General features: G+C 63.5%; 55 protein-coding genes (1 of these 55 only partly in view). 43 read left to right on the top strand and 12 right to left on the bottom strand.

Going from position 1 to position 55,413, the window contains the following annotated elements; translation table 11 throughout:
* From argE to ACGYK7_RS05665, 4 genes are all read left to right on the top strand, one after another.
* Positions 1 to 1,153, top strand: partial view of an acetylornithine deacetylase gene (gene argE, locus ACGYK7_RS05680; RefSeq protein WP_394399857.1) — the 3' portion only. 11 nt of this gene lie to the left of the window's left edge; only the last 1,153 of its 1,164 coding nucleotides appear in the window; the start codon falls outside the window, past its left edge; its stop codon occupies positions 1,151 to 1,153.
* Positions 1,154 to 1,248: 95 nt separating this feature from the next.
* Entirely contained in the window at positions 1,249 to 2,595 is a 1,347-nt protein-coding gene (locus tag ACGYK7_RS05675) for an NAD(P)/FAD-dependent oxidoreductase (protein ID WP_394399855.1), read from the top strand.
* Between the two features lie 23 nt (positions 2,596 to 2,618).
* Entirely contained in the window at positions 2,619 to 3,785 is a 1,167-nt protein-coding gene (locus ACGYK7_RS05670; protein ID WP_394399853.1) for a M20 aminoacylase family protein, read from the top strand.
* A gap of 67 nt (positions 3,786 to 3,852) precedes the next feature.
* On the top strand, positions 3,853 to 5,016 hold the full coding sequence (locus ACGYK7_RS05665; protein WP_394399851.1) for a M20 aminoacylase family protein: 1,164 nt from the start codon (positions 3,853 to 3,855) through the stop codon (positions 5,014 to 5,016).
* Positions 5,017 to 5,075: 59 nt separating this feature from the next.
* Here ACGYK7_RS05665 and ACGYK7_RS05660 read toward each other — a convergent pair whose 3' ends face one another.
* Genes ACGYK7_RS05660 through moaA form a run of 3 tightly spaced genes read right to left on the bottom strand, consistent with a single transcriptional unit; the run spans position 5,076 to position 8,416 of the window.
* Complete coding sequence (locus tag ACGYK7_RS05660) at positions 5,076 to 6,119, bottom strand: glycosyltransferase family 4 protein (RefSeq protein WP_394399849.1); 1,044 nt, start codon at positions 6,117 to 6,119, stop codon at positions 5,076 to 5,078.
* Positions 6,112 to 7,404 (bottom strand): 3-deoxy-D-manno-octulosonic acid transferase, encoded by a 1,293-nt coding sequence (locus ACGYK7_RS05655; protein WP_394399847.1) that lies wholly within the window; start codon positions 7,402 to 7,404, stop codon positions 6,112 to 6,114. The genes ACGYK7_RS05660 and ACGYK7_RS05655 overlap by 8 nt, the downstream gene beginning before the upstream one ends.
* 4 nt (positions 7,405 to 7,408) lie before the next feature.
* Positions 7,409 to 8,416, bottom strand: coding sequence for a GTP 3',8-cyclase MoaA (gene moaA / locus ACGYK7_RS05650; protein ID WP_394399845.1), 1,008 nt, complete (start codon positions 8,414 to 8,416; stop codon positions 7,409 to 7,411).
* Positions 8,417 to 8,501: 85 nt separating this feature from the next.
* On the opposite strand from moaA, the gene ACGYK7_RS05645 reads away from it, so the two are divergent.
* Complete coding sequence (locus ACGYK7_RS05645; RefSeq protein WP_394399843.1) at positions 8,502 to 9,029, top strand: hypothetical protein; 528 nt, start codon at positions 8,502 to 8,504, stop codon at positions 9,027 to 9,029.
* Positions 9,030 to 9,032: 3 nt separating this feature from the next.
* Here the strand turns inward: ACGYK7_RS05645 and ACGYK7_RS05640 are convergent, their stop codons facing one another.
* Genes ACGYK7_RS05640 through glmU form a run of 3 tightly spaced genes read right to left on the bottom strand, consistent with a single transcriptional unit; the run spans position 9,033 to position 12,903 of the window.
* On the bottom strand, positions 9,033 to 9,731 hold the full coding sequence (locus ACGYK7_RS05640) for a DNA alkylation repair protein (RefSeq protein ID WP_394399841.1): 699 nt from the start codon (positions 9,729 to 9,731) through the stop codon (positions 9,033 to 9,035).
* Entirely contained in the window at positions 9,728 to 11,548 is a 1,821-nt protein-coding gene (gene glmS / locus ACGYK7_RS05635) for a glutamine--fructose-6-phosphate transaminase (isomerizing) (protein WP_394399839.1), read from the bottom strand. The genes ACGYK7_RS05640 and glmS overlap by 4 nt, the downstream gene beginning before the upstream one ends.
* Positions 11,549 to 11,550: 2 nt before the next feature.
* The gene (gene glmU, locus ACGYK7_RS05630; protein ID WP_394399837.1) at positions 11,551 to 12,903 is read right to left on the bottom strand and encodes a bifunctional UDP-N-acetylglucosamine diphosphorylase/glucosamine-1-phosphate N-acetyltransferase GlmU; all 1,353 of its coding nucleotides are present in this window, start codon (positions 12,901 to 12,903) and stop codon (positions 11,551 to 11,553) included.
* Positions 12,904 to 13,041: 138 nt separating this feature from the next.
* Here glmU and ACGYK7_RS05625 point away from each other — a divergent pair, with 138 nt between their 5' ends.
* The gene (locus tag ACGYK7_RS05625) at positions 13,042 to 13,716 is read left to right on the top strand and encodes an HAD-IIIA family hydrolase (protein ID WP_394399835.1); all 675 of its coding nucleotides are present in this window, start codon (positions 13,042 to 13,044) and stop codon (positions 13,714 to 13,716) included.
* On the top strand, positions 13,716 to 14,909 hold the full coding sequence (locus tag ACGYK7_RS05620) for a DegT/DnrJ/EryC1/StrS family aminotransferase (protein WP_394399833.1): 1,194 nt from the start codon (positions 13,716 to 13,718) through the stop codon (positions 14,907 to 14,909). The genes ACGYK7_RS05625 and ACGYK7_RS05620 overlap by 1 nt, the downstream gene beginning before the upstream one ends.
* 2 nt (positions 14,910 to 14,911) lie before the next feature.
* Here the strand turns inward: ACGYK7_RS05620 and ACGYK7_RS05615 are convergent, their stop codons facing one another.
* A complete protein-coding gene (locus ACGYK7_RS05615; RefSeq protein WP_394399831.1) occupies positions 14,912 to 15,388 on the bottom strand; it encodes a pyridoxamine 5'-phosphate oxidase family protein in 477 nt (158 codons plus the stop codon).
* 144 nt (positions 15,389 to 15,532) lie between these two features.
* On the opposite strand from ACGYK7_RS05615, the gene ACGYK7_RS05610 reads away from it, so the two are divergent.
* The 34 genes from ACGYK7_RS05610 to ACGYK7_RS05445 all read left to right on the top strand — a co-directional run bounded on the left by ACGYK7_RS05610 (position 15,533) and on the right by ACGYK7_RS05445 (position 47,732).
* Positions 15,533 to 16,693 (top strand): isovaleryl-CoA dehydrogenase, encoded by a 1,161-nt coding sequence (locus ACGYK7_RS05610; RefSeq protein ID WP_394399828.1) that lies wholly within the window; start codon positions 15,533 to 15,535, stop codon positions 16,691 to 16,693.
* The gene (locus ACGYK7_RS05605) at positions 16,693 to 17,178 is read left to right on the top strand and encodes a lysozyme inhibitor LprI family protein (RefSeq protein WP_394399826.1); all 486 of its coding nucleotides are present in this window, start codon (positions 16,693 to 16,695) and stop codon (positions 17,176 to 17,178) included. The genes ACGYK7_RS05610 and ACGYK7_RS05605 overlap by 1 nt, the downstream gene beginning before the upstream one ends.
* Before the next feature lie 42 nt (positions 17,179 to 17,220).
* Entirely contained in the window at positions 17,221 to 17,622 is a 402-nt protein-coding gene (locus ACGYK7_RS05600) for a DUF1622 domain-containing protein (protein WP_394399824.1), read from the top strand.
* Positions 17,615 to 18,331, top strand: a complete 717-nt coding sequence (locus ACGYK7_RS05595) for a flavodoxin family protein (RefSeq protein WP_394399822.1) — start codon at positions 17,615 to 17,617, stop codon at positions 18,329 to 18,331. The genes ACGYK7_RS05600 and ACGYK7_RS05595 overlap by 8 nt, the downstream gene beginning before the upstream one ends.
* A gap of 1 nt (position 18,332) precedes the next feature.
* Entirely contained in the window at positions 18,333 to 19,838 is a 1,506-nt protein-coding gene (locus ACGYK7_RS05590; protein ID WP_394399820.1) for an AMP-binding protein, read from the top strand.
* Positions 19,835 to 21,439 (top strand): carboxyl transferase domain-containing protein, encoded by a 1,605-nt coding sequence (locus ACGYK7_RS05585; RefSeq protein WP_394399818.1) that lies wholly within the window; start codon positions 19,835 to 19,837, stop codon positions 21,437 to 21,439. The genes ACGYK7_RS05590 and ACGYK7_RS05585 overlap by 4 nt, the downstream gene beginning before the upstream one ends.
* Positions 21,440 to 21,519: 80 nt before the next feature.
* Positions 21,520 to 23,460, top strand: a complete 1,941-nt coding sequence (locus ACGYK7_RS05580) for an acetyl/propionyl/methylcrotonyl-CoA carboxylase subunit alpha (protein WP_394399816.1) — start codon at positions 21,520 to 21,522, stop codon at positions 23,458 to 23,460.
* A complete protein-coding gene (locus ACGYK7_RS05575; RefSeq protein WP_394399814.1) occupies positions 23,457 to 24,125 on the top strand; it encodes a glutathione S-transferase family protein in 669 nt (222 codons plus the stop codon). The genes ACGYK7_RS05580 and ACGYK7_RS05575 overlap by 4 nt, the downstream gene beginning before the upstream one ends.
* Before the next feature lie 31 nt (positions 24,126 to 24,156).
* On the top strand, positions 24,157 to 25,011 hold the full coding sequence (locus tag ACGYK7_RS05570; protein WP_394399812.1) for a hydroxymethylglutaryl-CoA lyase: 855 nt from the start codon (positions 24,157 to 24,159) through the stop codon (positions 25,009 to 25,011).
* Position 25,012: 1 nt separating this feature from the next.
* Positions 25,013 to 25,795 carry a crotonase/enoyl-CoA hydratase family protein gene (locus ACGYK7_RS05565; RefSeq protein ID WP_394399810.1) on the top strand — a complete coding sequence of 261 codons (783 nt, stop codon included), beginning with the start codon at positions 25,013 to 25,015 and terminating at the stop codon, positions 25,793 to 25,795.
* A 162-nt stretch (positions 25,796 to 25,957) separates the two neighbouring features.
* Positions 25,958 to 26,323: an NADH-quinone oxidoreductase subunit A gene (locus ACGYK7_RS05560; RefSeq protein WP_394399808.1), complete on the top strand. Its 366-nt coding sequence runs from the start codon at positions 25,958 to 25,960 to the stop codon at positions 26,321 to 26,323.
* Positions 26,314 to 26,928, top strand: a complete 615-nt coding sequence (locus tag ACGYK7_RS05555; RefSeq protein WP_231886322.1) for an NADH-quinone oxidoreductase subunit B family protein — start codon at positions 26,314 to 26,316, stop codon at positions 26,926 to 26,928. The genes ACGYK7_RS05560 and ACGYK7_RS05555 overlap by 10 nt, the downstream gene beginning before the upstream one ends.
* 101 nt (positions 26,929 to 27,029) lie before the next feature.
* On the top strand, positions 27,030 to 27,659 hold the full coding sequence (locus ACGYK7_RS05550) for an NADH-quinone oxidoreductase subunit C (RefSeq protein WP_394399806.1): 630 nt from the start codon (positions 27,030 to 27,032) through the stop codon (positions 27,657 to 27,659).
* Positions 27,659 to 27,832 (top strand): hypothetical protein, encoded by a 174-nt coding sequence (locus ACGYK7_RS05545; protein ID WP_167360195.1) that lies wholly within the window; start codon positions 27,659 to 27,661, stop codon positions 27,830 to 27,832. The genes ACGYK7_RS05550 and ACGYK7_RS05545 overlap by 1 nt, the downstream gene beginning before the upstream one ends.
* The gene (locus ACGYK7_RS05540; RefSeq protein ID WP_394399804.1) at positions 27,832 to 29,076 is read left to right on the top strand and encodes an NADH-quinone oxidoreductase subunit D; all 1,245 of its coding nucleotides are present in this window, start codon (positions 27,832 to 27,834) and stop codon (positions 29,074 to 29,076) included. The genes ACGYK7_RS05545 and ACGYK7_RS05540 overlap by 1 nt, the downstream gene beginning before the upstream one ends.
* Before the next feature lie 79 nt (positions 29,077 to 29,155).
* A complete protein-coding gene (locus ACGYK7_RS05535) occupies positions 29,156 to 30,307 on the top strand; it encodes an NADH-quinone oxidoreductase subunit E (protein ID WP_394399802.1) in 1,152 nt (383 codons plus the stop codon).
* A gap of 92 nt (positions 30,308 to 30,399) precedes the next feature.
* Entirely contained in the window at positions 30,400 to 31,272 is an 873-nt protein-coding gene (locus tag ACGYK7_RS05530; RefSeq protein WP_394399800.1) for a hypothetical protein, read from the top strand.
* Between the two features lie 18 nt (positions 31,273 to 31,290).
* On the top strand, positions 31,291 to 31,524 hold the full coding sequence (locus ACGYK7_RS05525) for a DUF5337 domain-containing protein (protein WP_067263425.1): 234 nt from the start codon (positions 31,291 to 31,293) through the stop codon (positions 31,522 to 31,524).
* A gap of 5 nt (positions 31,525 to 31,529) precedes the next feature.
* Entirely contained in the window at positions 31,530 to 32,825 is a 1,296-nt protein-coding gene (nuoF, locus tag ACGYK7_RS05520; protein ID WP_394399797.1) for an NADH-quinone oxidoreductase subunit NuoF, read from the top strand.
* Positions 32,826 to 32,964: 139 nt separating this feature from the next.
* Positions 32,965 to 33,291, top strand: coding sequence for a hypothetical protein (locus tag ACGYK7_RS05515; RefSeq protein ID WP_394399795.1), 327 nt, complete (start codon positions 32,965 to 32,967; stop codon positions 33,289 to 33,291).
* Between the two features lie 120 nt (positions 33,292 to 33,411).
* Positions 33,412 to 33,822: a DUF5333 domain-containing protein gene (locus ACGYK7_RS05510; RefSeq protein WP_067263433.1), complete on the top strand. Its 411-nt coding sequence runs from the start codon at positions 33,412 to 33,414 to the stop codon at positions 33,820 to 33,822.
* A gap of 4 nt (positions 33,823 to 33,826) precedes the next feature.
* Positions 33,827 to 35,842 carry an NADH-quinone oxidoreductase subunit NuoG gene (gene nuoG / locus ACGYK7_RS05505; protein WP_394399793.1) on the top strand — a complete coding sequence of 672 codons (2,016 nt, stop codon included), beginning with the start codon at positions 33,827 to 33,829 and terminating at the stop codon, positions 35,840 to 35,842.
* Between the two features lie 5 nt (positions 35,843 to 35,847).
* A complete protein-coding gene (locus ACGYK7_RS05500; protein WP_067263450.1) occupies positions 35,848 to 36,222 on the top strand; it encodes a hypothetical protein in 375 nt (124 codons plus the stop codon).
* 6 nt (positions 36,223 to 36,228) lie between these two features.
* The gene (nuoH, locus tag ACGYK7_RS05495; protein WP_394399791.1) at positions 36,229 to 37,269 is read left to right on the top strand and encodes an NADH-quinone oxidoreductase subunit NuoH; all 1,041 of its coding nucleotides are present in this window, start codon (positions 36,229 to 36,231) and stop codon (positions 37,267 to 37,269) included.
* Position 37,270: 1 nt separating this feature from the next.
* Positions 37,271 to 37,765, top strand: a complete 495-nt coding sequence (gene nuoI / locus ACGYK7_RS05490) for an NADH-quinone oxidoreductase subunit NuoI (RefSeq protein ID WP_067263454.1) — start codon at positions 37,271 to 37,273, stop codon at positions 37,763 to 37,765.
* Complete coding sequence (locus ACGYK7_RS05485; RefSeq protein WP_394399788.1) at positions 37,762 to 38,178, top strand: carboxymuconolactone decarboxylase family protein; 417 nt, start codon at positions 37,762 to 37,764, stop codon at positions 38,176 to 38,178. The genes nuoI and ACGYK7_RS05485 overlap by 4 nt, the downstream gene beginning before the upstream one ends.
* Positions 38,175 to 38,777, top strand: a complete 603-nt coding sequence (locus tag ACGYK7_RS05480) for an NADH-quinone oxidoreductase subunit J (protein ID WP_067268146.1) — start codon at positions 38,175 to 38,177, stop codon at positions 38,775 to 38,777. Before ACGYK7_RS05485 ends, ACGYK7_RS05480 begins: the two co-directional genes overlap by 4 nt.
* A 259-nt stretch (positions 38,778 to 39,036) precedes the next feature.
* Positions 39,037 to 39,342, top strand: a complete 306-nt coding sequence (gene nuoK, locus ACGYK7_RS05475; protein ID WP_007119508.1) for an NADH-quinone oxidoreductase subunit NuoK — start codon at positions 39,037 to 39,039, stop codon at positions 39,340 to 39,342.
* A gap of 4 nt (positions 39,343 to 39,346) precedes the next feature.
* Entirely contained in the window at positions 39,347 to 41,479 is a 2,133-nt protein-coding gene (gene nuoL, locus ACGYK7_RS05470; protein ID WP_394399786.1) for an NADH-quinone oxidoreductase subunit L, read from the top strand.
* Complete coding sequence (locus ACGYK7_RS05465; protein ID WP_394399784.1) at positions 41,479 to 43,041, top strand: NADH-quinone oxidoreductase subunit M; 1,563 nt, start codon at positions 41,479 to 41,481, stop codon at positions 43,039 to 43,041. Before nuoL ends, ACGYK7_RS05465 begins: the two co-directional genes overlap by 1 nt.
* Before the next feature lie 14 nt (positions 43,042 to 43,055).
* On the top strand, positions 43,056 to 44,501 hold the full coding sequence (gene nuoN / locus ACGYK7_RS05460; protein WP_394399781.1) for an NADH-quinone oxidoreductase subunit NuoN: 1,446 nt from the start codon (positions 43,056 to 43,058) through the stop codon (positions 44,499 to 44,501).
* A 32-nt stretch (positions 44,502 to 44,533) separates the two neighbouring features.
* The gene (locus ACGYK7_RS05455) at positions 44,534 to 45,265 is read left to right on the top strand and encodes a biotin--[acetyl-CoA-carboxylase] ligase (protein WP_394399779.1); all 732 of its coding nucleotides are present in this window, start codon (positions 44,534 to 44,536) and stop codon (positions 45,263 to 45,265) included.
* Positions 45,266 to 45,286: 21 nt separating this feature from the next.
* Positions 45,287 to 46,063, top strand: a complete 777-nt coding sequence (locus ACGYK7_RS05450) for a type III pantothenate kinase (protein ID WP_394399777.1) — start codon at positions 45,287 to 45,289, stop codon at positions 46,061 to 46,063.
* Position 46,064: 1 nt separating this feature from the next.
* The gene (locus ACGYK7_RS05445; RefSeq protein ID WP_394399775.1) at positions 46,065 to 47,732 is read left to right on the top strand and encodes a ribonuclease J; all 1,668 of its coding nucleotides are present in this window, start codon (positions 46,065 to 46,067) and stop codon (positions 47,730 to 47,732) included.
* On the opposite strand, the gene ACGYK7_RS05440 is transcribed toward ACGYK7_RS05445, so the two are convergent.
* The 4 genes from ACGYK7_RS05440 to ACGYK7_RS05425 form a co-directional block, all read right to left on the bottom strand.
* On the bottom strand, positions 47,716 to 48,378 hold the full coding sequence (locus ACGYK7_RS05440; RefSeq protein ID WP_394399773.1) for a hypothetical protein: 663 nt from the start codon (positions 48,376 to 48,378) through the stop codon (positions 47,716 to 47,718). The two genes, ACGYK7_RS05445 and ACGYK7_RS05440, sit on opposite strands and share 17 nt — an antisense overlap.
* Positions 48,379 to 48,478: 100 nt before the next feature.
* Positions 48,479 to 49,987, bottom strand: a complete 1,509-nt coding sequence (locus ACGYK7_RS05435) for a DEAD/DEAH box helicase (protein ID WP_394399771.1) — start codon at positions 49,985 to 49,987, stop codon at positions 48,479 to 48,481.
* 149 nt (positions 49,988 to 50,136) lie between these two features.
* Positions 50,137 to 51,072, bottom strand: coding sequence for a glycosyltransferase family 2 protein (locus ACGYK7_RS05430; RefSeq protein ID WP_394399769.1), 936 nt, complete (start codon positions 51,070 to 51,072; stop codon positions 50,137 to 50,139).
* Positions 51,073 to 51,151: 79 nt separating this feature from the next.
* Positions 51,152 to 52,771, bottom strand: coding sequence for a peptide chain release factor 3 (locus ACGYK7_RS05425; RefSeq protein ID WP_394400394.1), 1,620 nt, complete (start codon positions 52,769 to 52,771; stop codon positions 51,152 to 51,154).
* Positions 52,772 to 52,874: 103 nt separating this feature from the next.
* Here ACGYK7_RS05425 and ACGYK7_RS05420 point away from each other — a divergent pair, with 103 nt between their 5' ends.
* On the top strand, positions 52,875 to 53,258 hold the full coding sequence (locus tag ACGYK7_RS05420; RefSeq protein WP_394399767.1) for a SnoaL-like domain-containing protein: 384 nt from the start codon (positions 52,875 to 52,877) through the stop codon (positions 53,256 to 53,258).
* Here ACGYK7_RS05420 and ACGYK7_RS05415 read toward each other — a convergent pair.
* Complete coding sequence (locus tag ACGYK7_RS05415) at positions 53,255 to 54,268, bottom strand: Hint domain-containing protein (protein WP_394399765.1); 1,014 nt, start codon at positions 54,266 to 54,268, stop codon at positions 53,255 to 53,257. The two genes, ACGYK7_RS05420 and ACGYK7_RS05415, sit on opposite strands and share 4 nt — an antisense overlap.
* Before the next feature lie 136 nt (positions 54,269 to 54,404).
* Between ACGYK7_RS05415 and ACGYK7_RS05410 the strand changes: the two genes are divergently transcribed.
* Positions 54,405 to 55,184, top strand: a complete 780-nt coding sequence (locus tag ACGYK7_RS05410; protein WP_394399763.1) for an SDR family oxidoreductase — start codon at positions 54,405 to 54,407, stop codon at positions 55,182 to 55,184.
* The last annotated feature ends 229 nt before the right edge of the window (positions 55,185 to 55,413 follow it).

Below are 55,413 nucleotides of genomic sequence, written 5' to 3'. Positions count from 1 at the left end.
CCTGACCCCGCTTGAGTTGATGACCAAGCTCATCAGCTTTCCCACCGTGTCGCGCGACACCAACATCCCGCTGATCGACTGGGTGGCGGACTACCTCGCCTCCCACGGGATCGAGAGCCACCGCTACATCGACCCCGAGCAGCCCAAACACGCGCTCTTTGCCCATGCGGGCCCATGGGAGGAGGGGGCCGTGGTCCTGTCCGGTCACACCGACGTGGTGCCGGTCGACGGGCAGGCCTGGGACACCGATCCCTTCACCGTGGTCGAGAAGGATGGCCGCTACTACGGGCGCGGCACCTGCGACATGAAGGGCTTCGACGCGCTGGCGATCTGGGCTTTGGTCGAGGCGCATTATGGGCAAGTGAAACGCCCGCTGCAGATCGCGCTCAGCTTCGACGAGGAGATCGGCTGCACCGGTGCCCCGCCGATGATTCAGGCGATGCAGGACGTGCTGCCCAAGGGCAAGGCGGTGATCGTGGGCGAGCCTTCGACGATGCAGGCGGTGACCGGCCATAAGGGCGGCATCGGCTTCAACACCCATCTGGTGGGTTTCGAGGTGCATTCCTCGCTTCTGCACACCGGGGTCAATGCGATCATGGCGGGCGCAAAGCTGATTGAATGGGCCAATGACGTGAACAGCGACAACATGGCCGCGCGCCCGACCGAGATCGCGGCGATGTTCGACCCGCCCTTCACCACCGCCCATGTCGGCGTGATCGAAGGCGGCACGGCGCATAACATCACCGCCAAGGACTGCAAGTTCGCGATGGATTTCCGCGTCGTCCCAGGCGAGGACAAGGACAAATGGGGCACCGCCTACCTCAAGAAGGTGCGCGAGGTCGAAAAGCAGATGCAGGACGTGGTGCCCGAGACCTATATCGAAACCTCGACTCGTTTCGACGTCCCCGCCCTGCAGCCCGAGAAGGACGGCGAGGCCGAGCAGATCGTGCGCCAGATCACCGGCGACAACGCTAGCCATAAGGTCAGCTACGGCACCGAGGCAGGGCAGTTCCAGGAGGCGGGCTATTCCGCCGTGATCTGTGGCCCGGGCGACATCGCGCAGGCGCATCAGCCCAACGAGTTCATCGAAGTGGCGCAATTCGAGGCCGGTCACGATTTCATGCGCCGTCTGTTGACCCGCTTGCAGGGCTGAGCTTTCCCTGACAGACCTGAGGCTGGCCCCACGCGGGGCCGGTCCTTTCCACGGCCGCCCGGTGCAGCCGCGCGGCATCAGCCCTCGGGGTCCGCATGTCCGCTTTTCCTATCACCCTTGCCACTCCCGCCAGCTATCCGCGCACCCCGCCCCGCGACAGCGAGGTCGTGGTCATCGGCGGCGGGGTGATCGGCGTCTGCACCGCCTTGTTTCTGGCCCGCGCCGGGCGGCAGGTCACGCTTTTGGAAAAGGGCCGCATCGCCGCGGAGCAATCCAGCCGCAACTGGGGCTGGATCAGGCAACAGGGTCGCGACCCGGACGAATTGCCGATCATGGTGGAAGCCGCGCGGCTTTGGCGTGAGCTTGCGCCAGAACTCGACCGCGACATCGGCCTGCAGCAGACCGGCGTCACCTATCTGGCGGGAACCGAGGCCAAGATGCAGGGCTATGCCGACTGGCTGCCCCATGCCAAGACCCACGGCGTCGACAGCCGGTTGATGGACGCGGGCGAAGTCGCCAAGGCGTTCCCGGGGCTGGCCGGAACCTATGCCGGGGCGCTCACCACCCCCTCGGACATGCGGGCCGAGCCTTGGGTCGCCGTGCCCGCTTTGGCGGCGCTGGCGGCCCGCGAGGGGGTGAAGATCATCGAGAATTGCGCGGTGCGCCGCCTCGACCTTGCCGCCGGGCGCGTGGCGGGCGTGGTGACCGAAGCGGGCGCGGTGCGCTGCGCCTCGATCGTTCTGGCGGGCGGGGCGTGGTCGGCGCTGTTCCTGCGTGCCCATGGTGTCAGCCTGCCGCAGCTTTCGGTGCGCGAGAGCGTGCTGGCCACCAATGTGCTGCCCGAGGTCCATGCCGGTGCCGCCGCCGAGGCGGGGCTGGCCTTCCGCCGCCGCGCCGATGGCGGCTACACGCTGGCGCCGGGTGGGCGGCCTGATCTTTTCGTCGGCCCCGATGCCTTCCGCGCCCTACGCCACTACCTGCCGCAACTGCGCCAAAGCCCCTTCGGCCAACGCCTCCGCGCCGCGGCCCCGCGCGGCTTTCCCGATGCGTGGCGTACGCCGCGGAACTGGGCCGCCGACGCGCACAGCCCCTTCGAGGCCATGCGCATCCTTGACCCCATGCCGGACCACCGCGCGCTGCGCCGGGCGCGCAAACGCTTTGCCGCGCTTTATCCGGGGTTGCCGCCGATCACCGCCCGCGCCTCATGGGCAGGGATGATCGACGTGATGCCCGATATCGTGCCGGTGGTGGATGCATGCGCACAGATCCCCGGCCTCGTCATCGGCACCGGCATGTCGGGCCATGGCTTTGGCATCGGCCCGGCGATGGGGCGGGTGCTCTCGGCACTGGTCATGGGCGATGCGACGGGCCATGATCTGAGCAGATTCCGCGCCGACCGTTTCAGGGATGGCAGTGCCATCCGCCTTGGCCCGACGCTTTGAAATCATTTGCAAAAGGACATTCCATGCCGATCAAGAACCGCTTTGCCGAGACCCATGCCGAGATCACCGCTTGGCGCCGCCACCTGCACCAGCACCCGGAATTGATGTTCGACCTGCCCGAGACTTCGCGCTTCGTCGAAGAGAAGCTGCGCAGCTTCGGCATCACCGACATTACCACCGGTATCGCCCAGACCGGCGTGGTCGCGGTGATCGAGGGGCAGAGCAATACCTCGGGCCGCACCATCGGCCTGCGCGCCGACATGGATGCCCTGCCGATCACCGAGGCGACGGGGCTGCCGCATGCCTCGAAGACTCCCGGCAAGATGCATGCCTGCGGCCATGACGGCCATACGGCGATGTTGCTGGGGGCCGCCCAATACCTCGCCGAGACACGCAATTTCGATGGCCGCGTGGTGCTGATCTTCCAACCGGCCGAGGAGGGCGGCGGCGGTGGCAATGTCATGGTGCAGGAAGGGCTGATGGACCGCTGGGGCATCGACGAGGTCTACGGCATGCACAACATGCCCGGGCACCCCACCGGGCATTTCGCGATCCGCGAGGGCGCTCTGCTGGCCGCGGCGGATGAGTTCAACATCACGCTGACGGGCCAAGGCGGCCATGCCGCGGCCCCGCATGAGGCGGTGGACACGAACCTCGCCGCCGCCCATGTGATGATCGCGCTGCAATCCATCGTCAGCCGCAACACCGATCCGTTGAAGCAGGTCGTCGTCTCGGTCTGCACCCTGCGCAGCGACACCGACAGCCACAACGTCCTGCCGCATCAGGTGCTTCTGCGCGGCACGGTGCGGACGCTGGATCCGGCGGTTCAGGATTTGGCCGAGCGTCGTCTGCACGACATCACCCGCCTGACGGCAGAGGCGCATCAGTGCCGGGCCGAGATCGACTACCGCCGTGGCTATCCGGTCACCCGCAACCACGCAGAGCAAACCCGCTATGCCACGGAGGCCGCTGACAAGGTCACCCCCGGCACCGACCGCGACACGCCGCCGATCATGGCGGGTGAGGATTTTTCCTATATGCTCAATGCGCGACCGGGTGCCTATATTATGATCGGCAATGGCGAGGGGGCGACGGTCCACCACCCCGAATACGACTTTGACGATGCCGCGATCCCGGCAGGCTGCTCATGGTTCGCGCAGGTGGTTGAGGACCGGCTGGCAAGGGCGTAAGCATGTGGCAGATAAATGCGACTGCATGAAAACAGCGCCTAACCCAACTCTGGAGGATACTTCCTAAATGCCCGTTAAGAACCGATTTGCCGAGCTGCACGCCGATATCACCGCATGGCGCCGCGACCTGCATGAGAACCCCGAGATCCTGTTCGAAACCCACCGCACCTCGGCCACCGTGGCCGAGAAGCTGCGCAGCTTTGGCTGCGACGAGGTTGTCGAGGGCATCGGCCGCACCGGTGTCGTCGGCGTGATCAAGGGCAAGGAGACCGGCTCGGGCAAGGTCATCGGTCTGCGCGCCGACATGGACGCGCTGCCGATCCACGAACAGACCGGGCTGGACTACGCCTCCAAGACCGATGGCGCGATGCATGCCTGTGGCCATGACGGCCACACCGCCATGCTGCTCGGTGCCGCGCAATACCTCGCCGAGACCCGCAACTTCGATGGCACCGTCGTGGTGATCTTCCAGCCCGCCGAAGAGGGCGGCGGCGGCGGTCGCGAGATGTGCGAAGACGGCATGATGGACCGTTGGGGCATCCAGGAAGTCTATGGCATGCACAACTGGCCCGGCATGCCCACCGGCACTTTCGGCATCCGCGCAGGCTCGTTCTTTGCCGCGACCGACCAGTTTGACATCACCTTCGAAGGCCGCGGCGGCCATGCCGCTAAGCCGCATGAGACCGTCGACACCACCGTGATGTCCGCGCAGGCGGTGCTGGCGCTGCAGACCATCACCGCGCGCAATGCCGACCCTGTGGAGCAGATCGTGGTCTCGGTCACCTCCTTCGAGACATCTTCGAAAGCCTTTAACGTGATCCCGCAGAAGGTGCAGATCAAAGGCACAGTGCGCACCATGTCCGCCGAGATGCGGGAACTGGCCGAAAAGCGCATCAAGGAGATTTGCAACGGCATCGCGGGCACTTTTGGCGGCACGGCTGACGTGACCTACCACCGTGGCTACCCAGTCATGGTGAACCACGAGGCGCAGACCGAGTTTGCCGCCGACGTGGCACGCTCGATCTCGGGCCAATGCGAAGAAGCGCCGCTCGTGATGGGCGGCGAAGACTTCGCCTTCATGCTCGAGGAACGCCCGGGCGCCTATATCCTCGTCGGCAACGGCGAAACGGCGGCGGTGCACCATCCGGAATATAACTTCAACGACGAAGCCATTCCGGCAGGCTGTAGCTGGTGGGCCGGCATCGTCGAACAGCGGATGCCCGCGGCCTGATCCGGCCATCGGTAGTGCTTAGAGCGCGCCTCCCTCGGGGGCGCGTTTTCCTTTTCGGGCTAGCCGCGCTCCCAAAGCGCGTTGTAGACGGCTTCGATCCCATCGGCCTCGGCCCGGGCGCTGAAACGCTGTTCGGCCCAATGGCGCGCGGCCTCGGAAAGGGCGGCTTGATCCTCGCGCTCGAGCAGGGACAGCGCAGCTTGCGCCGCAGCTTCCGCCGCGCCCAGTGGCACGATCTTACCGACCCGTCCGCCATTCGAGAACGCGCCGTAATAGCCCGCATCGCTGCCGACAAAAGGCACGCCCGAGGCCAGCGCTTCGAGCGGGACCATGCCATAGCCCTCGTAGCGCGGCAGTTGCACCACCAGCGACAGCGCGCGCATCAGTTTCGGCAGGTCGGCGGCGGGGTATTCGCCGATGAAAAGGAGCCGATTGGCAAGGCCCGCGGCCTCGACCTGTGCCTTGAGCCTGTTCAGAAACGCCTCATGTTTGCCGCCCGCCCGTCCAATCACCAGCGCCACCGCGCCGGGGCGTTGGGGCAGCAGGCGCAGCATGGCCTCCACGAAAAGATCGGTGCCTTTCTCAGGCCGGATGCGCCCCACGGTGGCGATGCCATGGGTGCCGCCAAAGCCCAACTGCTCCCAAGCGTTCGCCCGGTTGGTGGCGGGGGAGAAGACACCGGTGTCCACCCCATGCGGCACCACGGCGCGAACATGGGGCACGAATTCCGCTGCGCGTTCGGTCGTGGCGATTACCGCGTCCATCTGCCGGATCAGCCAGCGGGGATAGGCCGAATGCAGGCGCTGCGCGGCAGAGGTAAAGACGATCCGGATATTCGCGCCGCGCACATCGCGCAGCCAAAGCGCGCTGCGCATTTCCGTGTTGCGGCGCACGTGCCAAATGGCGAAGGGGCGGTCTTGGGGGGGATGTTTGCGGGTGATCCGCCCTGCGGCGACGCGGGTCAGCGGCAGCGGGCAGCCGGGCAGGGGCTGGCCCACCAGCGCTAGGTCATGCCGGTCGACCTGTTGCCGGACCACATTGGCCGCCGTGGCCGACACCCCGGTGAAATTACGGTTGTAGTTGGTGACGAAAAGCTCAGGCATCGCTGTCCCCTCGCAGGCGCAGGGCCGTGATCAGCCGTTCGGTAATACTGTCGAGTTTGTCGGTCTGCCCCGAGGCATAGGATTTGGCCGCCGCCAGGCCAGAGGCGCGGGCGATATCATTGCGCAGCAGATCCCCCACACGCTCCGCCAAATCCTGCGTGCCCGCCACCAGACGCGCGGCGCCCTCGGCTTCCATCTCGGCATAGGTCTCGGCGAAATTGGCGACATGGGTGCCCGAGAGCACCATCGCCCCGGCCTGCGCGACCTCATAGGGGTTGTGCCCTCCGATCGGGTGCAGCGACCCGCCCAGAAAGACGATGTCGGATAGGGCGTACCATGTGCCCAACTCGCCCAGAGTGTCGGCCAGATAAACCTCTTCGCGCGGCATATCGCCGCGTGTTCGGCGCCCATGGGTTAGTCCGTAGCTGGCGATGAGACCTGCCACCTCGTCACCGCGCTCAGGGTGGCGGGGGGCAAGGATCAGGCACAGCTCGGGGATGCGCTCCAGCAGTTGGCGATGCGCCTCCAAGACCGCTTTCTCCTCGCCCGGGTGGGTGGAGGAGGCGATCCAGACAGGGCGGCCCTGCAAGGCCTCCCGCGCCTCGGCGATGGTCCCCTCATCCTGCGGCAGGGGGCCTGCCATGGACTTGAGGTTGATCCCGGGCGTGACCCGGTCGGCGGGGGCGTTGATCGTCCTCATCGCCCGGGCCATCGCGTCATTCTGCGTCAGGATCAGGTCGAACACGCCAAAGAGGAACCCCGCCAGCGCGGGCCGTTTCTGCCAGCTTTCGATCGAGCGTTGCGAGAGGCGGGCGTTGATCAGCGCCATCGCCGTGCCCCGCGCATGGGTCCGCCGCAGCATCTGCGGCCAAAGCTCGCTTTCCACGAAGAGCGCCGCATCGGGGCGCCAATGGTCAAGGAACCGTTTCAGCGGACCGGGGGCGTCGAGCGGGGCGAACTGATGACCTGTGCGCGGGGGCAGGCGGCTCCCTACCAAACGGGCCGAGGTGGCGGTGCCGGAAGTGATGAGGAAATGCGCCTGCGGCAGGGCGTGCCCCATCCGGTCAATCAGTGCGAGAACCGACAGGCTCTCGCCGACCGAGGCTGCGTGAAACCAGATCAACTGCCCCTCGGGGCGCGGCTGGCTGGCATGGCCCAGCTTTTCGCGCGCGCGTTCCGGCGTGACCTCGGCACGGCGCAGTTTGGCCATGGAGCGCCGCCCGGCCACGGGCAAGATCACACGGCTCGCCGCGACCCATGCCCGGTAGAGAAACGGCACCGCCAAGGGCTCAGCCGCCCGTGTGGCTCATGTGGCGGGGCATCTGCCCGTCGACACGTTGCCGCGAATAGTCGAAATCATGCCCCTTGGGCTTGCGGTCGATGGCCGCGCGGATCGCCTCTTGCAGCGGCACATCCGTGTCCGGGTGATCGCGCAGGGGTTTGCGCAGGTCAGCCACGTCCTCTTGACCCAGACACATGAAAATCTCGCCTGTGCACGTCACCCGCACACGGTTGCAGCTTTCGCAGAAATTGTGGCTCAGCGGAGTGATGAAGCCGATTTTCTGCCCGGTCTCCTCCAGCCGGACGTAGCGCGCGGGGCCGCCCGTGCGCTCGGCCAGATCGGTGACGGTGTAATGTTCGGCGTAACGCGCGCGCACGTCGCGCAGTGACCAGTATTGGCCGAACCGGTCCTCGTTGCCCAGATCGCCCATCGGCATGACCTCGATCCACGTCAGGTCAATGCCGCGCTCGGCGCACCATTCGGTGATATGCAGCAGTTCCGGCTCGTTAAAGCCCTTGAGTGCCACCGCGTTGATCTTGATTTTCAGCCCCGCGCGCTGCGCCGCGTCGATCCCGCGCAGCACCTGCGGCAGGCGGCCCCAGCGGGTGATATCCGCGAATTTCTGCTCGTCCAGCGTGTCGAGCGAGACATTCACCCGGCGCACACCGGCGGCGTAGAGATCATCGGCGAAGCGTTCAAGCTGGCTGCCGTTGGTGGTCAGCGTCAACTCCTTCAGCTTGCCGCTTTCGAGATGCCGTTTCATGCCGTCGAAGAAAGTCATGATGCCGCGCCGGACCAGCGGCTCGCCCCCGGTGATGCGCAGCTTCTCGACGCCGAGGTCGATGAAGTTGCTGCACAGGCGGTCCAACTCTTCGAGCGTCAGCAATTCCTTCTTGGGCAGAAAGGTCATGTTCTCCGACATGCAATAGACGCAGCGAAAGTCGCAGCGGTCGGTGACGGAGACGCGCAGATAGGTAATCGCGCGCATGAAGGGGTCGATGAGGGGTGCTGTCATGCTTTATAGGTAATGCCCCGCCCAACCCGGGGCAAGCGCCATTTGGGCGATTGATAAGGGGGCAGGGCGCAGATAGGCTGCGCGGATGACACGTATAATCTTACCGCTTTTCATCGCCGCCGCGACCGCCGGTTGCAGCAATCTGTCGGAACGCCTCGGGATGGATGCCAGCCAGTCCGAACCTGCACCTGCAACGGCATCGGTCGACGCTAAGGCTGAGGTCGCAACCCCGAGCGCAGCAGCCCCTGCAACGCCGCCCGCCGCTTCTCCCATCGCCACTGCGGGCAGCAGTGCCGAGGCGCTGGATACCACCACGGCGGCAGAGCGCGAAGCGGCCACCCGCGCGCCCGCCAGCGCCGGTGCCACCTTGGGGTCGACCGTGGTCAGCCTTGGCAGCGCAACGGAGCCAGGCCTGTGGTTGAAAACACCCCTTGTCGATGCCGAACAGCCGGGCCGAGTGACCAACCCTGCCACGGGCAAATCCGCCGCCGTGACGCTGATCCCGCTGGAGGGGCCCGCAACCGCAGGCAGCCGCATGTCGTTGCCCGCCTTGCGTTTGATCGGGGCATCGCTGACCGACCTCACCACGGTCGAGGTCTCGACCGAAGGCTAAGGGTCAACCTGCGCCTTCTGCCTTTTTCAGCAGGCGCAGGGCTTCTTTCACCGCGAACGGTTTCATCGCCTCCCCATGGGCGGCGATAAAGCCACGGGTCCGCTCGGGGTCGTGTTTCGACAGGTCGCGTAGCCACCAGCCGATTGCTTTTTGAATGAACCAGCGGTGATCCGGCACCATAGTCGCGGCCCAGCCAAGGATGCGGTCCCGCGCGGCCAGTTCCTCCGGCTTGGGACTGTTCTGCTTGGTCCATGGCAGGGTAGAGACGAGCGCCGCGCGCCGTGTCCAAAGGTGATCCGAGGCGACCCAAGCTTCCACCTCGTCCAAGCGGGTGGGATCGGCCACCAGACGTTTCTGCGCCGCCATGCTGGCATGATCGGCAATCGCCCAACTGTCGAAATCAGCGGTCCAGCTTGCGATCAACGCCCAGGCGGCCTGATCATCGGGGCGCAGCCGCGCTTGGGTCAGCAATTTGGCCGCGGCCACACGCGCCTCGAAAATGTCGGACTGCCACAGCCCATCGGCGAGGGCGACACGGCCTTCGACATCCAGCGCCGCCCGCCACGTTTGCGCAAGCGCCGCGATCTCCGGGTTGGTCAGGCCGAGATAGCGCCGATCGGCCTTATGATAGGCGCGCATCTCTTCCGCGCGGGCCGGGTGGGCCTGCGCTTCGAGTTCTACCAATGCAGCCTCAGGGGTCATTCCACCGTCACCGATTTCGCCAGATTGCGCGGCTGGTCCACATCCGTGCCCTTCGCCACGGCGGTGTGATAGGCCAGCAATTGCGCCGGAACCGCATAGAGGATAGGGGCCAGCGCATCCGGCACCGCGGGCATCTCTATGCTGAACCAAACGCCGTCATTGGCCTCGGCCTGACCTTTGGCGTCGGAGATCAAGATCACCTTGCCCTTGCGGGCCATGACCTCTTGCATGTTGCTGACGGTCTTGTCGAAGAGCGCGTCGCGCGGCGCCATGACCACCACCGGCACATGCTCATCCACCAGCGCGATGGGGCCGTGTTTAAGTTCACCCGATGCATAAGCTTCGGCGTGAATGTAGCTGATTTCTTTGAGTTTCAACGCGCCTTCAAGGGCGAGGGGGTACATCTGGCCCCGGCCAAGGAACAGCACGTCGCGGGCGTGGGAGAGCTTGAGCGCGGCCTCCTGCATCGTGTCGTTTTGCTCCAGCGCGGTGCTGATGATTGCGGGCAGCCCCCGTAGGGCTGAGATGTGATCGGCGAAGGTGTCGGTGCTGATCACCTCGCGGTCCCGCGCGGCTTTGAGCACCAGCGCGAAGAGCACGACCAGCTGGCAGGTGAAGGCTTTGGTCGAGGCGACGCCAACCTCAACACCGGCGTAGATCGGCAGTGCCAGATCGCTTTCGCGGGCAATGGAGCTTTCGGGCACGTTGACGACCGACAGGATGCGCGCGGCCTTGCCCTCGCAATAGCGCAGAGCAGCCAGCGTGTCGGCGGTCTCACCCGATTGGCTGACGAAAACCGCCAGTGTGCGGGGCGGGATCGGCGGCTCGCGGTAGCGGAATTCCGAGGCGACATCGATCTCGACCGGCAGGCGGGCGATCTGTTCAAACCAGTATTTCGCGGTGAAACAGGCATAGGAGGCGGTCCCGCAGGCGACCATGAGGATCCGGTCAAACTGCGTAAAATCAATGTCCTGCGCGCTGATGTTGATCTCGCCATCGGGGGTGAGGTAGTGGCCGATGGCCGCGCCGATCACGCCGGGTTGCTCGGCGATTTCCTTGGCCATGAAGTGTTTGTGCCCCGCCTTATCGATGCGGGTATTGTCGATCTGCACGGATTTAATCGCGCGGTTGGCAAGCGCCCCGTTGCGGTCGGTGATCTCCACCGAGGTCCGGGTGATGACGGCGCAATCGCCTTCTTCGAGGTAGGCGATCTGATGGGTGAGCGGGGCAAGCGCGATGGCGTCACTGCCCACATACATCTCGCCCTCGCCATAGCCGATGGCCAGGGGCGAGCCCTTGCGCGCGGCGATCATCAGGTCGTCGTGACCGTCAAAAAGGAAAGCCAGCGCGAAAGCGCCTTCGAGGCGGGCAAGCGTCTGTTTGGCGGCCGCCACCGGGTCTGCGCCCTGTGCCATGTGATGCTGGGTTAAAAGGGCCACGGTCTCGGTATCGGTCTCGGTCACGAATTGCGCGCCATGTTCGGCCAATTCGGCCCGCAACTCGCGGAAGTTTTCGATGATCCCGTTATGCACCACGGCCACCGGCCCGGCCTGATGCGGGTGGGCGTTGGTGACGCTCGGTGCGCCATGGGTGGCCCAGCGGGTGTGTCCGATGCCCGACTTGCCTGCCAGCGGCTCATGCACCAGCGCGTCCGAGAGGTTTACCAGCTTACCCAAGGCGCGACGGCGCTCAAGCTTGCCTTCGTTCAGGGTTGCGATCCCGGCGCTGTCATAGCCGCGATATTCAAGACGCTTGAGGGACTCGACCAAGATCGGCGCGACTTCATGGGTGCCCAGCACCCCCACAATTCCACACATAATTAGCTGCCCCTCTGCAGTTTGGCCTTCTTGGCCTTTAAAATTTCGAACATCTTGCGCGCCATGCCCGGTTTCTCAACCTGCGGGGCGCGTGACAGGGCCAGCGCCTCTGGCTCCACGTCCGAGGTGATGACCGAGCCCGAGCCGGTCATCGCGCCCTCGCCAATGGTCACCGGGGCCACGAGCATGGTGTTCGACCCGATGAACGCCCCCGCGCCGATGGTGGTGTGATGTTTCATCACCCCGTCGTAATTGCAGGTGATCGTGCCCGCGCCGATGTTGCTGCGCGCGCCCACGGTGGCGTCGCCGATGTAGCTCAGGTGGTTGACCTTGGCCCCTTCGGCGATCTGCGCGTTCTTCACCTCGACGAAATTCCCGATGCGCACATCTTCGGCCAGTTCCGCGCCGGGGCGCAACCGGGCATAGGGGCCGACGACCCCGCCGCGTGAGACGTGGCAGCCTTCGAGATGCGAAAAGGCGCGGATGGTGCTGCCGGATTCCACGGTAACATTCGGGCCGAAGACGACGTTGGGCTCCACCACCGTATCACGCCCGATGAAAGTATCGCGCGACAGGAAAACGGTTTCGGGGGCGACCAAGGTCACGCCGTCTTCCATCAACAGCGCGCGGGCGCGGGATTGGAACGCGGCCTCGGCCCTGGCCAGATCGGCGCGGGAGTTCACGCCCATGGTCTCGGCCTCGTCGCAGGTAACGACCGTGGCGCTGCGGCCCTCGGCGCGGGCGATGCCGATGATGTCGGTGAGGTAGTATTCTTCCGAAGCGTTGTCGTTGCCGACCTTGTCGATTAGATCGAAGAGCAGTTCGGATTTGCAGGCCACCACGCCGGAGTTGCACAGGGTGATGGCGCGCTCTTCGGTGGAGGCGTCTTTGAATTCGACGATCCGCTCCAAGGCCTCGCCCTGCATCACCAGGCGGCCATAGCGGGCGGGCTCGGCAGCCTCGAACCCCAGAACCACGACATCATGCGTCGTCAGCGCCTCTTGCATCTTCTCAAGCGTCTCGGGCTGGACAAAGGGTGTGTCCCCGTAAAGCACCAGCGCCATGCCGTCGAACCCGTCCAGCGCCGGGCGGGCCTGTGCCACCGCATGGGCCGTGCCCAGTTGCTCGGTCTGTTCGACGACCTGCGCGTCTTCGTCAAAGAGGGTGGCGGCAGCGCGGACCTGATCGGCCCCGTGGCCTGCCACCACGACCGTATGGCGGGGGCCGAGCATGGCGCCTGCGGCCATGGCGTGCTCCAGCATCGGGGCGGAGGCCACGCGGTGCAGCACCTTTGGCAGGTCCGAGTTCATCCGTGTCCCCTTGCCCGCGGCGAGGATGATCAATGCAGTTTCCATGTAAATCTCTTTGTCCTTCAGCTTGCATTCTCTTTACGCGCTTCGCACAAAGGCGCAAGGTTGCGGCCCATCAAACTAAATTGCGGTCTGCAACACGATGCCATTTTGCAAGGCGGGGTTCCGCCCAAGGAGTACCCAGTGAAGACAGTCGTTTTCGATCTCGACGGCACTTTGGCCGATACCTCGGGTGATTTGATCGCCGCCGCCAATGCCTGTTTCCGTGACATGGGCGAGGGCGACGTGCTGGTCCATGCCGAGGATGCAGGCACCGCGCTGCGCGGCGGGCGGGCGATGCTCAGCTTGGGGATGCAAAAGCTGGGCCGTGCCGATGACGCGGCGACGATCGACCGCTATTACCCGATGCTGCTTGAGGCCTATGGGCGCGACATCGACACCCATACCATCATGTACCCCGGCGCGATGGAGGCTGTGGCCGCCCTCAAAGCCGCAGGCTACCGCGTGGCGATCTGCACCAACAAACCCGAGGCTTTGGCGGAGCTTTTGTTGACCCGTCTCGGCGTGCGCGACGCATTTGGCGCGATGCTGGGGGCCGACAGTCTGGCCGTGCGCAAACCCGACCCCGAACACCTGTTCGAAACCGCCCGCCGCGCCGGGGGCGATCCGGCGCAATGCGTGTTGATCGGCGACAGCGACACCGACCGCAAGACCGCCAAAGCCGCAGGGGTTCCTTGCGTGCTGGTGACCTTTGGCCCCTCGGGCGAAGACATGGCCGCGCTGGAGCCCGAAGCGCTTCTGGACGATTTTGCCGATCTGCCGGAGGTCATCGAACGTCTGCTCGGCAAAGCCGCTTGATGGCCGAGCGGTTCACCGGCAGTTTCACGCAGCAAGAGCCGATCCCCGAAGACGCGATCGAGGCGGCGGTGGCGGTGATGCGTCACGGCCGGTTGCACCGCTATAACACCGCCCCGGGGGAGGTGGCCGAGGTTGCCCTGCTGGAGCAGGAATTCGCCGCGATGACGGGGGCAAAATACTGCCTTGCCGTGGCCTCGGGCGGCTATGCCATGGCCACGGCGCTGCGCGCGGTGGGGGTGAAACCGGGGGACCGGGTGCTGACCAATGCCTTCACGCTCGCCCCGGTGCCGGGGGCGATTGCGTCGCTCGGCGCGGTGCCGGTCTTTGTCGGCGTGACGGAGCAGCTGGTGATCGACCTCGACGATCTCGCCGCCAAGGCGGATCAGGCCGATGTGCTGCTGCTTAGCCATATGCGCGGCCATCTGGTGGACATGGACGCTCTGATGGCGCTTTGCGATGCGCGCGGCATCACGGTGATCGAAGATTGCGCCCATACGATGGGGGCGGCGTGGAACGGCAAGCCATCGGGCACGCAGGGAAAGATCGGGTGTTTTTCCTGCCAGACCTATAAACATGTGAACGCGGGCGAGGGCGGGTTGCTGATCACCGATGACGCCGAGGTCGCCGCGCGGGCGATCATGCTGTCGGGGTCTTACATGCTCTATGACCGCCACGCCGCCGCGCCGGGGCCGGAGGCCTTTGAGACGATCCGCTATGAGACGCCCAATATCTCGGGCCGGATGGACAACCTGCGCGCCGCGGTGCTGCGCCCGCAGTTGCGGCGGCTGCCGGAACAGGTGGCGCGCTGGAATGAGCGCTATCGGAGGATTGAGGCGGGGCTACGCGACACGCCGGGGCTCACGGTCATCGACCGGCCCGAGGCCGAGAGCATCGTCGGCTCGTCGATCCAATTCCTGTTGAAAGACTGGTCGGCGGCGGATGTCGAGGCGGTGCTGGCGCGCTGTGCTGCGCGCGGGGTAGAGTTGAAATGGTTCGGCAGGGCCGAGCCTATGGGTTTCACCAGCCGCTACGACACATGGCGCTATGCGCGGGCCGAAAAAATGCCCGCCAGCGATGTGGTGCTGGCGGGGTTGATCGACATGCGCGTGCCGCTGACCTTTTCGCTGGAGGATTGCGCCTTGATCGCGCGGATCATCCGGGCCGAGGTCAGCGCCGTTTTTCAAAGCAGATAGGCTTAGAAACGGATGGTGCCGTGTTTGCCCATGTCGGGCTTCTGGCCTGTTATCTGTGCTTTGCCGATCTCATAAAGGAACTTGAACCCGCCATCGGTGGCCCAAACCTCGGCTTCGGTGAGGTCAAAGCGGATCAGCTGCACGTCCGGGTCTTGCTTGCCGTCCTCGAACCATGCCCCCGCGATGGCGTTCCAAATCTTGTCCAACTCGGTCGGGTTGGTCACGGCGGAGACATGGCCGTCGATCCGCGCCCAGAGGGATTCGTCCTTGCTGGCGATCAGGTATTCGGCGGCGGCGCGCCCCTCGGCAGACTTTGCCAGATCGGTGCCCTTGGCGGTGATGAACCACAGCACGGCGGCGCGGTCGTCTTCGTCGATGTAATGGGTCATCGGGATCGCGCGGGCGGTCTTGGTCATCAGCATCCCAGCACGGGTGTCGTCCAGACGGTCCCAGAACTCTTTTTTCAGATCATCGCTCATTTGCATCTCGCTTTGTTGTAGTGTTCGCTTGGTCGCAGGGCCAACCCGCCGCGGCGCGGGGCGGTTCCACATCGCGCTGCTTGACCCAAAGCGGGCGGGGCGGTAGGTAATGAACAAGCGTTCAATAAATCGGGGGGAGAAGCCGTGTTCAACGCAAGTATGCAGTTCGATCTGGGCGAAGACGTAGGCGCGCTGCGCGAGATGGTGCACCGCTGGGCGCAGGAGCGCGTCAAGCCGATGGCAGCCGAGATCGACAGCAAGAACGAATTTCCCGCCGAGCTATGGGGCGAGATGGGCGAGTTGGGTCTTCTGGGTATGACCGTCGAGGAGGAGTTCGGCGGCTCGGGTCTTGGCTATGTCGCCCATACCGTCGCGGTCGAGGAAATCGCCCGGGCCTCGGCCTCGGTCTCGCTGTCTTACGGTGCGCATTCCAATCTTTGCGTGAACCAGATCAAGCTGAACGGCACCCCGGAGCAAAAGGCGCAGTTCCTGCCCAAGCTCTGCTCGGGCGAACATGTCGGCGCGCTGGCCATGTCCGAGGCGGGCGCAGGCAGCGACGTGGTCAGCATGAAACTGCACGCCGAGAAGCGGAACGACCACTTCCGCCTGAACGGCAACAAATACTGGATCACCAACGGACCCGACGCCGAGACGCTGGTAGTCTATGCCAAGACCGATCCCGAGGCCGGCTCCAAGGGCATCACCGCCTTCCTGATCGAAAAATCGATGAAGGGTTTTTCGACCTCCAAGCATTTCGACAAGCTCGGCATGCGCGGCTCGAACACCGCCGAGTTGATCTTCGAGGATTGCGAAGTCCCCTTTGAGAACATCCTCGGCGAAGAGGGCAAGGGCGTGCGCGTGCTGATGTCGGGCCTCGATTACGAGCGCGTGGTGCTGGCGGGCATTGGCCTTGGCATCATGGCGGCCTGCCTCGATGAGATCATGCCCTATATGGCCGAGCGCAAGCAGTTCGGCCAGCGCATCGGGGACTTCCAGCTGATGCAGGGCAAAATGGCGGATATGTACACCGCGATGAATTCCGCGCGGGCCTATGTCTACAGCGTGGCGCAGGCCTGTGACCGCGGCGACGTGACCCGTCAGGACGCGGCGGCCTGCTGTCTTTATGCTTCCGAGCAAGCCATGGTGCAGGCGCATCAGGCGGTCCAAGCCATGGGCGGTGCGGGCTATCTGTCGGACAACCCGGTGGGCCGCATCTTCCGCGACGCCAAGCTGATGGAGATCGGCGCGGGCACCTCCGAGATCCGCCGCATGTTGGTGGGCCGTGAGATGATGGGGGCGATGTGATGCGCGCCCTCCTGCTGGGCTGCACGCTTTTGGCGGGGCCGGTGGCTGCGCAGGATATCACCTATTCCGATGCCGCCACGGCGGACTGTCTGGCCGGGGCCGAAGATTTCACCGGCCAGCGCGCCTGCATCGGCCTTTCCGCCAACCTCTGCATGGAAGGGCCGGGCGGCTATTCGACCGTTGGCATGGGTGGCTGTCTCGATGCTGAGTTGACCTTTTGGGACGGCCTGCTGAACGAGAATTACCGCGCACGCATGGTGCAGGCGAAATCCGCCGATGAGGAGAATGCCCTCTACCAGCCGCAACTGCCGTCGCAGGCCGAGGCGCTGCGTGACATGCAGCGCGCTTGGATTACCTTCCGCGATGCCGCCTGCGATTATGAACGCAGCCAATGGGGCGGGGGCACGGGCGGCGGGCCTGCAACCTTGGCCTGTCTGATGCATATGACGGGGGAACAGGCGCTGCGTTTGGGGGCGGCCTATTAACCGCGTCTCGCGGCGGCGGCCAAACAGGACGGAGGGATCGGGATGGAAAACCTGATAGAACTGGAGACGGAAGGCGGTGTGATGCACCATTTTCTGCCCTGGCTGATCGAGGGGTTCGAGATCCTCGCCGCGGTCATCGACATCGCCGCCATCATTCTGCTGCTGATAGGGGCGGCCCGTTTCCTGACCGGGGTGACGATCGCGGAGGTCGCCCAAAAGGGGCCGGAGCGTGTGCGCCGCACCAACCGCGAGCGGATCGAATTGGGGCGCTACATCCTTGCCGGGCTGGAACTGTTCATCGTCTCGGATGTGATCCACACCGCGATCAGCCTGCGCTTTGCGGATCTGCTCTTCCTGCTGATGCTGGTCATCATCCGCTCCATCACCTCCTTCTTTCTCGACCGGGAGTTGGAGCAACTGAAGAAGGAGCTTGGCGATGACTGACTTTGCCGACCTGAAAGCGCTCTACGTCAACTGCTCGCTCAAGAAGACCCGGGGCGAGAGCCACACCCAGCTTTTGATGAACGCCAGTGCGGGCATCATGGAGGCGCAGGGGGTGGGTGTCGAACATCTCTACCTGCTCGACCACCAAGTGCCGCCCGGTGTTTACCCGGACATGACCGAGCATGGCTGGGATCGTGACGATTGGCCCGCGATCTGGGAAAAGGTGCTGGCCGCCGACATTCTCATCATCGGCACGCCGCTGTGGCTGGGCGAGGAGAGTAGTGTCTGCCGGGTCTTGATCGAGCGGCTCTATGCGATGTCGGGCGAGCTCAACGACAAGGGCCAGTCGGTTTTCTACGGAAAGGTCGGCGGCACCGTGGTGACCGGCAACGAGGACGGCATCAAGCACGTCGCCATGACCACCGGCTTCGCGATGAACCACCTTGGCTACACGATCCCGCCGCAGGCCGATTGCGGATGGATCGGCGAGGCCGGGCCGGGGCCGTCTTACGGCGACGAGGTCGACGGCAAGCGCGCGGGTTTCGACAATGAATTCACGCAGCGCAACACCACGATCATGACATGGAACGCCCTGCATCTGGCGCGGATGCTGAAGGACGCGGGCGGCTACCCGCGCCAAGGCAACGACCGCAACGCCTGGGACGCAGGTGCGCGGTTCGATTTCGAAAATCCGGAGTATCGAAGCTGATATGAAGAACGAAGGCGACTGGCCCCTCTGGCAGGGCAATATGGCGGCGCAATGCCTCGCCCAGCCCGATGATGCACTGGCAATCATCGACCTGACCGCTACAGAACGGCGCGACGTGAGCTACGGCGCGCTGCACGAGATGGTCGACGGTCTGGCCCGCGCGCTGAAAGCACAGGTCGCGCCCGGTGACCGCGTCGGCGTGCTGCTCAGCCAATCGCCATGGTGTGCGGCGGCGCATCTGGCGATCTGGAAGATCGGCGCGATCTCGGTGCCGCTGTTCAAGCTGTTCAAACGCGATGCGCTGGCCAGCCGGGTGGGCGACGCGGGCTGCGAAATCGTGCTGACCGACGCCGAGGGCGCGGACCTTCTGGGCGATCTCGCAACCCCGTGGATTGCGGCGGAGGCAGGCGTGGAGGGCGAGGCGGTGGGTTTCGCCGAGGTTGGCCCAGAAGACCCCGCCGTGCTGATCTACACCTCCGGCACCACCGGCACGCCGAAAGGCGCGCTGCACGGGCACCGGGTGCTCTCGGGCCATTTGCCGGGCGTCTCGGTCAGCCATGATCATCTGGGGCAGGCGGGCGATTGCCTCTGGACCCCGGCGGATTGGGCTTGGATCGGCGGTCTTTTCGACGTGGCGATGCCGGCGCTCGCGCTTGGTGTGCCGGTGGTGGCCGCACGGATGCCGAAGTTTACCGTCGAAGGCTGCGCCGAGGTGATTTCCCAAGGCGGCGTGCGCAACGTGTTCTTCCCGCCCACGGCGCTGCGGATGCTGAAGGCCGCTGATGTATCCTTGCCCGGCCTGCGTTCAGTCGCCAGCGGCGGCGAGCCTTTGGGGGCGGAGATGCTGGCCTGGGGGCGGAAAGCCTTCGGGCTCGAGATCAACGAGTTCTACGGCCAGACCGAATGCAACATGGTGGCTTCCAGTTGCGGCGTGGATTTCCCCGCGCAGCCGGGCTGTATCGGCAAGCCAGTACCGGGCTTCGAGATCGCCGTGCTGGACGCGGACGGCAAGCCTACCGATGCCGAGGGCGATGTGGCGGTGCGCCGTGGCGCGCCGTCGATGATGCTGCGCTACTGGAACCGGCCCGAGGAGACGGCGGCCAAGTTCCATGGCGACTGGCTGCTGACCGGCGACCGCGGCATATGGGAGGGCGACTACCTGCGTTTCGTGGGGCGCGAGGACGACGTGATCACCTCCGCCGGCTACCGCATCGGCCCGGCTGAGATCGAGGATTGCCTGCTCACGCACGCGGCCGTGGCCACCTGCGGCGTGGTCGGCAAGCCCGACGCGCTCCGCACCGAGATCGTGAAGGCCTATGTGGTGCTGAAACCGGGTGCCGAGGTCGAGGCAAGGGAACTGCAGGAGTGGGTGAAGGAAAGGCTCGCCAGCTATTCCTACCCGCGCGAGATCGCATTCGTGGAAGACCTGCCGATGACCGTCACCGGCAAGGTAATCCGCAAGGAATTAAAGCGTCTGGCGGCGCGAGAGAATGAGGACGTAACATGAAACTGACATCCCAAGCCCTGCCATCCTCGGATGCCTATAAGGCCAACGAGATGGCGCATCTTAAAGCCCTGAGCGAGGTCCGCGAGGCCGCCGAGGCCGCCGCCCTCGGCGGCGGCGAGAAGTCCCGCGCGCGGCACGAGAGCCGCGGCAAGATGCTGCCCCGCGAGCGGGTGGCGAACCTTCTCGACCCCGGCAGCCCGTTTCTGGAGATCGGCGCCACCGCGGCGCATGGGCTCTACGACGGGGCCGCGCCCTGTGCGGGCGTGATCGCGGGCATCGGACGGGTGCAGGGGCATGAGGTCATGGTGGTCTGCAACGACGCCACCGTGAAGGGCGGCACCTATTACCCGATGACGGTGAAGAAACACCTCCGCGCGCAGGAGATTGCCGAGGCGAACCATCTGCCCTGCATCTATCTGGTGGACTCGGGGGGCGCGAACCTGCCCAATCAGGACGAGGTTTTCCCCGACCGCGACCATTTCGGCGCGATCTTCTATAATCAGGCGCGGATGAGCGCCAAGGGCATCGCCCAGATCGCCGTGGTGATGGGCTCCTGCACCGCGGGCGGCGCCTACGTCCCCGCGATGTCGGACGTGACCATCATCGTGAAGGAACAGGGCACGATCTTCCTCGCCGGCCCGCCGCTGGTGAAGGCCGCGACGGGCGAGGTCGTCTCGGCCGAAGACCTCGGCGGCGGCGACGTGCACACGCGGCTCTCGGGCGTGGCGGATTACCTCGCCGAAGACGACGCGCACGCGCTAGCACTGGCACGCCGCGCGGTGGGGCAGCTTAACAAGAGCAAGCCCAAGACGGTGGATTGGGCCAGCCCCGAGGAGCCGGCCTATGACCCCGCCGAAATGCTGGGCGTGGTGCCCGCCGATCTGCGCACACCCTATGACATCCGCGAGGTCATCATGCGGCTCGTGGACGGCAGCCGCTTCGATGAGTTCAAGTCCCGCTTCGGCGAAACACTGGTCTGCGGCTTCGCCCATGTCAAAGGCTGCCCCATCGGCATCATCGCCAACAACGGGGTGCTGTTCTCTGAAGCCGCTCAGAAGGGCGCGCATTTCGTGGAACTCTGCAGCCAGCGCAACATCCCGCTGGTGTTCCTGCAGAACATCACCGGCTTCATGGTCGGCCGCAAATACGAGAACGAGGGCATCGCCCGCCATGGCGCCAAGATGGTGACGGCGGTGGCCACCACCAATGTGCCCAAGATCACCATGCTGGTGGGTGGCTCCTTTGGCGCTGGCAACTACGGCATGTCGGGCCGCGCCTACCGGCCGCGGTTCCTCTGGACATGGCCGAACAGCCGTATCTCGGTCATGGGCGGCGCGCAGGCGGCAGGCGTTCTCGCCACCGTCAAGCGCGACGCGATGGAACGCGCGGGCGAGACATGGACCGAGGAGGAAGAGACCGCCTTTAAGCAACCCACGATCGACATGTTCGAGGAGCAGAGCCACCCGCTCTATGCCTCGGCACGGCTGTGGGACGACGGTATCATTGATCCGCGCAAGAGCCGCGACGTACTCTACCTGAGCCTCTCGGCCAGCCTGAACGCGCCGATCGAGCCGACGAAATTTGGATTGTTCCGGATGTGATCGGGGTGTGGGACACCGGGGGGACATCCCCCGGAACGCTCGCCATATTTGGAGCCAGAAAGAGATGAAAAGGGTAGGGCATGTTTGACACGATCCTGATTGCGAACCGGGGTGAGATTGCTTGCCGGGTAATGGAAACGGCGCAGGCCATGGGGGTGCGCTGCGTGGCGGTGTACTCGGACGCCGATGCGGGCGCGAAACATGTCGCCATGGCGGATGCCGCGGTGCATATTGGCGGCTCGGCGCCGGCGGAGAGCTATCTGAAGGGCGATGTGATCATCCAAGCCGCGCGCGATACCGGTGCGCAGGCGATCCATCCGGGCTACGGGTTTCTCAGCGAGAACCCCGATTTCGTGGAGGCGGTCGAGGCCGCGGGGCTGACCTTCATCGGACCCTCGGCCAAGGCCATTCGCGCCATGGGCCTGAAGGATGCCGCCAAGGCGCTGATGGTCGAGGCGGGCGTGCCCGTGGTCCCGGGCTATCACGGCGCGGATCAGGACGATGCGCTGCTGGCCCGCGAGGCCGAAAAGATCGGCTACCCGGTGCTGATCAAGGCCGTGGCAGGCGGCGGCGGCAAGGGCATGCGGCTCGTCGAGGAGGCCAAAGGCTTTCAGGCGGCGTTGGAGTCTGCGCGCTCCGAGGCCAAGACCGCCTTCGGCAATCCGGACGTGCTGGTCGAGAAATTCGTCACCAAGCCGCGCCATATCGAGGTGCAGGTCTTTGGCGACGGCACGAATGCGGTGCATCTGTTCGAGCGCGACTGCTCGCTCCAGCGCCGCCACCAGAAGGTGATCGAAGAAGCCCCCGCGCCGGGCATGACGGCGGAGATGCGCGAGGCCATGGGCCAAGCGGCGGTGCGCGCGGCCGAGGCCATCGGCTATGCCGGGGCGGGGACGGTGGAATTCATCGTCGACGGCTCGGACGGGCTGTCGACCGACGGGTTCTTCTTCATGGAGATGAACACGCGGCTTCAGGTGGAGCATCCCGTGACCGAACTGGTCACCGGCGTCGATCTGGTGGAATGGCAGCTGCGCGTGGCGGCGGGCGAGGCCCTGCCTAAGCGCCAGGAGGCGCTGACGATCAACGGCCATGCCTTCGAGGCGCGGCTCTATGCCGAGGACGTGCCGAAGGGCTTCCTGCCTGCCACCGGCACGCTCACGCATCTGTCCTTCACGCCCCAGACCCGCGCCGACAGCGGTGTGCGGGCGGGCGACACGATCAGCCCCTTCTACGACCCGATGATTGCCAAGGTCATCGTGCACGGGGCCACGCGGGACGTGGCGCTGTCGCGGCTGCGCGCGGCGCTCAAGGGCTGCGAAGTCGGCGGCACGGTCACCAACCTCGCCTTTCTTGGCGCGCTGACGGAACACGAGGGGTTTGCCAAGGGCGACGTGGATACCGGTCTGATCGCGCGGGACATCGAGGCGCTGACGGCCCAGCCCGAGGTGCCTGGGCGGCATTTTGCGCTGGCCGGGATGGCGGCGCTTGGGCTCGATGAGCCGCAGGCCGAGGCCGGGTTCAACCTATGGCGGCCGCTGCGGCGGCAGGTGATGCTGGCCCGCGACGGCGAGGAACATTTGCTCAAGGTGCGGGTGCTCTCAGAAGACGTGCAGCTTTGGACCGTGGGCGACCATGAGGTGCGCGCCGAGCGCATTGCGGGCCGCTGGAAGATTGATGGCCATATAGCGCCCCCGGTCTCGGTCGCGGGCGACGTGGTCACTGTTTTTGACGCCTATGGCATCGCCTTTAACGTAATCGACCCACTTGCCCGCGCTGCCGCCGCCCATGGCGACGGCAATATCGTCGAGGCGCCGATGCCGGGACTGGTGCGTGCCATTGACGCCGAGGTCGGCCAGAGCGTCGCCAAGGGCGACCGTCTGGCGGTGCTGGAGGCGATGAAGATGGAGCATTCGCTGCTCGCGGCGCGCGACGGCGTGGTGGCCGAGGTGCTGGCACAGGCCGGTGATCAGGTCGAGGCCGGCGCGGCGCTGGTGCGTCTGGAAGCCGAGGAGAGCGCATGATCACGCTGCACCACTGTCCGCAGACCCGCTCGATGCGCACGCTTTGGCTGCTGCACGAGCTCGACGATGTCGAGTTCCAGGTCAAGATGCATGCCTTCGACCGCAGCCTGCGCGACCCGGAATACCTCGTGCTCTCGCCCGCGGGCCGGGTCCCGGCGCTGGAGATCGACGGCGAGCGCATGTTCGAGACCGGGGCGATCACCCAGTACCTCTGCGAGCGTTACAGCCCGGACCGCATGGGCCGTTCGGTCGGCAGTCCGGACCGCATGGCCTGGCTGGTCTGGGTGCATTTTGCCGAGACCATCAGCCAGCACACCGCGGCACTCACCCAGCAGCATATCGCCCTGCGCGAGGACCATATGCGCAGCCCCATCGTGATGAAGCTCGAGGCGGCGCGGATCGGCAAATGCTACGATGCGCTCGAGGCGCGGCTTTCGACGCCATTGGAGAACCGCGACTACCTGCTGACCTCCGGCTTTTCCGCCGCCGACATTTCGGTCGGGCAGGCGGTCTACATGGCGCGGCATTTCGTGACGCTGGACGACAACCCCTCGGTCGCGGCATGGTACGAGCGGATCACCGAGCGCGAGAGCTTCGCGCAGGCGCTGCCCGAGGGCGCCAAGCTCTACGAAAAGGATTTCTACGCGCCATGGCCGGTCGAGTGACCATGGCCCAGTCAGGGAAGGAAAGCGGCCAATGAGCCTTGGACCATGTGAGATTTTCGAGGTCGGCCCGCGCGACGGGCTACAGAACGAGAAACGCGAGATCCCCGTGGCCGAGAAGGTGGCGCTGGTGGACAAGCTGAGCCAAGCGGGCTTTGCCCGCATCGAATGCGCCAGTTTCGTCAGCCCCAAATGGGTGCCGCAGATGGCCGGTTCGGGCGAGGTGCTTGCGGGCATCCGCCGGGCCGAGGGCCTGCGCTATGCCGCACTAACGCCGAACATGCGGGGCTACGAGGATGCCGTGGCGGCCCGCGCCGACGAGGTGGCGATCTTCGCCTCTGCCTCCGAAGGGTTCAGTCGGAAGAACATCAACGCCAGCATCGACGAGGCTTTCGAGCGGTTTGCCCCGATCCTTGAAGAGGCCCGACACGTGGATATTCCGGTGCGCGGCTATGTCTCCTGCGTGGTGGAATGCCCCTATGACGGCAAGGTCGATCCCGGCGAAGTGGCCCGCGTGGCCGACAAGCTCTTTGCCATGGGCTGTTACGAAATTTCCCTTGGCGACACCATCGGCGCGGGCACGCCCGACAGTATCGCGCGGATGCTGCTGTCGGTGCGCGACGTGGTGCCGGCGGGGCGGCTCGCGGGGCATTACCACGACACCCATGGCCGGGCGATTGCCAATATCGACGCGTCGCTCTCCATGGGGCTGCGGGTCTTCGACGCCGCCGTCGGTGGGTTGGGTGGCTGCCCCTATGCACCCGGCGCGGCGGGCAATGTCGCCACCGAGGCGGTGAACAAACACCTGACGGCACTGGGCTATGACACCGGCGTCGATCAGGCGGTGGTCGAAGAGGCCGCCGAAATGGCACGGGCAATGCGAGGCTGACATGTACGAGACACTAACGATCGAAACCGACGCGCGCGGGGTGGCGACGCTTACCCTGAACCGGCCGGAGAAACACAACGCCATGTCGGCGCAGATGCTGGCCGATCTGACCTCGGCCGCGGGCCGGCTGGCCGAGGATGACGCGGTGCGCGTGGTGGTGCTGACCGGGGCGGGGAAATCCTTCTGCGCGGGCGGCGATCTGGGCTGGATGCGCGACCAGCGCGATATGGACGCCGATACTCGCTCCGCGGAGGCGGGCAAACTGGCGACGATGCTGGGCGCGCTCAACGCGCTGCCAAAGCCGGTGATCGGCAAGCTGCAGGGCAATGCCTTTGGCGGCGGCGTCGGCATGGCCTCGGTCTGCGATGTGGCCGTGGGGGTGGACACGCTGAAGATGGGCTTCACCGAAACCCGGCTGGGGATCATCCCGGCGACCATCGGGCCTTACGTTCTGGCGCGCATGGGCGAGGGGCGCGCGCGGCGGGTCTTCATGTCGGCGCGTCTGTTCGATGCAGCGGAGGCCGTCGATCTGGGGCTGCTGGCCCGTGCCGTTCCGACGGAGGAGTTGGACGCGGCAGTCGAGGCCGAGGTCGTGCCCTATCTCTCCTGCGCGCCGGGGGCCGTGGCCGCGGCCAAGAAACTGGCACAAGACTTGGGTGGAATCGCCACGCCCGAGGCGGTGGAAATGTCCATCGACGCGCTGGCGGCGCGTTGGGAAACCGATGAGGCCGCCGAGGGAATCGGTGCCTTCTTCGACAAGCGCAAAGCCGCTTGGGTGGTCTAGCGCAAGGCTTTGGCGAAATGGCTCTATTGCGGGCCCGTGGGCGGCATTAACCGGGCTTGGCCCGTTGACCCTACCCACGGGCAGAGTTAAACCCGTTCCAAGTTTGTCTGCGCGGGCTTTTGGCCTTTGCCTCATGCCGCGCACCGCGAAAGGAGCATCCCCTTGGACGACATGCTGCGGGAATACCTGCCCATCCTCGTTTTTCTGGCCGTGGCGATTGGCCTTGGCCTTGTGCTGATCCTCGCCGCCGTGGTCGTGGCCGTGCGCAATCCTGACCCGGAGAAGGTTTCGGCCTATGAATGCGGGTTCAACGCATTCGACGATGCGCGGATGAAGTTTGACGTGCGTTTCTATCTGGTCTCGATCCTCTTCATCATCTTCGACCTTGAAATCGCCTTCCTCTTCCCATGGGCCGTGGCCTTCAAAGAGGTGAGCATGGCGGGCTTTTGGTCGATGATGGTGTTCTTGGGCGTGCTGACGGCGGGCTTCGCCTATGAATGGAAGAAGGGAGCGCTGGAATGGCAGTAAAAGATGACGCACTCGTCACCCCGGTGATGGGCGATGGCCACCAAAGCCCGCGGGTGAAATCCGGCGCCTCCGCCCCCGCGGCCTACGGTCAATATGGCGCGGGGCCTGACCCTGAATTTGCCACCCAAAGCCTGAATGCCGAGTTGCAGGACAAGGGTTTCCTGCTGACCTCGACCGAGGACATCATCAACTGGGCGCGCACGGGCAGCTTGCACTGGATGACCTTCGGTCTGGCCTGCTGCGCGGTTGAGATGATGCACAGCTCCATGCCGCGCTATGACCTTGAGCGTTTCGGCACAGCACCACGCGCCTCTCCGCGCCAGTCGGACCTGATGATCGTCGCGGGCACGCTGACCAACAAGATGGCCCCGGCGCTGCGCAAGGTCTACGACCAGATGCCAGAGCCGCGCTATGTGATCTCGATGGGCTCCTGCGCCAATGGCGGCGGTTACTATCACTACAGCTATTCGGTCGTGCGCGGCTGTGACCGCATCGTGCCGGTCGATGTCTATGTGCCCGGCTGCCCGCCGACGGCGGAAGCACTGCTTTATGGTATCCTCCAGTTGCAGCGCAAAATTCGCCGCACCGGGACGATCGTGCGCTAAGGCAACCGCCTGCGCCGCAAGCGGGGCAGGCAGAAGGACAAAGCGCCAAAGGCGCGGGACAGTGAGATGGCGTTGATCGGCGCGTGGAAGGAAGATTTGCGATGAGCGAACAACTGCAGGAACTTGGGGCCTATATCGAAGCCAAACGCCCCGATTGCGTGCTCGGATGGGATGTCACCAAGGGTGAGTTGAACATGGATGTGGCGCTGGCCAATGTCGCCGGGCTTGTCGAGTTCCTCAAAGGTGATCCGACCTGCCGCTTCTCGACTTTGGTGGACATTACGGCGGTGGATTATCCGGGCCGGGCCAAGCGGTTCGACGTGGTTTACCACTTCCTGTCGATGTACCAGAACCACCGCATCCGCCTGCGCGCCGCCGCGCGGGAGAAGGACATGGTGCCCTCGATCACCGGCGTGCATCCCAGTGCCGATTGGTTCGAGCGCGAAGTCTTTGACATGTTCGGCATCATCTTCTCCGGCCACCCGGACCTGCGCCGCATCCTGACGGACTATGGTTTCCGCGGGCACCCGCTGCGCAAGGATTTCCCGACCACGGGCTATACCGAAGTGCGCTATGACGAAGGCGCCAAACGCGTGGTCTATGAGCCCGTCAGCCTCGTTCAGGAATACCGCCAGTTCGATTTCATGTCGCCGTGGGAAGGGGCCGATTACATCCTGCCCGGCGACGACAAGTCGGCACCCGACGGTCATGTGAGCAAGGACGCGAAGTAATGGGCGGGTTCGGCTGGCTGATCCTCTCGGCGCTGACCGCCATTCCGATGGTCAAACTGCTGCCGTTCTTCGGCATCAACAAATACTGGGCGGCGGCCTGTCTGATCCCGCTGGGCACGATTGCCCTGCTGTGGTGGATGGGCATGAAGCTGCAAGAACTGGAGAAACGGTAATGGACGGCGACATTCGCACAAAAGCCTTTGACGACGGGTCGACCGACTTTGAGTCCGGCGAGCAGAAGATTCGCAACTTCAACATCAACTTCGGCCCGCAACACCCTGCCGCACACGGGGTTTTGCGTCTGGTTCTTGAGCTTGACGGCGAAGTGGTAGAGCGGTGCGACCCCCATATCGGCCTGCTGCACCGTGGCACCGAAAAGCTGATGGAAAGCCGCACCTATCTGCAAAACCTGCCGTATTTCGACCGGCTGGATTACGTGGCTCCGATGAACCAAGAACACGCTTGGTGCTTGGCCATCGAAAAGCTGACCGACACGGTGGTGCCGCGCCGCGCCTCGCTGATCCGGGTGCTGTTCTCGGAAATCGGGCGCATTCTGAACCACCTTCTCAACATCACCACGCAGGCGCTGGACGTGGGCGCGCTGACGCCGCCGCTCTGGGGCTTTGAAGAGCGTGAGAGCCTGATGATCTTTTATGAGCGGGCCTGTGGCGCGCGTCTGCACGCGGCGTACTTCCGCCCCGGTGGCGTGCACCAAGACCTACCGCCCGCGCTGCTGGACGATATCGAAGCTTGGTGCGATCAGTTCCTCAAGAAGTTCATGGTCGATATCGACGAGCTGCTGACCGAGAACCGCATCTTCAAGCAGCGTAACGTCGACATCGGCGTCGTCACCGAGGAGGATATCCTCAACTACGGCTTCAGCGGTGTGATGGTGCGCGGGTCGGGCTTTGCTTGGGACCTGCGCCGCGCGCAGCCCTATGAGTGCTACGACGAATTCGACTTTCAGATCCCCGTGGGCAAGAACGGCGACTGCTTTGACCGCTACCTCTGCCGGATGGAAGAGATGCGCCAGTCGACCTACATCATCCAGCAAGCGATCGAGAAGCTGCGCGCCCCCGAAGGGCAGGGCGATGTGCTGGCCCGGGGTAAGATCACCCCGCCGTCGCGCACCGCGATGAAGACTGACATGGAAAGCCTGATTCACCACTTCAAGCTCTATACCGAAGGGTTCCACGTTCCCAAGGGCGAGGTTTACTGCGCCGTCGAAGCGCCCAAGGGCGAGTTTGGCGTCTACCTCGTGGCCGATGGTTCCAACAAACCCTATCGCTCCAAAATCCGCGCGCCGGGCTTCTTGCACTTGCAGGCGATGGACCATGTGGCCAGCGGCCACCAGCTTGCCGATGTGGCCGCGATCATCGGCACCATGGACGTCGTCTTTGGAGAGATTGACCGGTGATGCCGCTCGCGTCACCCCGTTTTGAAGAAATTTACGCCGGGGGCATCATTGGCCTCCGCCTGACCATAGGTTCGAACTAATGCTCCGCCGTCTACACCCTGACCAGCCCGACAGTTTTGCCTTCACGCCCGCCAACCAAGAATGGGCCGAAGCGCAGATCACCAAATACCCCGAAGGCCGTCAGGCCAGCGCGATCATCCCACTGCTGTGGCGCGCGCAGGAGCAAGAAGGCTGGTTGACCCGCCCGGCGATCGAACATGTCTCGGAAATGCTCGGCATGGCCTATATCCGGGGCCTCGAAGTGGCGACCTTCTACTTCATGTTCCAGCTGCAACCCGTTGGTTCCGTGGCACATATCCAAGTTTGCGGCACCACGTCCTGCATGATTTGCGGGGCTGAGGATCTGGTCGCCGTCTGTAAAGAGCGTATCGCCGCCAAGCCGCATCAGTTGTCGGCGGATGGGCTTTTTTCCTGGGAAGAGGTCGAATGCCTCGGTGCCTGTTCCAACGCCCCCATGGCGCAGATCGGCAAGGACTATTACGAAGACCTGACCACCGCGCGGCTGAACGAAATCCTCGATGAGTTGAGCGCCGGGCGCGTGCCCGTGCCCGGGCCGCAGAACGGGCGCTATGCCTCCGAGCCTCTGGGCGGGTTGACCAGCCTTACGGATCACGAAAGCGGGCGCACGCAGTATAACGCCAGCGCGCAGGCGGCGGTCGATATCGGCGATACGGTCAAGCGTATTGATGGCACCGAGGTGCCGCTGCTGACCCCATGGCAGCGCAAGCCGGATGCGCCGCAGCCCGAAACCGTGGAAGAGGTCGAAGCCGAAGAGCCGCGTCCGGCTGAGGGCGAAAGCGCCGATAAGACCGGCGTGACCGAGCAGGAAGCCGAAGCCACGTCAAAGAGCAAACCGCGCTCCAAACGTGACCCCGAGGGCGAGAGTGCCGATGCGGCAAAGGCCGAAACCAGCGCCCCTGCAACGCCCGGTCAAAAGCCTGCGCAGTTGGACGGCCCGCGCGAGGGCGGGGCGGATGATCTCAAAAAGATCAAAGGCGTCGGTCCGAAGCTTGAGCAGATGCTTAACGGCATGGGCTTCTATCATTTTGACCAGATCGCCCAATGGGGCCCCGAAGAGGTCGCTTGGGTCGACCAGAATCTCGAAGGGTTTAAAGGCCGCGTCAGCCGCGACAATTGGGTAGAGCAGGCTGCGCGCCTCGCAGAAGAATAAGACGGAGAATAACCACGGGCCAAGAACGGCACCCACACCACCCCGCAGAGCCATAAGCCGCATCGCCCGCATCAAGGGAGAGAAGGACAGTCATGACGGATATTTCGGAACGAGAAGCCTGCACCAAGCGCTGCTGGTGGCTGGGTGCCGGTGTCGGTTTGCTGGTGGCATTCCTGTTGCTGGCCTTTGGCATCTGGGGTCTTTTGATGTCCATTCTGGCCGGTGTGCTGGTGGCGGTGATCGTGGGCTATCTCGCGATGACCTTGCTGTGCAAAGACGTGCCAGCCGCCGCCCCGCAAGACAACACGCGCAGCGCGGCGGCAGCATCGGTTGCAGCGGCGCCGACGGCATCGGGGAGCGTTTCCTCGGCTGTCGGCACGGTCCCCGCCGGTGACGCAGGCATCGGGGCCGCCCGAAAGGCCAGCGCGCCGGTTGAGCCTGTGGAAGAGACAGCGCCAGCGGCGCCCGTGGCCGATACGGCTGCCGTTGAGACCGGGCCGGAGCAGGGTGCCAAGGCTGAGGTGGCGGGCGAGGAAGTCCCCGCCGGAGCCCCCGAGGGAACAACGCCAACAGCGCCCGTGGCCGATACGGCTGCCGTCGAAGCCGCGCCGGAACAGGTTGTCGAAGCCGAAGAAGCGCCCGCGGTGGTGACCCCCCCCAAAGAGACCGTTGAGACCGCGCCCAAGGGGGCGACAGGTGGCGCATCGACCGATGGCAAACCCGCGCTGCTCGACGCGCCGCGTGCGGGCGGGGCGGATGACCTCAAGCGCATTGGTGGCATCGGGCCGAAGCTGGAACAGACGCTGAATGAACTGGGCATCTTCCATTTCGACCAGATCGCAGCCCTTGAGGGGGAGGAGATCGACTGGGTCGATTCCCGCCTGCGTTTCAAGGGCCGTATTCGGCGCGACGATTGGATCGGTCAGGCCAAGGCGCTTGCCAGTGACGGCAAAGCCGAGGGCTGATCGGGGTAAGAGAGAGACATGAGCGAAGCCGAAGACAGAGCGCTTGCCCGTAAGGGCCGCACCGCAGGGCTGGTCATTGCCGTGACCATGTGCTTGTGGCTGGCCATGCAATGGGCCGGCCCGGCGCTTGGCCTGCCGGGGCGGTATGCGCTGCTCTTCGACTTTGCTGCACTGGCCGCGCTTTTCTGGGCGATGGTCGTGATATATCAAATGTGGCAGGCCCGCCGGGCCAGCCGTGAGAACCAAAGGTAGGCATCATGCTTCAGGACAAAGACCGCATTTTTACCAACATCTACGGCATGCATGACCGCACCCTGAAAGGCGCGCAGGCGCGCGGCCATTGGGATGGCACCGCCGGGATCATTCAAAAGGGCCGCGATTGGATCGTCGACCAGATGAAAGCCTCTGGCCTGCGGGGCCGGGGTGGCGCGGGCTTCCCCACCGGGCTCAAGTGGTCCTTCATGCCGAAAGAGAGTGATGGTCGCCCTGCCTATCTTGTGGTCAATGCCGACGAATCCGAGCCGGGCACCTGCAAAGACCGCGAGATCATGCGCCACGATCCGCATACGCTGATCGAAGGCTGCCTGATCGCCTCTTTCGCGATGAACGCGCATACCTGCTACATCTACCTGCGCGGCGAATATATCCGCGAGCGCGAAGCGCTTCAGACGGCGATCGACGAGGCCTATGAGGCCGGTCTGGTGGGCAAGAACGCCAGCAAATCGGGCTGGGATTTCGATATCTTCCTGCACCACGGGGCAGGGGCTTACATCTGCGGCGAAGAGACCGCGCTGCTGGAAAGCCTTGAGGGCAAGAAGGGCATGCCCCGGATGAAACCGCCGTTCCCGGCTGGCGCGGGCCTCTATGGCTGCCCGACCACGGTGAACAACGTCGAATCCATCGCCGTGGTGCCGACCATTCTGCGCCGTGGGCCTGAGTGGTTCGCAGGCTTTGGCCGCGCCAACAATGCGGGCACCAAGCTCTTTGCGGTCTCGGGTCACGTGAACAACCCCTGCGTCGTCGAAGAGGCGATGTCGATCTCCTTTGAAGAGCTGATCGAGAAACATTGCGGTGGCATCCGCGGCGGCTGGGACAATCTCAAGGCGGTGATCCCCGGCGGCTCCTCGGTGCCGCTGATACCCGGCAAAGACATGCGCGACGCGATCATGGATTTCGACTACCTGCGCGAACAACGCTCGGGACTCGGCACGGCGGCGGTGATCGTGATGGACAACTCGACCGATGTCATCAAGGCGATCTGGCGGCTGTCGAAGTTCTACAAGCACGAAAGCTGCGGCCAGTGCACGCCCTGCCGCGAGGGCACCGGCTGGATGATGCGGGTGATGGACCGTCTGGTTTCGGGCGATGCGGAGCCTGAAGAGATCGACATGCTGCTCGACGTGACCAAACAGGTCGAGGGCCACACGATCTGCGCGCTTGGCGATGCGGCGGCTTGGCCGATCCAGGGTCTGATCCGCCACTTCCGCGATGAGATCGAGGATCGGATCAAACACAAGCGCACGGGCCGCGTCAGCGCGGTCGCGGCAGAGTGAAACCCTGCGCGGCGGCGGGCCTCACCGGCTTGACGCTTGGCGCAGGAGCGGCAATAGCGGGCGCGCGTCAGGCGCGTCCGTCCACAACAGGCGCGGGGCGAGTGGCAAGGCCGGGCCCAAGGCGCAGCGGAGTAGGTCTATGAAATATGCTTTGACGGTTCTGACGCTCAGCGCCCTGCTGGCGGGCTGCGCCAATGATGGTGAGCGGATTGCCTTTGACGGACAGTATTTCAACACCAAGCTGCGCAAGATCGACGGTCAGCGGGATGTCTTTCAGGTGACGGTCAAGGATGCCGGCAAATCCATCGACGGCGCCCGCGCGGCAGCGCGCTATGAGGCAGTGAAATACTGTGTCGGCAACTACGGCAACTCCAAGATCGACTGGACCTTTGGCCCCGATGCCCCGGCAAGCGCGCTGCGGTTCGATGGCGGGGCGCTGACCTTTCAGGGGCGCTGCCCCCAGTGATCGCGTCGGCGACATATCGCGGGCCTGCGGGCCTTGGGGGCGGTGATATTGAATATCACGGCCTGCAATCTCCATCTGTCAGACGGGCCCTTCCGGCCCGCTGCATGAAGGAGAATTGATATGCGCACCCTGATGATCGCCGTGATGGGCCTGAGCCTGACCGCCGCCACCGTGACACCGGTCGCCGCAAAACCGCCGCTGCGCGAGGTGGCCGCCATTGACGACGCGCTTTTGGACATGGGCGTGGCCGACATCATCCGCAAGAACTGCCCCGACATCAGCGCGCGGATGCTGCGCGCGGTCAAAATGGCTTGGGACTTGAAAGGCAAGGCAACCGATCTGGGCTACTCCGACGCCGAGATCGACGCCTATATTGATAGTGACGCTGAAAAAGCGCGCATGAGAGCGCGGGGCGCCGCGTTTTTCAAGGCGAAGGGGGTCGATACTTCGGACCCGCAAAGCTATTGTGCGCTCGGACGCGAAGAGATTCAAAAATCGAGCCGGATCGGTTCGTTACTGAAGGCAAAGTGAGCTTATGAGCGATATCCGCAAGATCATCATCGACGGTAAGGAAGTCGAAGTCGAAGGGGCGATGACGCTCATTCAGGCCTGCGAGCAGGTCGGCATCGAAGTGCCGCGCTTCTGTTACCACGAGCGTCTGTCGATCGCCGGTAACTGCCGGATGTGTCTTGTGGAAGTCGTCGGCGGGCCGCCCAAGCCCGCCGCCTCCTGCGCCATGCAGGTGCGCGACCTGCGCCCCGGCCCCGAGGGCCAGCCGCCGGTCGTGAAAACCAACTCGCCCATGGTCAAGAAGGCCCGCGAGGGCGTGATGGAATTCCTGCTCATCAACCACCCGCTGGATTGCCCGATCTGCGACCAGGGCGGTGAGTGCGATCTTCAGGACCAGGCGATGGCTTACGGCGTCGACTTCTCGCGCTACCGCGAGCCCAAGCGCGCGACCGAGGATCTCGATCTCGGCCCGCTGGTCGAGACGCATATGACCCGCTGCATTTCCTGCACCCGCTGCGTGCGCTTCACGACCGAGGTCGCAGGCCAGCACGTCATGGGCCAGACCGGTCGCGGCGAGGATGCGGAAATCACCACCTATCTCGGCGCGCTGATCGACAGCAACCTGTCGGGCAATATCATCGACCTCTGCCCGGTAGGCGCGCTGGTTTCCAAGCCCTATGCCTTCACCGCGCGTCCCTGGGAACTGAGCAAGACCGAGAGCATCGACGTGATGGATGCGCTCGGCTCCAACATCCGCGTCGACACCAAGGGCCGCGAAGTCATGCGCTTTTTGCCGCGCAACCATGACGGCGTGAACGAGGAGTGGATTTCGGACAAGACCCGCTTCGTCTGGGACGGTCTGCGCCGCCAGCGTCTCGACACGCCTTACATCCGCGAGAACGGCAAGCTGCGCAAAGCCAGCTGGCCCGAGGCGCTCAATGCCGCCGCCGCCGCGATGAAGGGCAAGAAATTGGCCGGTTTGATCGGCGATCTGGCCCCGATCGAGGCCGCCTTTGCACTGAAAGAGTTGATCGAAGGGCAGGGCGGTGTTGTCGAATGCCGCACCGATGGCGCGAAACTGCCCGCAGGCAACCGTTTCGGCTATGTCGGCAACGCGCGGATCGAGGATCTGGACGATGCCAAGATGATCCAGATCATCGGCACCAACCCCGCCGTCGAGGCGCCGGTGCTCAACGCGCGTATCCGCAAGGCTTGGACCAATGGCGCCGAGATCGGCCTGATCGGCGAAGCCGCCGATCTGACCTATCCGCATCACCATCTGGGCAATGACCGCGCCACGCTCGACAAACTGATGAACAGCGACTTCGACGAAGTGCTGGAGCAGCCTTCGGTGATCGTTGTGGGCCAAGGCGCGCTGCGCGAGGCTGATGGTTCGGCGGTGCTGGCCAAGGCGATGGAACTGGCCGAGAAGACCAAGAGCAAGCTGATGGTCCTGCACACCGCCGCCTCGCGCGTGGGTGCGATGGACATCGGTGCCGTGGCCGAAAACGGCATGGATGACGTGAACGCGGCCGAGGTGATCTACAACCTCGGCGCCGATGAGATCGAGATCGGTGAAGGCCCCTTCGTGATCTACCAAGGCAGCCACGGCGACCGCGGCGCGCATCGTGCCGACATCATCCTGCCGGGTGCCGCCTATACCGAGGAGCCGGGGCTTTTCGTCAACACCGAAGGCCGTCCCCAGCTCGCATTGCGCGCCGGTTTCGCGCCGGGGCAGGCGAAAGAAAACTGGGCGATTCTCCGGGCGCTTTCGGCTGAGATGGGCGCACAACTGAGCTATGATTCCATCGCCGCGCTGCGCCGCAAGCTGACCGAGGCTGTGCCCCATCTGGCGAATGTCGATGAGGTGCCGGAAAACGAATGGAACGCGCTGCCTGCGGACAAGCTGGGCGATGCGTCTTTCGCGCCTGCGGTGCGTGACTTCTATCTCTCCAACCCGATCGCGCGGGCCAGCCAGTTGATGGCGGAACTGTCGGCACTGGCCGCCGCGCGCCGGGCCGAGCCGATGGCGGCGGAGTGAGAACAATGGCGCTGGCCCCCTTGATGCTACTGGCCGCCTGCGAACCGCAGGTGCCGGTGGCCGAGGACTTTATCCCCGATTACAAGGGGGTCGAAACCCAGCTTTTGGACGGTGATTTGGTGCAATTCAACGTGGCGATGACCAAGGCGCTTTCGGCGCAGGACGTGTCGGACTACGCCGAATGCGCCGCCGCGCAATACACGCTGATCCGGGGCTACGGTTTTGCGCGTCATGTGCGGACAAATGTGAGCGAAGAGGGTGGCATATGGCGGGCAGATGCTGTTTACACAATCTCGCCGAGCCTGCCCAAAGGCTTGAAGACAATTGATGCCGAAGTGACCGCGTTTCAATGCGCGGAACGCGGCATTCCGACGGTGTGAGGACTTATGGCTGATTTCTTTTACAACACCTATCTGGGCATCGGCCTGCTGACGGTCGGGCAGGTGTTGCTGCTGGTGGTGCCGCTGCTGCTGGCGCTGGCCTTCCTCATGTATGCCGACCGCAAGATCTGGGCCGCCGTGATGATGCGCCGCGGCCCCAACGTCGTGGGTGTCTTCGGCCTGCTTCAGAGTTTTGCCGACTTTCTCAAATATATCGTTAAGGAAGTGGTGGTTCCGGCAGGGGCTGACAAGGGGGTCTTCTTCCTCGCGCCGATGATTTCCTTCGTCATGGCGATGATCGCCTGGGCGGTGATCCCGTTTAACGAGGGGTGGATCCTGTCGGACATCAACGTGGCGATCCTCTATGTCTTCGCCGTCTCCTCGCTCGAAGTCTACGGCGTGATCATGGGGGGCTGGGCCTCGAACTCGAAATATCCGTTCCTTGGCTCCCTGCGCTCCGCCGCGCAGATGATCTCTTACGAGGTCTCGATCGGTCTGATCATCATCGGCGTGATCCTCTCGACCGGGTCGATGAACTTCTCGTCCATCGTGGCGGCGCAGGACGGCGACTGGGGGCTGCTGAACTGGTACTTCCTGCCGCATTTCCCGATGCTGGTCCTGTTCTTCATCTCGGCGCTGGCGGAGACCAACCGCCCGCCCTTCGACCTGCCGGAAGCGGAATCGGAACTCGTCGCGGGGTATCAGGTGGAATATTCCTCGACGCCCTTCCTGCTCTTCATGATTGGCGAGCTGGTGGCCGTGGTGCTGATGTGCGCGCTGGTGTCGCTGATGTTCTTCGGTGGCTGGCTGTCGCCGGTGCCGTTCCTGCCGGATGGCTTCTTCTGGATGTTCATCAAGATGCTGATGGTCTTCTTCATGTTCGCCATGGTGAAGGCAATCACGCCGCGCTACCGCTATGACCAGCTGATGCGGCTGGGGTGGAAAGTCTTCCTTCCCTTCTCGCTCTTCTGGGTGGTCTTCGTGGCATTCGCTGCAAAATTCGATTGGTTCTGGGGCATCTACGCCCGCTGGACCGTAGGGGGCTGACATGGCTGCGACTGATTACACCCGCGCCGCGAAATATTTCCTGCTGGCGGATTACGCCAAGGCGTTCATGCTGGGGATGCGCTATTTCTTTGCGCCGAAAACCACGCTGAACTACCCGCATGAAAAGGGGCCGCTCAGCCCCCGTTTCCGCGGGGAGCATGCGCTGCGCCGGTATCCCAATGGCGAGGAACGCTGCATTGCCTGTAAGCTCTGCGAAGCGATCTGCCCCGCGCAGGCGATCACCATCGACGCCGAAGCGCGCGAAGACGGCAGCCGCCGCACCACGCGCTATGACATCGACATGACGAAATGCATCTATTGTGGTTTCTGTCAGGAAGCCTGCCCGGTTGATGCGATTGTCGAAGGCCCGAACTTCGAGTTCTCGACCGAGACCCGCGAAGAGCTTTACTACGACAAGGCCAAGCTTTTGGACAACGGCGAACGTTGGGAAGCCGAGATTGCCCGCAACCTCGAAATGGACGCGCCTTACAGATGAACGACCCCAAGAACCCTTTTGATGCGATGATGAAGCAGGCGCAGGAAATGGCGAAAGCCTTTCCAGCGATGGATGCTTTTTCGCCAAAAGGGTTCGAGGCGATGATGGGCACCATGCCGAAGGAAATGATGGATTTCTGGTTCGGCGACACGGTCAACAAGGGCGGGCTGGACGCGCGAACGCGGCTGCTTTTGACCCTTGCCGGGCTGACCATGCAGGGCGCGCAGAATGACATGGCCCTTCGTCAAACCGTGCGCCACGCGCGCGAGGCGGGGGCCACGAAACAACATATCGTCGAGACGATCAGCCAGATGTCGGTCTTTGCCGGGCTTCCCGCCATGACCCGGGCCTTGGAGCTGGCGCAATCGGTTCTCGACGAAGACAAAGATACCAAGAAGGAAGACGGCGCATGACGGTCTTTTCATTTTACCTCTTCGCGATCAGCGTCATCACCGGCGGGCTGTTCACGGTGATCAGCCGCAACCCGGTGCATTCGGTGCTCTGGCTGATCCTGTCCTTCCTTTCGGCGGCGGGGCTCTTCGTTCTGCTTGGCGCGGAGTTCGTGGCGATGCTGCTGGTCATCGTATATGTCGGCGCGGTGGCGGTGCTGTTCCTCTTCGTCGTCATGATGCTCGACGTGGACTTCGCCGAACTCAAGGCCGAGATGGCGCGCTACATGCCCTTGGCCCTGCTGATCGGGTTGGTGATCTTGATGCAATTCGTCATGGCCTTTGGCGCATGGGAGCAGAGTGCGGCGGCGGAAAGCCTGCGGGCCAATGCGATTGATCCCGCGCGGTTCAACACGGAAGCCCTCGGCCTGCTGCTCTATGATCGTTACTTCCTGCTGTTCCAACTGGCGGGTCTGATCCTGCTGGTGGCGATGATCGGGGCGATCGTGCTGACACTGCGTCACCGTAAGGATGTGAAGCGCCAAGACGTGGTGGCCCAGATGATGCGCGACCCGGCCAAGGCGATGGAGCTGCGCGACGTGAAGTCGGGGCAGGGCCTTTAACTAACGGAATTTTCAAAAATTCCGGGGCCGTTTTCTTTGAAAGAAAACGGCCAAACCAAGAGGAAAAGGGACGTCGAAATGTCGAGAACAACAATCGTGGTACTGGTCGTGGTGTTGATCGTCGTGTTTTTCGGCGGCTACAGCTTTATCGGCTAAAGCTTCGGCAATCCCGGTGGCAGCCGGGGCAAAGTGATACTAAAAGCCCCATCAAATGGGGCGCGACCAAAGCCCATCAAAGGGCGGGAACGTAAGGGACGACATGATCGGACTTGAGCATTACCTGACAGTGGCGGCGACGCTGTTTGTCATCGGCATCTTCGGGCTATTCCTGAACCGCAAGAACGTGATCATTCTGCTGATGAGCATCGAATTGATGCTGCTCGCGGTGAATATCAACCTCGTCGCCTTTTCCAGCTTCCTTGGTGATCTGACGGGGCAGGTCTTTACCCTTTTCGTGCTCACCGTCGCCGCGGCTGAGGCTGCCATCGGCCTCGCCATTTTGGTCTGTTTCTTCCGCAACCGTGGCTCGATCGCGGTGGAAGATGTCAACGTGATGAAGGGCTGAGGCAATGGAAACCACGATCCTATTCGCCCCGCTGGTGGGTGCCATCCTCTGCGGTTTCGGCTGGAAGATCATCGGTGAGAAGGCCGCCCAGTGGGTCGCCACCGGGCTGCTGTTCCTTGCCGCCTTCCTGTCTTGGGTGGTCTTCCTGACGCTGGACGGCCCGGCCGAGCAAATCCAGATTTTGCGCTTTATCGAAAGCGGCACGCTGAGCACCGACTGGGCGATCCGTCTCGACCGTCTGACCGCGATCATGTTGATCGTCATCACCACGGTGTCGAGCCTCGTGCACCTTTATTCCTTCGGCTACATGGCCCATGACGAGAACTTCCGCGATAACGAAAGCTATCGGCCTCGGTTCTTCGCCTATCTGTCTTTCTTCACCTTCGCGATGTTGATGCTGGTGACCGCCGATAACCTCGTGCAGATGTTCTTTGGCTGGGAGGGCGTGGGCGTGGCCTCCTACCTGCTGATCGGCTTCTACTTCCGCAAGCCGTCGGCCAATGCCGCGGCGATGAAAGCCTTTGTGGTCAACCGGGTGGGGGACTTTGCCTTCCTGCTTGGCATCTTTGGCCTTTACATGCTGACGGACTCGATCCGCTTTGACGATATCTTTGCCGCCGCACCCGATCTGGCCGAACAGTCCGTCACCTTCCTGTGGAACGACTGGAACGCGGCGAACCTGATCGCCTTCCTGCTGTTCCTCGGCGCGATGGGTAAATCGGCACAGCTCTTCCTGCACACATGGCTGCCCGACGCTATGGAAGGTCCGACGCCCGTATCGGCGCTGATCCACGCCGCGACCATGGTGACCGCGGGTGTCTTTCTTGTCTGCCGCATGTCGCCCGTGATGGAATTCGCGCCCGAGGCGATGGCTTTCGTGACCGTGATCGGCGCCACCACCGCCTTTGTCGCGGCGACCATCGGCCTTGTGCAGACCGATATCAAACGCGTCATCGCCTATTCGACCATGTCGCAGCTTGGCTATATGTTCGTGGCCGCAGGCGTGGGCATGTATTCGGCGGCAATGTTCCACCTCTTCACGCACGCCTTCTTCAAGGCGATGCTCTTTTTGGGCGCGGGCTCGGTCATCCATGCGATGCACCATGAGCAGGACATGACCAACTACGGCGGTCTGCGCAAAAAAATCCCCTATACCTTCTGGGCGATGATGATCGGCACGCTGGCGATCACCGGCGTCGGCATTCCTCTCACGCATATCGGTTTCGCAGGCTTCCTGTCGAAGGACGCGATTATCGAGAGCGCTTGGGGCGGTGGGTCGATGTATGGCTTCTGGCTTCTTGTGATCGCTGCGGCGATGACGAGCTTCTACAGCTGGCGCCTGATCTTCCTGACCTTCTTTGGCGCGCCGCGTGGCAACAAGCACACGCATGAACATGCGCATGAAAGCCCGATGGTCATGCTGATACCGCTTGGCGTTCTGGCGCTCGGTTCGGTCTTTGCCGGGATGATCTGGTACGGCAGCTTCTTTGGTCACGCGGATCAAGTTGGCAAATTCTACGGCATCCCGATGGCGGAAATGGCCGAAGGCGGCGACGCGCATGTCGAAGGGGCCGAGGAGGATCACGGTGCGACCGGGCCGGTCGATGGCGACCATGGCGCCGATGCGCTGGTCGAAGGCCATCAAGACGCGGGCGCGCATCACGAAGTCTTCGGCGGTGCGCCGGGCGAGGGGGCGCTTTACTTCGCACCCGACAACCATGTGCTGGAAGATGCCCATGCCGCGCCGAAATGGGTCAAGGTCTCGCCCTTCATCGCGATGCTGGCCGGTCTGATCATGGCGCTGTGGTTCTATATCTGGAGCCCGACCGTCCCGGGACGGCTGGCGGCAAACCAACGCCCGCTTTACCTGTTCCTGAAAAACAAATGGTACTTTGATGAGGTTTACGACGTGATTTTCGTGCGTCCTGCCAAAACGATCGGCCGGTTCCTGTGGAAACGCGGCGATGGCACTGTGATCGACGGCACGCTCAATGGCGTCGCCATGGGGATCATCCCCTTCTTCACCCGCCTCGCGGGTAAGGCGCAGACGGGCTATATCTTCACCTATGCCTTCGCCATGGTAATCGGCATCGCCGTTCTGGTGACATGGATGACGATGAGCGGAGGAGCGAACTGATGGACACGCATCTGCTTTCAATCATCACATTCATTCCGGCATTCGCAGCGCTGATCCTTGCGGTCTTCCTGCGGGGCGATGATGCTGCCGCCGGGCGCAATGCGAAATGGCTGGCCTTCATCACCACGACGGTCACCTTCCTGATCTCGCTTTTCGTGCTGTTCGACTTCGACCCGTCGAACACCGATTTCCAATTCGTGGATGAGGCCGACTGGCTTTTGGGCCTGAAGTATCGCCTCGGCGTCGACGGCATTTCGATCCTTTTCGTGATGCTCACGACCTTCATGATGCCGCTGGTCATCGCGGCCAGCTGGAACGTGGAGCATCGCGTCAAAGAGTATATGATCGCTTTCCTGCTCTTGGAGACCCTGATGCTGGGCGTCTTCATGGCGCTGGATCTGGTGCTCTTCTACCTCTTCTTTGAGGCCGGCCTGATCCCGATGTTCCTGATCATCGGTATCTGGGGCGGGAAAGAGCGTATCTACGCGAGCTTCAAATTCTTCCTCTACACCTTCCTCGGCTCGGTGCTGATGCTTGTGGCAATGGTGGCGATGTTTACCGAAGCGGGCACAACCTGCATCGGCGGCTGTGAGATCAGCCTGCTCACGCATAACTTCGGCTCCGAAAGCTTCGAGCTTCTGGGCATCCAGATCGTCGGCGGCATGCAGACGCTGATGTTCCTCGCCTTCTTTGCCAGCTTCGCGGTCAAGATGCCGATGTGGCCGGTGCACACCTGGCTGCCCGACGCCCACGTTCAGGCGCCGACAGCAGGCTCCGTGGTGCTGGCGGCGATCCTGCTCAAGATGGGAGGTTACGGCTTCCTGCGTTTCTCTTTGCCGATGTTCCCGGTAGGGGCCGAGGTGATGACGCCGCTGATCCTGTGGATGTCGGCCATCGCCATCGTCTATACCTCACTGGTGGCGCTGGTGCAGCAGGACATGAAAAAGCTGATCGCCTATTCCTCGGTCGCGCATATGGGTTTCGTGACCATGGGGATCTTTGCCGCCAATCAGCAGGGTGTCGATGGGGCGATCTTCCAGATGATCAGCCACGGTTTCATCTCCGGCGCGCTCTTTCTCAGCGTCGGCGTGATCTATGACCGGATGCACACCCGTGAGATCGACGCCTATGGCGGTCTGGTGAACCGGATGCCCGCCTATGCGCTGGTCTTCATGTTCTTCACCATGGCCAACGTGGGCCTGCCGGGCACATCGGGCTTCGTGGGGGAATTCCTGACGCTGATGGCGACCTTCCAAGTGAACACTTGGGTTGCGGCTGTGGCGACCACCGGGGTGATCTTCTCCGCCGCCTATGCGCTGTGGCTCTACCGCCGCGTGGTGATGGGCGACCTAATCAAGGAAAGCCTCAAGGCGATCACCGACATGACCCCGCGTGAGAAATGGATCATTGCCCCGCTGGTGGCGATGACCCTGATCCTCGGCGTCTATCCGGCGCTGGTGCTGGACATGATCGGGCCCTCCGTGGCTGCCCTGATTGAAAATTACGACATGGCGCTGGAGGCGGCTGATACAGCCGTGCAGACCGCCGATGCCTCGCATTAAGAAGGACTTGGCGCATGATATCCGCTGATCTGAACATCATTCTGCCTGAGATCGTCCTCGCGGGCTTTGCCCTGCTTGGCCTTCTGGGCGCGGTCTATACGTCGAAAGACAAGGCCGCCGGGGTGCTCGTCTGGGTGACCGCGGTGGTGATGGTGCTGCTGGCCGGTTGGGTGGCCATGTCCGGGGACGGCACCACCAATATCGCCTTCCACGGCATGTTTATCGACGACACTTTCGCGCGTTTCGCCAAGGTGACGATCCTGCTTTCGGCTGCTGCCGTCTTGGTCATGTCGGAAAACTATATGAAACTGCGTGGATTGCTGCGGTTCGAGTATCCGATGCTTTTTGCCTTGGCGGTCGTCGGCATGATGATGATGGTCAGCGCGGGCGACCTGATGGCGCTCTACATGGGGTTGGAACTGCAGTCTCTGGCGCTTTACGTCGTAGCCTCCCTACGCCGCGACTCGGTCAAATCCACTGAAGCGGGCTTGAAGTATTTCGTGCTTGGCGCGCTCAGCTCGGGCCTGCTGCTCTATGGCGCATCGCTGGTCTACGGCTACGCCGGGACCACGCTGTTTGCGGGCATCATCACCACGGCGCAGACGGGCGGCACTTCGCTTGGCCTGCTCTTTGGTCTGGTGTTCCTGATTTCGGGCCTTGCCTTCAAGGTCTCCGCCGTGCCCTTCCACATGTGGACACCGGACGTTTACGAAGGCGCGCCCACGCCGATCGCGGCCTTCTTTGCCACGGCGCCCAAGGTCGCGGCGATGGGTCTGTTTGCCCGCGTGATGCATGACGCCTTCGGGCAGATCGTCAGCGATTGGAGCCAGATCGTCGCGCTGCTTTCGGTGCTGTCGATGTTCTTTGGCTCGGTCGCGGCGATCGGTCAGACCAATATCAAACGTCTGATGGCCTTCTCCTCCATCGCGCATATTGGCTATGCACTGATGGGTCTGGCCGCAGGCACCGCTTTTGGCGTGCAGGCGATGCTGGTCTATATGGCGATCTATGTGACCATGAACCTCGGCACCTTCGCCTTTATCCTGCTGATGCAGAAAGACGGCGCGCCGGTGACCGATATCACCCTGCTCAACATGTATGCCAAGACCAACCCGGGCCGTGCGCTGGCGATGCTGGTGCTGCTGTTCAGCCTTGCGGGCGTCCCGCCGATGCTGGGCTTTTTCGGCAAGTTCTATGTGCTGCGCGCGGCCTATGACGCCAATATGACATGGCTGGCCATCGCGGGCGTGATCGCCAGTGTGATCGGTGCCTATTACTACCTGCGCATCGTCTTTTACATGTACTTTGGTGAAGAGCGTTCGGACACGCTCGACCAGCAGAACGGTGGCGTGCTGACCGTGGTGCTGATGGCCTCTGCCCTGATCATGATCGTCGGTATCGCCAATATGTTCGGGGTCGAGGGCGTGGCTGCATCGGCAGCGGCATCGCTGGTGAACTGAGCGGTGCGGCACGAGATCGGCCAGTCCCGCGCATGACCCCTTGGCCGGAAGGCTATGGCCGGCGCGTCTATGACACGCTCGATTCCACCCTCTCAGAGGCAGCGCGGTTACAGCAAGAGCTGACCGCGCCGACTTGGATCTTGGCGCTGGAGCAGACGGCGGCGCGCGGGCGTCGGGCCCGGAGCTGGGCCACACCCCGCGGCAATTTCGCAGCCACCCTGATGATGCCGCGCAAAGAGCCTCCGGGCGTTGCCGCGCTGCGTTCCTTCGTGGCCTCGCTTGCGCTCTACCGCGCGTTCGTCGCAGTGACGGGGCGAGAGGATGCTTTTGCCCTCAAGTGGCCGAATGACGTTTTGCTGCGCGGCGGCAAGGTCGCTGGCATCCTGCTGGAGAGCGTGGGCGAGCATCTCGCGATCGGCATCGGCGTGAACCTCGCCCATGGACCGGAGGCAAGCAGCCTTGAGCCCCGCGCGTTGCCTGCGGTGACCCTGCGCGAAGCGGGGGCGAACGTGAGCGCGGAAGAGTTCCTTGACGTGCTTGCGCGGGAATACGCCGGTCTGGAAGAGCAGTTCACGACCTATGGGTTCAGCACGATCCGCAGCGCGTGGCTGGCCAATGCCGCGCGGCTCGGAGAGGTCATCACCGCGCGCACCATGCGCGATGAGATGACCGGCGTTTTCGAAGATGTAGACAGCGCGGGCAATCTGATCCTGCGCACCCGCGACGGCGCGGTGCCCATCACCGCGGCGGACGTGTTTTTCTAAAATCGGGGGAGGGGAGGCACCATGCTTCTGGCAATCGACTGTGGCAACACCAACACCGTGTTCTCTATCTGGGACGGGGATGCGTTCATCGCCACATGGCGCACGTCAACCGAATGGAAACGCACCGCCGACCAATATTACGTTTGGCTCAACACCTTGATGCGGCTTCAGAATATCGACGCCGACATCACCGATATGATCATCAGCTCGACGGTGCCGCGGGTGGTGTTCAACCTGCGCGTTCTCGCGGACCGCTACTTTAACACGCGGCCTTTTGTTGTCGGGAAACCGGGCTGCGCGCTGCCGATCGACGTGCGGGTCGACGAAGGAACGCAGGTTGGTCCGGACCGGTTGGTGAACACCGTGGCAGGCTTTGACCTCTATGGCGGTGATCTGATCGTGGTGGATTTCGGCACGGCCACGACCTTTGACGTGGTGGCCGATGATGGGGCCTATATCGGCGGCGTGATCGCGCCGGGGGTGAACCTCAGCCTAGAGGCGCTGCACAATGCCGCCGCCGCCCTGCCGCATGTCGATATCTCGAAACCGCAGTCGGTGATCGGCACCAATACGGTGGCCTGTATGCAGTCCGGTGTCTTTTGGGGTTATGTCGGGCTGGTTCGTGAGATATGTGAGCGGATAAGGGCGGAACGTGCAAGACCCATGCGGGTTATCGCCACGGGGGGTCTGGCACCGCTGTTTCAGCAGGCAGTCGACCTGTTCGATGATTATCAAGATGAACTCACGATGCACGGGCTGACCGTGATCCACGATTATAATAAGGACAAAGCTGAATAATATGAGCAGCGAACGATTTATCTATCTGCCCCTCGGTGGGGCGGGTGAAATTGGCATGAACGCCTATGTCTATGGCTACGGCAAGCCCGGGAAAGAACGGCTGATCGTCGTCGACATCGGTGTCGCCTTCCCGGACATGGACAGCACCCCGGGCGTCGACCTGATCCTGCCCGACATCACTTGGCTGAAAGAGCGCCGCGACCAGATCGAGGCGATCTTTATCACCCATGCCCACGAAGACCACATCGGCGCCATCGCGCATTCCTATGAGGTGCTGAAGGCGCCGATCTATGCGCGCGCCTTTACCGCCAATATCGCCCGCCGGAAGATGTCCGAACACGGCCACCCCGAGGATGCGGTCACCACCGTCAGCGCATGGCCCGAGCAGATCACCGCAGGTCCGTTCAAAGTGGGCTTCCTGCCGATCTCGCATTCGATCCCCGAATCCTCGGCCATGGTGATCGACACGCCCGAAGGGCGCACGATCCACTCCGGCGACTTCAAGATCGACCGGACGCCGGGCGTCGGCGAAGCCTTTGACGACGCGCTTTGGGCCGATGTTTGCAAAGATGGCGTCAAGGCGCTGATCTGCGACAGCACCAATGTCTTCTCGGCCCATCCCGGTCGCTCCGAAGCCACTGTAGGCCCGGAGATCGAGAAGCTCGTCAGCAGCGCCGAGGGCATGGTCGTCGCCACCACCTTTGCCTCCAACGTGGCGCGGGTCAAAACGCTGGCCGAAGCCGGTGCGCGGGCAGGGCGGTCGATCGTACTCTTGGGCCGTGCGATGAACCGGATGGTCGAAGCCTCGATCCAGACCGGTGTGATGAAAGATTTCCCGCCCGTCATCTCGCCCGAAAACGCCCGCGCGATCCCGCGCGAGAACCTGATGTTGCTGGTCACCGGCAGTCAAGGGGAGCGCCGCGCGGCCTCTGCGCAACTGGCGCGGGGCAAGTATCAGGGGATCGAGTTGAAAGAGGGCGATCTCTTCCTCTTTTCGTCGAAAACCATTCCAGGCAATGAGCGTGGCGTGATCTCGATCATCAACCAGTTCTCGGAAAAGGGCGTCGATGTTGTCGACGACTCCTCGGGCCTCTACCATGTGTCGGGCCATGCCAACCGCCCCGATCTGGAAACGCTCCATGCCATCGTGAAACCGCAGGTTCTGATCCCCATGCACGGGGAGCACCGCCACCTGCGCGAACACGTCAAGATCGCCGATGCCAAGGGCATCACCGGCGTTCTGGCGGTGAACGGCATGATGGTGGACCTGTCGGGCAACCAGCCCAAGGTGGTTGAGCATGTCGACACAGGCCGCATGTATCTGGACGGTTCGGTTCAGGTCGGCGCGCTCGATGGTGTGATCCGCGACCGTATCCGCATGGCGCTGAACGGCCATGCCACTGTGACGCTGATCCTAGATACCGATGACGAGCCTTTGGGCGAGCCTTGGGTCGATCTGATGGGCCTGCCGGAAACGGGCCGCTCCAACGCGCCGCTCGTGGACGTGCTGGAACAAGACCTCAGCCAATGGCTGAACCGTCAGAAAGCCGCCACCCTGCGGGATGACGACAAGCTGAATGACGGTCTGAAAAAGGTCGCGCGCCAGTCGTCCTATGACGAAATCGGCAAGAAGCCCGAAGTCACCGTGGTGGTCAGCCGTCTGAGCTGACCTCCGCGTCACCGCTGCACATATAGACCGCGCCGCCCACCGCGACCACGCTCACCCCCGTGGCCGCAAGGGCGGCGGGGGTCGACAGTGCAGTGGCCAGCGTGCTGCCTGTTGTCGCCAGATTGGCGCTGAGGGCAGATGCCCCTCCCGTCAAAATGAACGCCCCCGATTTATGCGCCACGGCGCGGAGGTTGTCTGGCTGGCTCAGCGTGTCCACAGCGGAGCGTGCGATGTTCTTGCTGATCTCGACGGTCTCTTCCTTGGTGGTGTTCACCCGCTCGCAGAAGGTCTTCTTGCAATAGCCGCGATAGTTCCGCGCGCCGGGGATCAGGAAATGCCCGTCTTCGGGGGTGGCGGTCAGGCAATAGCCGTCGATCTGATCCAGCGGCACGGTGGTGGCGAGGTAGTCGAACAGCACCCCGCTATCGCAGGCGGGCGGCGTGCCCCAAAGCTTGCTCCACTTCCGCGCCGGCCAATTCATGAGCCGCTCGCGGGTGCCGACCTCTTCGGCGAAATTGGCGAAATTTTCCGCCTCCACCACAACTTCGGCGCCATTGACCTCGGCCCGGCAGCGTTCGGCGCTGGCGGGAGCGGCGGTAAGGGCGGTCAGGGTAAGGGCGAGGGCGAAGAGGGCGGGGCGCAGCATGATGGTCCTATCTGGTGGGTTTCCCTTCACATAGCACAGACGAAAAAGCCGCCAATCCCGGCAGGGATCGGCGGCGAATTCATGCCCGCGGTGGCGGGGATTAGATGCGTTCGCGGAAACTCAGACCAATGAAGTCGGGCGTGTGATCGCCCAGACCGACAACGCGGTTGTCGCTACCGCCGCGTTTGTCGCCCCGGCCCCGTCCGCCGCGCGATTTCTTCTCGTCCTTGTTGCCGCGGACCGATTTGCGCTCGTCCTGCGTGGCCTCTGCCTTTTCGGGCTGCGCTTTGTCATCGGTTTTGGCGTCAGCCTTGACCTCGGCCTTTTCGGCCTGCGGTTGCTTGTCCTCGACGGGTGCCTCGGCAGGTTTGTCGGCCTTGCGGCTGCGCGAGCGGGTCCGCTTGGGCTTGTCATCGGACTTGGCCGGGGTGTCGGATGCCTCCTCGGCGGGTTTCGCTTGGCCAAGCGGGTTTTCGATGCGCGGAATTTCCTTTTGCACCAGACGCTCGACATCTTCGAAGTTCTTCTCGTCGCGCGGCTGGCAGATCATGATCGCCTTGCCATCGCGGCCCGCGCGGCCGGTGCGGCCAATGCGGTGAACGTAATCCTCGGCATGGCTGGGCACGTCGAAGTTGAAGACATGGCTCACGCTCGGCACATCGAGGCCACGCGCGGCCACGTCCGATGCCACGAGGAAACGCAACTCGCCAGCGCGGAACCCTTCCAGCGTTTTGGTCCGCTGGCTTTGGTCCAGATCGCCATGGATCGGGGCCGCGTCATAGCCGTATTTCTTCAGCGATTTTGCGACGATATCCACGTCCATCTTGCGGTTGCAGAAGATGATCGCATTGGTGCATTTCTCGCCTTCGGCGTCGATCAGCAGGCGCAGCAGCTTGCGCTTCTCGCTCGCCTCGCGGTCCTTGCGCGAGCCTTTGAACATGACGACGCCCTGTTCGATATTCTCGCTCGTGGTCGCCTGACGCGCCACTTCGATCCGCTCAGGGTTGCTGAGGAAGGTGTTGGTGATCCGCTCGATCTCGGGCGCCATGGTGGCCGAGAAGAAGAGCGTCTGCCGGGTGAAGGGCGTAAGGCCGAAGATCCGCTCGATGTCCGGAATGAAGCCCATGTCGAGCATCCGGTCGGCCTCGTCCACGACCATGACCTTGACGTCTGACAGGATCAGCTTGCCACGCTCGAAATGGTCCAAAAGACGGCCCGGCGTGGCGATCAGCACGTCGACACCCTTGTCGATCAGCTTGTCCTGTTCCTTGAAGGACACGCCGCCGATGAGCAGCGCCTTGGTCAGCTTCAGATGCTTGGAATAGGTGTCAAAGTTCTCAGCCACCTGCGCGGCCAGCTCCCGCGTGGGGCAGAGCACAAGGCTCCGCGGCATCCGCGCGCGTGCCCGGCCACGGGCGAGAAGTGACAGCATCGGCAGCGTGAAGCTGGCTGTCTTGCCGGTGCCGGTCTGGGCGATGCCCAAGACGTCACGGCCTTCGAGAGCGGGGGGAATGGCGCCCGCCTGAATAGGTGTGGGCGATTCGTAGCCAGCCTCTTCAATAGCTTTGAGGACCTTGGCATTCAGGTTCAGATCGGTAAATTTTGTCATGTGCGTCCGAGTTGAGCGGACACTGACTTGGCCCGCGGCAGCAATACAAGCCGGCCCGAATGGCCCAAGGGGCGGCATTTGCCGCGGCATGTTGCGAAAGCGCATAGCAAGTTGCGGCCCAGCCGTCAAACACTTGCCCTCTCAGGCGCTTATCTGGGGAGGTGGCGCGACACCTTTGCATCAAGGCCGAGTTCGGCGAGGCGCAGCAGCCCATGGGATTTCAACGCTGCGCGCAGCTCGGGCGTATCGGCGCAGACCTCATCGAAAAAGGCGCGCAATCCCGGCTCACCCCCTTCGGATTCGATCATGGAAAAAAGTTCGTGCATCGACAATCCGCCGCGGTCGCGGGGGCGGTTCGGGGCCAGATCGGCGCGGTAAGAGCCTTTTTCAAGCCGGTAGCGATAGGCGGCGAGCCACTCCGGCCAGCTTTTCGCGTGAAGATGCGCCAGATCGATGCCGGGCTGCTGCTCTGGCCCGTCGATCAACGTCTCTTTCTGAAAGGCGTTGTGGATTTGAAGACGCACTTCCGCCATCCCGGTGCGAACGAAAACTTTCCCGGCCAGATGGCTCAGAAAGCCACCTTTGACGTAGTCGCCATAGGTCGGATAAAGCGCCGAGACGATCCGGGCGCGCTCGGGGCCGTTCGGAACGAAGGCTTTGAAGGCAGTGGCATCTCCCGCCAAAGCCTCCATCGGGCGGATGCGGGCGATTTTCTGCGCCGGGGGCAGGGTGGCAAGCACCTCTTCTACGGGGCGCTCAGAGACGAGGAATTCGTCCACATCCATATGGATCAGCCAATCCACATCATCCGCCCGGTTATAGGCGCGGGTCGCGTTCTGGCTTTGACGGACTTGGTGCTTTTGCGGACGTTTACCGCAGAGCTTTTGCCAATAGGCTTCATCACAGGTGGTGACACGGATTTTCGGATGGGCCTTCAGGCTTTCGAAAGCCTCTGGGTTCTCAGCATCGAGGTATAGGTAGAGGCGATGCGCGCCCGCCTCCAGATGGTAGGCGGCAAAGCGTCGTATCTCCTCTGCGGGGGCCAAGATCGTGGCAACCAGCCCCCATTTCGTCGGCGTTGTCATTGCGTCTCCCCAGTTGGGGTTAGAATGCCATGATTGGCCACGAAATCAAGGCTTTCCGGCCCCGGGGGCGCGGGCCGTTTTACACCATCATTTCCTTGGTCGCGGTCAGCTTCACATCCGGGTAATCGCGCTCGACCCGGTCGATGTCCCATTGCAGGCGGGTCAGGTAAACGATGTCGCCATCATGGTCATGCGCGATGTGCTGTTTGTTGCTTTCGGTAAACTTATCAACGGCTTGCTTCGTTCCGTTCACCCAACGGGCCGAGGTGAACTGAGACGGTTCAAACCGAACCGGCAGGCCATATTCCAACTCGATCCGGCTGGAGAGCACTTCGAATTGCAACTGGCCGACAACGCCCACGACAAACCCTGACCCGATCGAGGGTTTGAACACTTTTGCAGCACCTTCTTCGGCGAATTGCATCAGCGCTTTTTCAAGGTGTTTCGCCTTCAGCGGATCTCCCGCGCGGACCGATTGCAGCAATTCGGGCGCGAAGGAGGGGATGCCGCTTACGCGGAGCGCTTCGCCTTGGGTCAGCGTGTCGCCGATGCGCAGCTGCCCGTGGTTGGGGATGCCGATGATGTCACCGGCCCAAGCCTCCTCGGCCAACTCGCGGTCGGAGGCGAGGAACATCACCGGGTTGGAGACGGTCATCGGCTTTTTCGTGCGCACATGGGTCATTTTCATGCCGCGCTCGAAATGCCCGGAAGCGAGGCGGACAAAGGCCACACGGTCGCGGTGCTTGGGGTCCATATTGGCCTGCACCTTAAAGACAAAGCCCGCGACCTTGTTCTCTTCGGGCAGGATTTGGCGCGGGGTGGCGGCTTGGATTTGCGGCTCCGGCCCGTATTTGGCGATGCCTTCCATCAATTCGCGCACCCCGAAGGAGTTGATCGCCGAGCCGAACCAGATCGGCGTCAGCGTGCCTTCGTGCATCGCCTTGAGGTCCAGCGGCGGCAGCAGTTCGCGCGCCATTTCAAGGTCTTCGCGCAGTTTCTCCAGCAGCGCGGCGGGGACATGTTCGGCAAGTTTGGGGTCGTCCAACCCTTCGATCTTGATGCTGTCGGCGACGCGGTTCCGGTCGGCGCGGTCCATCAGTTCCAGCCGGTCGCGCAGCATGTCATAGCAGCCCACGAAATCGCGGCCCACGCCGATGGGCCAGCTTGCGGGTGTCACGTCGATGGCGAGGTTCTCCTGAATCTCGTCGATGATTTCAAAGGTATCGCGGCTTTCCCGGTCCATCTTGTTACAGAAGGTCAGGATCGGCAGGTCGCGCATCCGGCAGACTTCGAAAAGTTTCTGCGTCTGGCTTTCCACGCCTTTCGCGCCGTCGATCACCATCACGGCGGCATCCACCGCCGTCAGGGTGCGGTAGGTATCTTCGGAAAAGTCAGAGTGGCCGGGCGTGTCAACGAGGTTGAACCGGTAGTTGGTGTCACCGCTATGGAAATCGAACGACATCGCCGAGGCCGAGACGGAAATGCCCCGGTCCTTTTCCATCGCCATGAAGTCCGAGCGCGTGCGCCGGGCCTCGCCCTTGGCGCGCACCTGGCCGGCCATCTGAATGGCCCCGCCGAACAGCAGGAACTTTTCAGTCAGCGTGGTTTTGCCCGCGTCAGGGTGGCTGATGATCGCAAAGGTGCGACGGCGCGCGATCTCGGGCGGCAGGGCGGGGCGGTTTTGCGGCGTGTCCAACATCCGACCCATATAGGACGGGCCGCGACCGGGCGCAATCTGGCCATTGATGCGAATCGCAGGCTGGCATAGGGTGAGAACATAAGGGGTACATGGAGGGGATGCGATGGAACTGAAAGAGATCGCCCGCGAATTGGTGGCGGGCTGCCGTGCGGGGAATGCTGCAGTGCGTGCGAACCTTGATCGGCTCTATGCCGACGATGCCGTCTCGGTCGAGGCCGCTGATATGGGCGGGCAGGGGCGAGAGACCCAGGGCGTCAAGGCGATCCACGGTAAACATGACTGGTGGGAAAACGCGATGGAGGAACATAGCACCGAGGTGATCGGCCCGTTTTACTTTGGCAACAGTCAGTTCAGCGCGATGTTCAAGGTCGATGCCACCGATAAGCAAAGCGGTGAGCGGTTCCAGATGGAAGAGATCGGCGTGTACCACGTCAAAGACGGCAAGATCGTCCGGGAGGAGTTTCACTACGCCGTCGAGGCGCCTTAACGGGTTGAGGCTTTGCGCAACAGGGCCGCCGCGTCGGGGCGGTCAAGCAGTGCCTCTGCCAGATCGAGCCCGGCATGGGGCAGATCGGAATGGCCGGGGATCACCTCGCCCAAGGCTTCGGCCATATCCGGCGGCAGGACCGATCGGGTGCGGCTATCCACCAGCATGGATTCGGCGGCGATGCCCTCGGCGTAGATGATCTGATGCCCGTCAAAGAGTAATTGGAAGTAATCGACAAAGCCGCCGTCCTGCACCGTGACGCTGTCGCCGTTGACCAGATGCCGCGCTTTGACCAGCAGTTCGGACCGACCCGCGCCCATCTCGTCACTGCGTTGATAAATGAAAAGCCGGTGATCGGGGCTGACGATCAGGTCGTGCTCGTTGTTGAGCGTGCCTGCGCGGATGCGGATCGGGGCAAACTCGCCCACCGCGCGCAGGGTGCTTTGCCCGATCCAGCGCAGGGTTTGCACGCCATCATCGCGGGTCAGGATACGGTCTCCAACGCGCAGATCTTCGATGGGCCGCAACTCACCCGTGCTGAGCGAGATATGGGTGCCGCGCGTGAAAGAGACGCAGGCGAGTTGGCCGAACTTTTGCCGCGCGGTCTGGGTGTCGATGCCCACGATCCGGTAGCCGGTCTGCGGTGTCAACGGGCCCAGCGGGAGAAGGTAAACCTCTGCCGCGTGGCCGTGTTGATCGACCTCCACCAGCAACAGCGCCTCTTGGGTCTGCCCGTCGGGTGACATCAGCGTGAGCAGGCTGTCGAGATGCAGATCACCCCCGGGGCGGCCCACGCCGGTCTCTTCAACGAGGCGGAATTGATCGCCGGGCAGGGTTAGCAGCGACAGGCGCTGCGGCTCTGCCGCGCGGTCCAACTCATAGACATCATCCAGCACCAATTCGGCGGCAAAAGACAGCGCATCGCCCATGTTTGCCCCATCGCTCGCGCGGAATTGCCCGGCGCGGTAGACGGCGATGTTCTGTGCGGGGGCGGTGCGGCTGCGGGACATGACGGGCCTTTGGTTCTGGGGCTTTCGCCAGTGAGCTAAGCTAGAATTATGGCCCCGATGGGTCAAGGCTCGGGTGATTTGCTGGCATTGGCGGCGCGGCGTGGTAGGCATATGCAAATGCATAGGAGGAATCGAAATGGATTTGGGAATCAAAGGGAAGAAGGCGCTGGTCTGTGCCTCGTCCAAGGGGTTGGGCCTTGGCTGCGCCGAGGCGCTGGCGGCGGCAGGGGTGAACCTTGTGATGAACGCCCGCGGCGCAGAGGCGCTTGAGGCGTCTGCCGAGCGCATCCGTCAGGAACACGGCGTCGAAGTCACCACCGTCGCGGCGGATGTGGCCACGGAAGAGGGGCAGGCGCTGGTCATCAAGGCGGCCGAGGACTGTGACATTCTGGTCAACAACGCGGGCGGCCCGCCTCCCGGCATGTGGCAGGATTGGGACCGCGAGGATTTCATTAAGGCGCTCGACGCCAATATGCTGGCCCCCATCGCGCTGATCAAAGCGCTGGTGCCCGCCATGATGGAGCGCGGCTGGGGCCGGGTCGTCAACATCACCAGCCAGTCGGTGCGCGCGCCGATCCCCGTTCTGGGGCTGAGCAACTCCGCCCGCACCGGGCTTACCGGCTATGTCGCGGGCACCGCGCGGCAGGTGGCGGGCAAGGGGGTCACGATTAACAACCTTCTTCCGGGCATCCATGCGACCGACCGGGCAGATTCGCTCGACGCCAATGTGGTCAAGCAAAAGGGCATCACGCTGGACGAGGCCCGCGCCGAGCGGCAGGCGGGCATCCCTGCGGGGCGTTATGGCACGCGTGAGGAATTCGGCGCGACCTGTGCCTTCCTTTGTTCGCAGCACGCGGGCTTCATCGTGGGGCAGAACCTGTTGCTGGATGGCGGCGGCACCAATCTGACCATGTAAACCCTCCATGGCCGGGGCGCGCGTCCCGGCCATGACCCGTCGCGGCGGATCACATTCCTGACAGCAGCGGTTTCAGTGCTGGCCCGGATTGCAAGCGGCGGCTAACCCTTGTGGATCAGCTTCTCGCAAAAGGTCCGCCGCCCATGCAAACCACATGGTGTGATTGCGGCGGTCGCTCTCCAGTGGCGAACGAGGTCCGGTATGTTGGCCTCATGGATATAAGCCGTGA

The organism is Sulfitobacter sp. 1A15299, from assembly GCF_043556915.1.
GTDB lineage: Bacteria > Pseudomonadota > Alphaproteobacteria > Rhodobacterales > Rhodobacteraceae > Sulfitobacter.
This window is presented reverse-complemented; position numbering and strand designations above follow the sequence as displayed.

What these genes read in the sequence shown, in the direction of transcription:
- ACGYK7_RS05675 (WP_394399855.1), top strand. Translation starts at nt 1,249, where the DNA reads ATGTCCGCTTTTCCTATCACCCTTGCCACTCCCGCCAGCTATCCGCGC.
- ACGYK7_RS05670 (WP_394399853.1), top strand. Translation starts at nt 2,619, where the DNA reads ATGCCGATCAAGAACCGCTTTGCCGAGACCCATGCCGAGATCACCGCT.
- ACGYK7_RS05665 (WP_394399851.1), top strand. Translation starts at nt 3,853, where the DNA reads ATGCCCGTTAAGAACCGATTTGCCGAGCTGCACGCCGATATCACCGCA.
- ACGYK7_RS05660 (WP_394399849.1), bottom strand. Translation starts at nt 6,119, where the DNA reads ATGCCTGAGCTTTTCGTCACCAACTACAACCGTAATTTCACCGGGGTG.
- moaA (WP_394399845.1), bottom strand. Translation starts at nt 8,416, where the DNA reads ATGACAGCACCCCTCATCGACCCCTTCATGCGCGCGATTACCTATCTG.
- ACGYK7_RS05645 (WP_394399843.1), top strand. Translation starts at nt 8,502, where the DNA reads ATGACACGTATAATCTTACCGCTTTTCATCGCCGCCGCGACCGCCGGT.
- ACGYK7_RS05640 (WP_394399841.1), bottom strand. Translation starts at nt 9,731, where the DNA reads ATGACCCCTGAGGCTGCATTGGTAGAACTCGAAGCGCAGGCCCACCCG.
- glmS (WP_394399839.1), bottom strand. Translation starts at nt 11,548, where the DNA reads ATGTGTGGAATTGTGGGGGTGCTGGGCACCCATGAAGTCGCGCCGATC.
- glmU (WP_394399837.1), bottom strand. Translation starts at nt 12,903, where the DNA reads ATGGAAACTGCATTGATCATCCTCGCCGCGGGCAAGGGGACACGGATG.
- ACGYK7_RS05620 (WP_394399833.1), top strand. Translation starts at nt 13,716, where the DNA reads ATGGCCGAGCGGTTCACCGGCAGTTTCACGCAGCAAGAGCCGATCCCC.
- ACGYK7_RS05615 (WP_394399831.1), bottom strand. Translation starts at nt 15,388, where the DNA reads ATGAGCGATGATCTGAAAAAAGAGTTCTGGGACCGTCTGGACGACACC.
- ACGYK7_RS05605 (WP_394399826.1), top strand. Translation starts at nt 16,693, where the DNA reads ATGCGCGCCCTCCTGCTGGGCTGCACGCTTTTGGCGGGGCCGGTGGCT.
- ACGYK7_RS05600 (WP_394399824.1), top strand. Translation starts at nt 17,221, where the DNA reads ATGGAAAACCTGATAGAACTGGAGACGGAAGGCGGTGTGATGCACCAT.
- ACGYK7_RS05595 (WP_394399822.1), top strand. Translation starts at nt 17,615, where the DNA reads ATGACTGACTTTGCCGACCTGAAAGCGCTCTACGTCAACTGCTCGCTC.
- ACGYK7_RS05590 (WP_394399820.1), top strand. Translation starts at nt 18,333, where the DNA reads ATGAAGAACGAAGGCGACTGGCCCCTCTGGCAGGGCAATATGGCGGCG.
- ACGYK7_RS05585 (WP_394399818.1), top strand. Translation starts at nt 19,835, where the DNA reads ATGAAACTGACATCCCAAGCCCTGCCATCCTCGGATGCCTATAAGGCC.
- ACGYK7_RS05580 (WP_394399816.1), top strand. Translation starts at nt 21,520, where the DNA reads ATGTTTGACACGATCCTGATTGCGAACCGGGGTGAGATTGCTTGCCGG.
- ACGYK7_RS05575 (WP_394399814.1), top strand. Translation starts at nt 23,457, where the DNA reads ATGATCACGCTGCACCACTGTCCGCAGACCCGCTCGATGCGCACGCTT.
- ACGYK7_RS05570 (WP_394399812.1), top strand. Translation starts at nt 24,157, where the DNA reads ATGAGCCTTGGACCATGTGAGATTTTCGAGGTCGGCCCGCGCGACGGG.
- ACGYK7_RS05565 (WP_394399810.1), top strand. Translation starts at nt 25,013, where the DNA reads ATGTACGAGACACTAACGATCGAAACCGACGCGCGCGGGGTGGCGACG.
- ACGYK7_RS05555 (WP_231886322.1), top strand. Translation starts at nt 26,314, where the DNA reads ATGGCAGTAAAAGATGACGCACTCGTCACCCCGGTGATGGGCGATGGC.
- ACGYK7_RS05550 (WP_394399806.1), top strand. Translation starts at nt 27,030, where the DNA reads ATGAGCGAACAACTGCAGGAACTTGGGGCCTATATCGAAGCCAAACGC.
- ACGYK7_RS05545 (WP_167360195.1), top strand. Translation starts at nt 27,659, where the DNA reads ATGGGCGGGTTCGGCTGGCTGATCCTCTCGGCGCTGACCGCCATTCCG.
- ACGYK7_RS05540 (WP_394399804.1), top strand. Translation starts at nt 27,832, where the DNA reads ATGGACGGCGACATTCGCACAAAAGCCTTTGACGACGGGTCGACCGAC.
- ACGYK7_RS05535 (WP_394399802.1), top strand. Translation starts at nt 29,156, where the DNA reads ATGCTCCGCCGTCTACACCCTGACCAGCCCGACAGTTTTGCCTTCACG.
- ACGYK7_RS05530 (WP_394399800.1), top strand. Translation starts at nt 30,400, where the DNA reads ATGACGGATATTTCGGAACGAGAAGCCTGCACCAAGCGCTGCTGGTGG.
- ACGYK7_RS05525 (WP_067263425.1), top strand. Translation starts at nt 31,291, where the DNA reads ATGAGCGAAGCCGAAGACAGAGCGCTTGCCCGTAAGGGCCGCACCGCA.
- nuoF (WP_394399797.1), top strand. Translation starts at nt 31,530, where the DNA reads ATGCTTCAGGACAAAGACCGCATTTTTACCAACATCTACGGCATGCAT.
- ACGYK7_RS05515 (WP_394399795.1), top strand. Translation starts at nt 32,965, where the DNA reads ATGAAATATGCTTTGACGGTTCTGACGCTCAGCGCCCTGCTGGCGGGC.
- ACGYK7_RS05510 (WP_067263433.1), top strand. Translation starts at nt 33,412, where the DNA reads ATGCGCACCCTGATGATCGCCGTGATGGGCCTGAGCCTGACCGCCGCC.
- nuoG (WP_394399793.1), top strand. Translation starts at nt 33,827, where the DNA reads ATGAGCGATATCCGCAAGATCATCATCGACGGTAAGGAAGTCGAAGTC.
- ACGYK7_RS05500 (WP_067263450.1), top strand. Translation starts at nt 35,848, where the DNA reads ATGGCGCTGGCCCCCTTGATGCTACTGGCCGCCTGCGAACCGCAGGTG.
- nuoH (WP_394399791.1), top strand. Translation starts at nt 36,229, where the DNA reads ATGGCTGATTTCTTTTACAACACCTATCTGGGCATCGGCCTGCTGACG.
- nuoI (WP_067263454.1), top strand. Translation starts at nt 37,271, where the DNA reads ATGGCTGCGACTGATTACACCCGCGCCGCGAAATATTTCCTGCTGGCG.
- ACGYK7_RS05485 (WP_394399788.1), top strand. Translation starts at nt 37,762, where the DNA reads ATGAACGACCCCAAGAACCCTTTTGATGCGATGATGAAGCAGGCGCAG.
- ACGYK7_RS05480 (WP_067268146.1), top strand. Translation starts at nt 38,175, where the DNA reads ATGACGGTCTTTTCATTTTACCTCTTCGCGATCAGCGTCATCACCGGC.
- nuoK (WP_007119508.1), top strand. Translation starts at nt 39,037, where the DNA reads ATGATCGGACTTGAGCATTACCTGACAGTGGCGGCGACGCTGTTTGTC.
- nuoL (WP_394399786.1), top strand. Translation starts at nt 39,347, where the DNA reads ATGGAAACCACGATCCTATTCGCCCCGCTGGTGGGTGCCATCCTCTGC.
- ACGYK7_RS05465 (WP_394399784.1), top strand. Translation starts at nt 41,479, where the DNA reads ATGGACACGCATCTGCTTTCAATCATCACATTCATTCCGGCATTCGCA.
- nuoN (WP_394399781.1), top strand. Translation starts at nt 43,056, where the DNA reads ATGATATCCGCTGATCTGAACATCATTCTGCCTGAGATCGTCCTCGCG.
- ACGYK7_RS05455 (WP_394399779.1), top strand. Translation starts at nt 44,534, where the DNA reads ATGACCCCTTGGCCGGAAGGCTATGGCCGGCGCGTCTATGACACGCTC.
- ACGYK7_RS05450 (WP_394399777.1), top strand. Translation starts at nt 45,287, where the DNA reads ATGCTTCTGGCAATCGACTGTGGCAACACCAACACCGTGTTCTCTATC.
- ACGYK7_RS05445 (WP_394399775.1), top strand. Translation starts at nt 46,065, where the DNA reads ATGAGCAGCGAACGATTTATCTATCTGCCCCTCGGTGGGGCGGGTGAA.
- ACGYK7_RS05440 (WP_394399773.1), bottom strand. Translation starts at nt 48,378, where the DNA reads ATGCTGCGCCCCGCCCTCTTCGCCCTCGCCCTTACCCTGACCGCCCTT.
- ACGYK7_RS05435 (WP_394399771.1), bottom strand. Translation starts at nt 49,987, where the DNA reads ATGACAAAATTTACCGATCTGAACCTGAATGCCAAGGTCCTCAAAGCT.
- ACGYK7_RS05430 (WP_394399769.1), bottom strand. Translation starts at nt 51,072, where the DNA reads ATGACAACGCCGACGAAATGGGGGCTGGTTGCCACGATCTTGGCCCCC.
- ACGYK7_RS05425 (WP_394400394.1), bottom strand. Translation starts at nt 52,771, where the DNA reads ATGTTGGACACGCCGCAAAACCGCCCCGCCCTGCCGCCCGAGATCGCG.
- ACGYK7_RS05420 (WP_394399767.1), top strand. Translation starts at nt 52,875, where the DNA reads ATGGAACTGAAAGAGATCGCCCGCGAATTGGTGGCGGGCTGCCGTGCG.
- ACGYK7_RS05415 (WP_394399765.1), bottom strand. Translation starts at nt 54,268, where the DNA reads ATGTCCCGCAGCCGCACCGCCCCCGCACAGAACATCGCCGTCTACCGC.
- ACGYK7_RS05410 (WP_394399763.1), top strand. Translation starts at nt 54,405, where the DNA reads ATGGATTTGGGAATCAAAGGGAAGAAGGCGCTGGTCTGTGCCTCGTCC.